Raw genomic sequence first — 57,671 nt, 5'->3', positions numbered from 1 at the left:
GCGTCGAGCCCCAGACGGGTCTGGCAGTAGTCGGCATCTTCCCAGGCTTTCAGTGTGCACAACACCTGAGCCGCGAAGGCTTCGTGGATCTCGTAGTAATCGAAGTCCTGCAGCGTCAGACCATTCCTGGCCAGCAAGCGCGGCACGGCGTAAACCGGCGCCATCAACAGGCCTTCGGCACCGTTGACGAAATCCACCGCAGCCGCTTCTCCATCGCGCAGATACGCCAGGATCGGCAAACCGCGAGCCTTCGCCCAGTCTTCGCTGCCCAGCAGCACCAGGGAGGCACCATCGGTGAGCGGCGTGGAGTTGCCGGCGGTGAGCGTAGCCTTGTCGCTGCGCTCAAACGCAGGCTTTAGCGCAGCGAGTTTTTCCAGGGTCAGGTCGGGGCGCAGGTTGTTGTCGCGGGTCAGGCCCAGAAACGGCGTGAGCAAATCGTTGTGCCAGCCTTCGGCGTAGGACGCGGCCATTTTCTGGTGGCTCTCCAGAGCCAACTGGTCCTGCTCGGCGCGGGGGATCTGCCAGGTCTGTGCCATCAATTCACAGTGCTGGCCCATGGAAAGGCCGGTGCGCGGCTCGCCATTGCGCGGCAGCTCGGGTTTGAGGTGATGGGGACGCAGTTGCAGCAGGGTTTTTAATTTATCGGCCATGGACTTGCCGCGGTTGGCTTGCAGCAGGATTTTGCGCAGCCCCTCATTCACGCCGATGGGCGCGTCGGAGGTGGTGTCCACCCCACCGGCAATCCCACAGTCGATCTGGCCCAGGGCGATCTTATTGGCCACCAACAAGGCCGCTTCCAGCCCAGTCCCACAGGCTTGCTGCACATCGTACGCAGGGGTTTGCGGCGACAGACGCGAGCCCAGCACGCATTCGCGGGTGAGGTTGAAGTCTCGGGAGTGCTTGAGCACCGCACCGGCGACCACCTCACCCAGGCGCAGGCCATGCAGGTTGTAACGCTCGATCAGGCCCTCGAGGGCGGCGGTCAGCATCGCCTGGTTGCTCGCCGTGGCGTAGGGACCATTGGAGCGGGCGAACGGAATGCGGTTACCACCGATGATCGCCACGCGGCGCAATTGAGTCATGGAAAGCTCCCTCTGTCTGTTATGGGCGTGATCAATGAGCCTAGTCGAACGACTGCTACCCTGGGATGGTCAACCCTTTGAACCCCAGCCTTCGGAGAGCGTTCCATGTCTGACCGTTATATCGACTTCGCCAACTCAAGCCTCGGCCATCGCCTGGTCGCCGCCCTTGGCCTGCCGTCACCGGTACGCCTGGAACGCTGGCAAGCCGGGCGCCTGCGCCCTGTGGAAGGCGCCCTGCTGCTGGGCGGCGGCCCGCTGGTAACAAAGGTGCAGGCCTTTGCCCACAAACTCACCGAAGCGATTTACAGCTACGGCGCCGAGACGTCCACCTGGATCCCCGGCCACGGCCCCAAGCTGAAGGCGGTGGTATTCGACGCCAGCCACTTGCAGCACACCGATGAACTCAAGCAACTGCGCGAATTCTTCCAGCCGCTGCTGAAAAACCTCGACAACAGCGCCCACCTGGTCATCCTTGGCCGCGCGCCGGAAAGCCTCAGCGACCCGTTCGCCGCCAGCGCCCAGCGGGCCCTGGAGGGTTTCAGCCGCTCCCTGGCCAAAGAACTGCGCAACGGTGGCGTGTTGCAGTTGCTCTACGTCGGCGACGGCGCCGACGATCAGTTGGAAGGTGCGCTGCGGTTCTTCCTCTCGCCCAAAAGCGCGTATGTCTCGGGCCAGGTGATTCGCCTGCAAGCCTGCGTCACGCCCGTTGAAGACTGGACCCGACCGTTGGCCGGGCGCAAGGCACTGGTCACCGGTGCCGCCCGTGGCATCGGCGCGTCCATCGCCGAAACCCTGGCCCGTGACGGCGCCGACGTGATCCTGCTGGATGTGCCCCAGGCCAAGGCCGACCTTGACGCGCTGGCCGCGCGCCTGGGCGCGCGCCTGGGCGCGCGCACGGTGGTGCTGGATATCTGCGCCGAAGATGCCGCCGCTCAATTGATCGAGCACCTGCCCGATGGCCTGGACATTTTGGTGCACAACGCCGGCATCACCCGCGACAAGACCCTGGCCAATATGACCCCGGAGTATTGGGACGCGGTACTGGCCGTCAACCTCAATGCCCCGCAGTTGCTGACCCAAGCCCTGCTCGACAGCGGCACCCTGCACGACAACGCCCGCGTGGTGCTGCTGGCGTCGATCAGCGGCATTGCCGGTAACCGTGGGCAAACCAACTATGCCGCCAGCAAGGCCGGATTGATTGGCCTGGCCCAGGCCTGGGCGCCGCTGCTCGGCGAGCGCGGCATCAGCATCAATGCGGTTGCCCCGGGTTTTATCGAAACCCAGATGACCGCGCACATTCCGTTTGCCCTGCGTGAAGCCGGGCGCCGCATGAGTTCGCTGGGCCAGGGCGGCGTACCTCAAGACGTCGCGGAAGCAGTGGCGTGGCTGGGCCAACCCGGTTCCGGTGCGGTCAGCGGGCAAGCGCTGCGTGTGTGTGGGCAAAGTCTATTGGGAGCGTGAACCATGCAATGGCAGACCTTGAGCAGCCCCCCGTTTCTGCCGCCGCTGTATTGGCGCGCGGCACTCAAGCGCAAGATCACCGGCACGGCCCTGCCTGAACAGGGCGTGCGCTGCCGGGTCAGCGTCAATCCCAGGCAGGTGGCGGCCTATCGCAAAGTCTGCGGGTTTGCCGACAGCCCCATGCTGCCGGCCACCTACCCGCATATCCTGGCGTTCGGCTTGCAGATGCAGCTGCTCACCGATCACGCCTTTCCTTTCCCGCTGTTGGGCTTGATCCACCTGAGCAACCGCATCCGTATCCACCGGCCTTTGGGCGGTGTGAGTGAACTGTCCATCGCCGTGCACGCGCAAAACCTGCAGCCACACCCCAAGGGTGCGACGTTTGACGTGGTGACCCGCGTCGAAGATTCCCTCGGCCTGTTGTGGGAAGCCGAAAGTCGCATGCTGTGCCGAGGCGTGAAACTCGACGGCGAAACGGCGCAGGCCGTGCAAGCCGCCCCCACTCAAACCGGCGAAATCACCCGTTGGAAAGCCCCGGCCGATATCGGTCGCCGCTATGCCCGTGTGTCGGGCGACTACAACCCGATCCACCTCAGTGCCTTCACTGCAAAACTGTTCGGCTTCCCCCAGGCCATCGCCCACGGCCTGTGGAACAAGGCGCGCACACTCGCCGCACTGGCTGAGCATCTGCCAGGGGCCAATATTGAACTAACGGTCGAGTTCCAGAAGCCCGTGCGCCTGCCCAGTGAAGTGGTATTGCTTGCCAGTGCTGCCGGTACCCGTGGCGAATTGATGTTGAAAGGTGCGGGCGACATTGAACATATGCGGGGTAAATGGCAGCCGATCACGGAACGGCACTGATTAATTGTATATATACGCAAAAAGTTATAGCGGGCCTGATCAGGCCCGCTTCTGTTAATTAAGCTTCTGATTTAAAACACCTATACATTTTTGATACTCGCCCGCCCACATCCTTTTGATTAATCATTAAGCCCCTTCCGAGCCGCCCTATATAAATCGTTAATACCAAGTTGAGCATTGAGAGAACACGCCTCCGGGTCTGTGATGAGCACACGGACAAACGCATCGTTATCCGAAGAAATAACCAGCGTTTGATGACAACTCAGGTTGTACAGGTGCAAGGAACTCAATCATGAATACTCAACGCGTGTTTTGGAAAACCAGTACCGCATTGGCCCTGGCAGTCGCAATGACGCTCGGCGGTTGCAGCAGCGGTGGCGGCGGGCATCACAGCAGCGATTCTGCGTCCTCGGACACCGGCACCAGCGGTGGTACTGCCGGTGGTGGTGCCGGGGGCGGCACCGGTGGTGGCACTGACGGAGGAGGCACTGGTGGTGGCGGCACCGGCGGCACGCTGGTCACGGCCGATGTGGTTGACACCGCCGGCGGCACTGTCAGCGACCTGGGCGGCACTGTCACAAGCCTGGGCACCACCCTCGGCAGCCTGCCAATCGTAGGCGCCAGCGCACGCAGCCTGGTCACCGCCACCGGTACGGCCGTGAGCAGCATTGGCGATGGCCTGTCGGAAGGTCTGGGCTCATTGGGCACAGACAGCAACGCGTTGGGCATCACCGTTGCCGGGGTGGGCACAGGCGTTGCCGACCTGGGGGATGGCGTCACTGCCACCGGAAATAACGTTACCACCCTGCTGGGCAAAGTGCCGGTGGTACGCACGGCCGCACCGGCGGTCGGCGGTGCGGTAAACAAGGTCGGCAGTGCCGTGACCATGCTCGGCGACACCCTGAGCATCGCCAGCACCACTGGCCCACTGGGATCGGTCACCGATGCCGTAGGCGAACGCGTTCTGGTGCCCGTCGTCTCCCTGGTGGAGAACACCACTGGCAAAGTCGGCACAAGCACCGGGCTCAACGACCCTGTCGGTGGCCTGCTGCAAAAGGTAGGCGAAACCGCGGACAGCCTGGGGGATAAAGTCGCCGGCGCAGGCGGTACCGGCAACCCTGTGACCGGCGCCGTGGGTAATGTGCTCAATGGCATAGGCACCGTCGTCGGCAAGACCAGCGGTTATGTCGATCCGAACGGCGGCAGTTCCGGCGGCAGCGCCGGGCGACTGGGTCTGGCCGAGTCGATCGGCGGGGTGATCTCCGGCGCCGGCAGCGGCCTGAATGCAGGCAGCACCAACGGCGTGGTCAGCGCGATTGGCATCACCGGCGTCAAGGGTGGTACCACCGTGGCGTCCCTGGGTACGCTGCTCGGCGGCAGCGGCACGCCGAACATAAAGGCAGGCGCCGCGATCGCGCCCGTCACCAACACCCTCGGCGGCGCCTTGAACCCGGTCACCAGCGGCGTGCAAAACCTCACGCAAACCATCGGTGGCAGCACGGGCCTGGGCAGTCCGGTGAACGGCCTGGTCACCAACATCGGCGCTGCCGTCGGCAACCTGGGCACCACCCTCAGCGCCACTGGCAGCAGCCCGATCACCAATGCCTTGGGCGGTACGGTCAACGCCGTGGGCGGCACCGTGGCGTCGGTCGGTGGCTTGGTCACCGGCGGCACCACCTCCAGCAGCAGCGGCTTGCTCAGCGGTGGTCTGGGCCTGAATGGCAGCGCGTCCACCTCCGCCACCACCACAACCAACACGGGCGTACTCGGCGGAATCCTGGGCGGCCTGACCCGAAACTAGCCTTGCACCTGGCCGATTAGTCGGCCTCACCTACAGCGCCTACGCTTGGTTGAGACGAGAGACCGCATCAGTCTCTCGTCTTTTTTATGGACCGCTCAATAGCACCTGCAAGCACCCGAACCGTGCCCCAAGAGCCCGGCGGGTATCTGCAAAACGTCGCTGCAGTTTTGACCATGGAGTGTCCTATGCGCGCTTTGACGCCGTTGTTAGTGCTCACCCTTAATGCCTATGCCCACGCTGATACCCTGCCCAGCTTCCTCAACAGCAACGACACCATCCGCAACCTGCCGGTGCCCAACCTGCCAGCCGATGCCTACCGCCCTGTCACCCCGCAGACGCAGTTGCCGGTACCCGCCGCCACCGCCGCACAACCCTTGCTGATGGACACCAAGGTGACCATCAGCAAGTTGCAGATCGAGGGCGGCACGGCCTACGCGCTCAAAGACGTCGCCCAGGCATTCGAACCCTTGATCGGCCGCGAGACCAACCTGGCGCAGTTGATCGAAGCCACCCGCAGCATCACCCGGCGTTACCAGGAGGACGGTTATTTACTGTCCTATGCCTTCCTGCCGGAACAGCGCTTTGAGGGCGGGCTGGTGCGCGTGGTACTGGTGGAAGGCTACATCCGCGATTACCGGCTGGAAGGCGACATCGGTGCCGTCTCGTCCTACGTCGACAAGCTCGCCGAAAAACTCAAGGCCGAACGTCCACTTACCCGAAAGACCTTCGAACGCTACACCACGCTGATGAGCGCCATTCCTGGCGTGACCGTGCTGGCTCAAGTCCCGCCGCCCGGCACGACCGATGGCGGCACCCTCATGAACATCACCGCCAGCCGCAAACCCTTCACCACCAGCATGAACATGACCGAGGCCAGTCGTGGCGGCACGCAGGCGCTGCTGACGGCCACCAGCAATTCGTGGACCTCCCTGGGCGAGCAGCTGAGCATCAGCGGCCTGTTCCCGCCGGGGGACGACAAAGAACATTACTACCGCGCGGCCTACAGCCAATTCATCAATGCCGAGGGCACCCAGTTGTCGCTGGCGGGCGAACGCTACCGCGCCGATCCAAGCACCCACCTGCAACTGGGCGATGGTTTGGAGCTCAAGCCGCACAAGGCGGTCGATCGCTACTCCATCGGCCTCAGCCACCCGCTGATCGCGTCGTCCAACGAGTCGTTGAGCCTGGGGACGCGCCTGTACGCGGTGGACCAGACCACGGGCTATAAGCTGGTGGGTTTCCCACTGCGGTTCGACATCGAAACCGACCTGCGCGCCCTGGCCTTCGAGGGCGACTGGCGCAAGGCCGACAGCACCCAACTGCGCATCCTCAGCGCCGGCCTGTACCAAGGCATCAACGGCCTGGGCGCTAAAAACCGCACAGACTTCGGCGGCCTCAAGCCCGACCTCGACTTCTTCCGCCTGCGCCTGTCAGGCGTGCAGAGCAATACACTCTTCGATAACTGGCAAGGCGTGCTCTCCGGCGCGCTGTACTGGAGCAACGACACGCTGCCCGACAGCGAGCGCGCCACCTTCGGCGGGCAGAGCTTCGGCCGCGGCTACCCCGATGACCAGGGTTCGGGCGACAAGGGCTGGGGCATGGCTTACGAGATCAACTACAGCCACAATCGCGCCGGCGACTGGGTCAGGATCCTGCAACCCTACATCGTGCTCGACCGCGCCAAGACCTGGTTCAACGACCTGCCCGTCAAAGGCAACAACCTGTCATCGGCCGCCGTGGGTCTGCGCTTCGGCGACAACAAGTACTACAACATTGCCCTCGAAGCGGCCAAACCGATGTCGGACGAAGCCCTCGACAGCCTCAATCGCAAGCCGCGGTACTCCTTGAGTTTCAGTTATCAACTCTAACCATGGGCGGCGAACAGCGTCATGGGGCAAACGGGGTGACGTGGCAAGCCGGCGTGTGTGATGAGCGGGCTTGCCCGCGCCGGCCTGAAGGGGCGCCCTGCTCACCGGCATCTACCTATAACGCTGATTAACCGGAAACAGACTGTCCAAGGTATCGATCAACCGCACCAGGTAGATAGGCTTGCGAAACAGGTCCAGTACCTGCAACCGCAGCATGTCACTCACATCATCCATTTCGGCATGACCGGACATCACAATCACCGGCAGGTCTGAGCGGGAAGTATGTTCGCGCAGACGCTTGATCAAGGACATACCGCTTTCCTCGGGCATGCGCAGGTCAGTGATGACCAGGGCGATATCGGGGTGCAGGGTCAGCTCCTGCAAGGCGAAGGTCACGGAGGTAGCGGTAAAGCAAATGAATCCCTCATTTTCGAGGGATTCGGCGAGTTCGACCAGGGCGTACTCTTCGTCGTCCACCAATAGAATTTCCTGGCGGGAGAATGACGCGCCGTTCATGAGTGGTCCCTGCTAATAGTTAATCGCCCCCATCAATGCAGCGCGGTGCCTTAGTACCTGGCATTAACTACCGCTGGGCAGCCCGTTGGAAATCGAATTGAAGACGCCTTTGATTTTATCGCCAAGGCCCGTGCCGACACCGAGAATAACCAGTGCAACTATCGCGACGATAATTACATATTCAATCGCTGATGCACCCTCCTGACGCCGGAAGAATAATTGCGTCTTTACATACAGTTTCAACATCAGATCAAGGAACATAAGACTTCTCCTTAAAACGCCACACAAAGCCGGTACGGCTCTAGCACGGAGGCTCGCGGCGTGCCACTAGAGCATTGTCAACAAACCCCGGGCTCACAACTGTAATAACGGATTAATCACAAAGTATTAGTCGCCTCCTCGCGCCGCAAACCTCCCTATATTTAACTGGCGCCAGTTAAAAGGCTTGTAAATTTTCCGGCAGTTAATGGCGTTTTGTCCTAGCTGAGCTACCGTCAAATAGCCAAATCGTTAGATGTTCATCACAGCCACGGTTGCGTATTCACCCGTTTGGATTGACGGGTCAGCAGTGCACCGGGAGAAGGAGAGCCGTCATGAACAGTCGCATCAGCCTGGCACTGGCCGGCTTGCTACTTATCGGGGCACTGACAGCAGGGTACTGGGGGCTGGTGTTGAGTCGCGCACCCGAGCCCGCTGCCGTCCCTGCCGAACCTGTCGTTTCTGTTGAAAACACCGTCGCCGCCGTCGAAGACCAAACCCGCCAGCCGGTGGTGGTACTGGCGCACAACGTCCCGGCTTTTGTGCCGCTCACCGCAGCCGACCTGGCCGTGGAAAAACTGCGCACCGTACCCGCCGGCAGCCTGACTCAACTGGACCAGGTCATCGGCCGTATCCCTCTGCGGGCACTGGGCGCAGGCACGTGGCTCAACGAAGAAAGCTTCACCGCCGGCGGCCCGCTGGCCCGCATGATCCGGCCCGACGAGCGCGCCCTGGCCGTTGCGGTGGATGACGTGATCGGCGCCGGCGGCCAGTTGAGCCCCGGCGATTACGTGGACGTGCTGCTGTTTCTGCGCCAGGACGCGTTCAACGCCGAACAGTCGGCCCAGATCGTGATTCCGGCCATGCGCCTGCTCAGTGTCGGTGAGCAAATGGGCCTGGCCAGCGACGGCCAACCCGCCGTCCCGCCGCCGGCCACGGCCGAAGAGCGCGCCCAGGCCGTGCAACGTCGGGCCGCCGCCCGCACCGTGGTGCTGGCGGTGCCGGAGCCTTTACTGAGTCGCCTGATGCTCGCCACCCAAGCCGGCACCTTGCGCCTGGCGGTGCGCAGCGCAGACGAGCAGTTGCTCAGCCGTTACTGGGCCGGCGAAAACGACTCACCGGTCACGCTGGAAAAGGCTGACCGCGACCTCTACCAATTCACCCAACTTGCCCTGGTCGGCCCGCCCAAACGCGTCGCGCAGGTTGTTACGCAGCCTGCCGTGCGCCGTGGCATTGAAGTGATACGCGGTGCCCAGGCCACTGAACAAACCCCGTGATTGAGCAAGGATGCCTTGAATGAGCCATCGCTACGCAGTTGTGTTCGCACATGTGGCCTGGGCCCTGATGCTGTTGGGCGTGCCGTTAGGCACGGCGCTGGCGGCACCCGGCAATTGCAGCGCCCTTGGCCAACTGCCCGCGGTGGTCGAGGTGGGAGAAGGCCTGCAACAAGCGATGCAATCGCCGGTCCCCATTACACGCCTGGCCATCGGCGACCCCAAAATCGCCGACGTGCGGGTCAACGGCGACCGCAGCTTCCTGCTCACCGGCGTCAGCAGCGGCGCCACCAGCCTGATGGTCTGGACCGCCTGTGCCAGCGCGCCACGCCAGAGCATGGTGTTCGTCAAAGGCAAGGCCACCTCGGCGCTCACCCGCTTATCGCTGTCGCCATCGGACGATCCGTTGTTGCCCAGCCAGGTTCAGACCGACATCCGCTTTGTGGAAGTCAGCCGCACCAAACTCAAGGAAGCCAGCACCACGATCCTGGGCACCGCCAAAAATGCGTTTTTCGGCAGCCCCAACCTGCTCTTCCCAACCCCCACAACCCAAGCCCTGCCCATCAGCGGCACCAGTTTCAATATCGGCTTCGGCGGCGGCCGCGTTTCGGCGATGATCAACGCCCTGGAGCGCAGCGGCTTTGCCTATACCCTGGCGCGTCCAAGCCTTGTGGCCATGAGCGGGCAAAGCGCGAGCTTCCTCGCGGGTGGTGAAGTGCCCGTACCGGTGCCCAGCGCCGGCAGCGACACCATTTCTATCGAGTACAAAGAATTCGGCATCCGCCTGACCCTCACCCCGACGGTGATCGACCGCAACCGCATCACCCTCAAGGTGGCGCCGGAAGTCAGCGAACTGGACTACAGCAATGCCGTGCAGATCCAAGGCATCCAAGTGCCGGCCCTCACCGTGCGCCGCACCGACACCAGTGTGTCCCTGGCCGATGGTGAAAGCTTTGTGATCAGCGGCCTGATCAGCAGCAACAACCGCTCCACCGTCAGCAAGTTTCCTGGACTGGGGGATATCCCGATCCTCGGTGCGTTTTTCCGCGACGCCAACATCAGCCGCGAAGAAAAAGAGTTGCTGATGATCGTCACCCCGCATCTGGTCCAGCCCCTGGCCGCCAACGCCCAACTGCCATCCTTGCCTGGGGAAAAACTACGCAGCTACGACCCCAATTGGTACCGACTGTTTTTCCTCGAAAACGGCAATTTCGACCGCCGCAGTGGACTGTCCCAATGAGCGATAGCCTGAGCCAGACATTTCTGGCAATCACCCGTAACAGTATCGACCTGGAGTGGCTGCAGGGTGCATTGGCGCCGCTGGGGCAAGTGGTCAGCGCCGGCGGCGGCAGCCTTGATGAACTGCTGGCCCTGGTCGACGTGACCTTCGCCAATCTGGTCTTTGTGGGCCTGGACCGTGAACATATCGTGGCCCAGAGCGCATTGATCGAGGGGGCGCTGGAAGCCAAGCCGATGCTGGCGATCGTCGCTCTGGGTGACGGCATGGACAACCAGTTGGTGCTCAACGCCATGCGCGCCGGCGCGCGGGATTTCGTTGCCTACGGTTCGCGCTCCAGCGAAGTGGCCGGGCTGGTCCGCCGCTTGAGCAAACGCCTGCCGCCCGCCGCATCCAATGCGCACCTGGGCGGTCTGACCGTGCTGTATGGCACCCAAAGCAATGCCGACGGCGCGCTGCTGTCAAGCCACCTGGCGATGGTGGTGCAAAAGAGCGGGCAACAAACCCTGCTGCTGGATCTGGGCCTGCCGCGCGGTGACAGCCTTGCACTGCTGGGTCTGGAAAGCACCTTTAACTTTGGCGATGCCCTGCGCCATCTCAGACGCCTGGACACCACGCTGATCAACAGCGCCTTCGCCCGCACCGAAGACAACTTGCGCATCCTCGCCTACGCGACCACCGACGAACCACTGGAGCTGACCAGTGCCGCGGAGCTGTACATGCTGCTCAGTGCGCTGCGCCAACACTTCCAGCACATCGTGGTGAACCTCACCGGGCAAACCGACAGCGAAGCCCTGCGCACCTTTGTCAGCCACTGCGACAAGCTGTTGTGGTACACCGACCAGAGCGTGCTCGACTGCCGCCGCAACCTGGCGGTAATCAACCTGTGGCGGGACAAAGGCATGAAGCTCGAACACGCCAAGCTGCTGGTGGACCGCTACCTCAAAGCCTGCGCCCCCGGCATCGAAACCTTGGAAAAAAGTTACGGCCTGGCGTGCGTCGCCGTGCTGCCAATGAGCGCCGAACTGCGCCTGAACGCCAAGAACCAAGGACAAACCCTATTTGCATTGGCCCCGCGCGAACCCTTGACCCAAGCCTTGCGCACCCTGGGCGAACGCCTGGCCAAGCGTTCCGAAGGCATGGAAAAACCCTCGGCGCGCTGGTTCGAGCGCTTGTTGGGGACGGGGAGATGAACGGCGAAAAACTGTTCGGCGGGCCAGCAAGCAGCGCCGCCGGAAATAACGATCACGATGGCCTGAAACTGGTGCTGCACCGCTACATCATCGATGCCATCGAGGAGTCCGGCAAAAACCTGTTGGAAGGTTCGCGCCAGTCCCTGGCGCAATTTGTCATCGACAAAGTGTCCGAATACATCACGCGCATGCACTTGGCGATTTCCCGCTATGAGATGGAACGCCTGGCCGAAGAGATCGTCGACGAACTCACCGGTTTCGGCCCGCTGGAAGTGCTGCTGCGCGATCCGTCGGTGACCGAAATTCTGGTCAACGGCCCGCACCGGGTGTTCATCGAACGCGACGGCCTGCTGCACCACAGCGACCTGCGGTTCATCGACGCCCACCATGTGGAGCGGGTCATGCAACGCATCCTGGCGCCGCTGGGCCGGCGCCTGGACGAGTCTTCGCCGATGGTGGATGCACGGCTACCCGATGGCAGTCGGGTCAACGCAATCATCCCGCCGATTGCCCTGGACGGCCCCTGCCTGTCGATCCGCAAGTTTCGCAAGGACATGCTCAAGAGCAGCGACCTGGTGGCGATGCAAACCATCGACCAGAACATCTTCGAGTTCTTCCAGGAGGCGGTGGGCAAACGCTGCAACATCCTGATCAGCGGCGGGACCGGCACGGGTAAAACCACGCTGCTCAACATCCTCAGCCAGTTGATCACCCCGCACGAGCGGTTAGTGACCATCGAAGACGTCGCTGAACTGCAATTGGGCCACCCGCACGTCGTGCGCCTGGAAACCCGCCCGCCGAATTCCGAGGGGCATGGCGAGGTCAAGGCCAGCGACCTGATCCGTAACGCCCTGCGCATGCGCCCCGACCGCATCATCCTCGGCGAGATTCGTGGCGTGGAGGTGCTCGACGTGATGACCGCCATGAACACCGGTCACGACGGTTCCATGAGCACGGTGCACGCCAACAACGCCCAGGATGCGCTGCTGCGCCTGGAAACCCTGGTGGGCCTGACTGGCCGTGTGGTTGCGGAAAAAACCCTGCGGCAAATGGTCTGCGCGGCGCTGGATGTGGTGATCCAACTGACCCGCCTGCCCGATGGCCGACGCTGTGTGAGCGAGGTCGTGGAAGTGGTGGGCGTCCGCGATGACGTGTATGTCACCAACACCCTGTTTCGCCTCGACCGGCGCACCGGCTGCGGTTTCCTGCGGGATGCGATCAACCCCGCAGGTGACAAACTGCGCCGCGAAACGACGCTGTCGCTCTAAGGAGACGCACCATGACCGGCCCGATCCTGCTACTGACCTGCATCATCCTGGTGGGCCTGTCATTGAGTCTGTTCAAGAATGGCTTGCGCCGGGCCAGCACCGACCGGGTGTTGGAGCGGCTTGCCGAAGGCCAGCCGGTAGCGGCGCAAGCCGTTGCCGGATGGGATGGACTGGAGCGCATGTTCCAGCGCGCCGGGCTGGGCAAACCCACCGACCGTCTGGGGCTGTGGCTCACCGGCTGGGCATTGGGCGCGCTGCTGGGCCTGGTCGTCGCCGAGTGGCTCGGCCTGTTGCTGATGATCGCTGTGCCGCCGCTGGCGCTGCGCGTGTATATCGCCTGGCGATATCAACACCGTGTGCGCCGCATGATCGAACAACTGCCGACGCTGCAGGACCACACGGTGCGCAGCCTCAAGTCGGGACGCACCTTGGCGGACGCGGTGCTGGGCGGCATCAACGCCAGTGAGTACCCGCTCAAACATGCCATGGGCCGCGTTCAGCGCAACGTGCAACTGGGCGTAAGCCTGCCGGATTCGATCCACGATTTTGCCGAGCTCTATGAGCGCGACGAATTCCGCCTGTTCGCTCTCGGCTTGAAGGTGAACCATCGTTACGGCGGCAATGCCAGTGAACTGCTGGAAAACCTGATCAAGATGATTCGCGAAAAGGAACAGGGGCTGCGCCAACTCAAGGCCATGACCGGCGAAACGCGGATGACCGCCTACGTACTGGCCGGGTTGCCGATCGGCATGGTGGCGTACTTCATGTTCGCCAACCCTGGTTACCTGATGACCATGTGGAACGACGAATCCGGTCGCTACCTGCTGTTCGGTGCGGCAGCCATGGACCTGACGGGCACCTTCGCCATGTGGCGCATGTTGCGGAGTATTTGAGATGGTCCTGCTCGCCTGCGCACTGATGATGTTGGCGGCGCTGGTGCTGATCGGCGGCCAACTGCTCGAACAACGCCGACGCCAACGCCTGGTCAACAGGCGACTGCAGGGCCAGATGATCCGCGAAGCCAAATTGGGCAGCCTGATGCGTCATCTCGGCACCAGTGCCCTGGCCCAGCGCTCGGTGAACCTGGACAACGAAACCCAAACCCTGCTCAATCGTGTCGGCTGGCGCAAAGCACAGCAACGCTCAATGTATGCCGCCTTTCAACTGGGTACGCCGCTGGTGCTGCTGGGCGTGACCCTGGTGGGGCAGCAGTTGCTTTACCCGCATAACGCCTCACCGTGGCTCGCGCCTTTGATTGCCCTGGGTATCGGTTACCTGTTGCCCAAGCGCATCCTCGCCGCCACGGCCAGGCACCGTCAGCAGCGTATCGCCGTGGAGGTGTCGACCTTTATCCCGCTGCTGCGCATTTTGTTCGAGTCAGGCATGGCGGTTGAGCAGGCCCTGCGGGTATTGAGCAACGAAGGGCAACGCCTGCTGCCGGAGTTGACCCGCGAACTGAGGCTGATCCTCAGCCGTGTCGATTCCGGCCTGGAATTGGCTGAAGAGTTGGGCAAGACCGCCCGCTTGCTGGCCGTCGATGAGTTCAATGACACCTGCACCATCCTTCAGCAGTTGATCTCGCAGGGCGGCGGCGCGATGAAGTCACTGCTGGCCCTCAAGCAATTGCTCGACGACCGGCGCCTGACACGCCTGCAGGAATACATTTCGAAAATGTCGGCAAAAATGTCGGTGGTCATGATGGTTTTCCTGTTTCCCGCCTTGCTGATCGTGCTGGGTGGGCCGGCGTTTATTGCCATCGCCCGCGCCTTGAACCACTTTTGAGGAGACCTCGATGAAAGCACTGATCACCGCACTGACGCTGTTAACGCTTGGCGGCTGCGCCACCTATGGCCAGTCGCCCTGGACGGCGCTGACTTCGCCCGCAAGTTGCGCCAAACCCAGCGCCGATCAGGACCTGGCGCTCAACGTTGCCGATGACATGGCCAACGAAGGCAAGCTGCACGCCAGCCTGGCCAACCTGCAAAGCCTGCCCGACGCCCTGCCCCAAGTGCGCCAGCGCAAGGCCCGCGCCTATCGATTGCTAGGGCGCGCCGAAGCCGAGCCGCTGTATCGCAGCCTGCTGGGCAGTTGCATGACCGCCGAAGGCGAACACGGCCTGGGGCAACTCGCCGCCGCCAAAGGCGACAACGCGCAGGCCATGGCCCATATGCAACGGGCGGCGCGGCTGGCGCCCACCGACGAAAAAATTCGCAATGACCTGGGCGTGATCTACCTCAACCAACTGCGCCTGGAAGAAGCGCGCTTTGAATTCATGACCGCCATCGAGCTCAAGCAGAGTGATGCCCTGGCGGCCGTGAACCTGGTGACCCTGCTGATTTATCAGGACGACTGGAGGCAGGCGGCCAACGTCGTCAGCCAACTGGGTCTGAGCCCCGAACAAGTGACCGCGGCCCAGGCCCGCGCCGAGCAACTCAAAGGCTCCGGTGCAGCGGCACGCAACGTAGCGGCGGTCAGTGATGCCCTGCCGGCCACCATCGAGTAAGGAGTCATTGATGAAAAGCCATTACCTGATCTGCCTGGCATTGCTGCCATTGACGGCATCGGCTATCCCAGCGGGGCCGTCATCACCGCAGCAAGCGGAAACCGAAAACTGGATGGCGCTGCAGGTCAGTGGACGCGCCGCCTCGCCCACGCCGCAAAGGGCCTCGCCCTACGAGCGGGAGCAGGCCTTGCAGCGTTGGCTGGACAGCAACAGGCATCCAATTCCGGATTTTTTCGACGAGAAGGCGGGGGGCGCAAGCGGCGGCCAGGGGCGCCAGTGACGCCCTGCCCTTCAGTGCGCCGTGACCGGCTGGCGCATCGCCAATTGGCCCGGCGACAGGGCCAAGGCCAACTGGGTGCGGTTATGCATGTGGGTCAGGCGCAGCACCTGGGACACGTACAGCTTGACCGTGTTTTCAGTGATCCCCAGTTCACAGGCGATCTGGTAGTTGGTCTGGCCCTTGCCCACCAGACGCGCGACATCCAACTGACGCGGGGAGAGCTTGTTGAAGATGCTCGGTATCGGCGCCGACACGGCGTCTTCGGCCATTGATTCAGTGTCATCGGCCGGCGCTGGGGTTGGGCTGCGACGGACTTTGTCGAGGTCGTGATAAAGGTCATTGATGGATTCGGAGAGGTACTGCAACTTCAGGTTCAAGTGCCCCAGATGCAGCTCTTTTTGCCGTTCCTGCAACGCCGCTTCCTGGCGCTGTATGCCTTCCAGCAATTCGTCGAGGTTGATCGGTTTCTGGTAGTAGTCCGAGATTCCCGCGCGCAGCGCCTTGATCACGTCCTGCTTGTCGGAACGCCCGGTGAGCATGATCGCCTCGAACGCACGCTGTTTGCCCGCAACCTTTTGCATGGCCTGGACCAGCTCGATGCCGTCCATGTCCGGCATGTGCAGGTCACACAGCACCAGACCGATCTCGGCGTCCTCACCGAAGCGTTGCAAGGCGTGGCGGCTGGATTCGCACGGTACACAGCGGTACCCGCTGCTCTCGAGAAATTCGCAAAGTTCTTCCACGATCAAGGGTTGATCGTCGACCACAAGCACTTTTACTGCCGATGTCAGCTTGTTCACGCGCTACTCCATGCCTGGCAAGCCAAAGGGCGACCTATCCATTTTGACAAACAAATCGTTTACAGATGCTTCATAGAAAGTAGACGTAGTTTCCGAGTCTGTACATAGCGCAGCGCCAGGCCTGCGACTAGTGGATCCAAAGCCAATACAGCGCAAAACCGACCCATACAAAGGGGGCAAAAGGTTGTTTGGTTGACGCGTGATCTGAAGGGCGCCGCGCAGGCCGTGCAAGCCATTGATGGATAAGAACCCAGGCCCCCTGGGCAACGGCGGCACCGATCAACGACCACAGCACATGATCCACCGCACTGGCCAGCGCCAACGCGCCGAGCAACTTCACATCCCCCGCGCCAAAGCGGCCCAGCGCGTAGCCCGGCAGCGTCAACAACACAGCCAGCGCCAAGGCCCAGCCACCCTGGCCGGCAGGCGCGCCCAGCCAGGTGGTGCCGGTCCACAGCAGGTAGATCAACGCCAACAGCGCAGCGCCCAGGGTCAAGCGGTTGGCGATCTGCCGCTGCCGCATATCCTGCAGCGCACAGAGCCCCAGCCACAGCAGTACCACCACGCCATGGATCACGTAAAAAACATCCCTTTTCGTTGAATGATTCTATGCTGATATCAGGTAGTAGCCGTCAGGGTAGACGCAGTCATGAAAACAGGCCTCCCCAGAAAACAAAAAGGTGCCGCCGCGATCGAGTTCGCCTTGGTTTTCGGCATTTTTTTTGCGGTGTTCTATGGGTTGATCAGCTACAGCCTGCCTCTGCTGTTGATGCAATCGTTCAACCAGGCGGCCGCGGAGGCCGTGCGCCAGGCCATGGCGGTGGACCCGGTGAGCGCCGGCAGCGCCTACGGCACACAGGTCACCCAGCGCGCAAAAAATACCGTCGTGACGCAACTGAGCTGGATCCCCGCCGGTTTCAAATTCAAGAGCGAATACGTCAGCGCGACCTACGTCGGCACCACACTGACGGTGGCGATCACCTACCCCACGACCAACCTCTATTCAGTGTTCCCGGCGTTGGTATTGCCGGGCGTGGGTACCGTTCCGAAACTGCCCGTCAACTTGTACGCCCGCTCGAGCCTGCAGTTTTGAGCCCCACTGATAACCTCTTCGGGCGCCTGTTAGGCCGCCCCGGCGCACTGGACCTGGCGCCCCCCGCCGCGCCCGGTATGGGCTTGCACCTGCAATTGGATCAACGGGGTCACGTTCTCAGTGTCAGCGGCAGCCTGCGTATGCAGCTCGCTCCGCGTGTCCGGAATGAGCCTCCCCCGCTGCTGCGTGAACTGGTGTGCCGCGACAGCGCCTTGTGTATCGAAGGCCACCCCGCCGACTGGCAACAACAAAGCCTGGATCTGGATTTCCTGGGCCTCGCCGACCAGGTTCTGCACACCCGTGGTTGGGTCGAGCCAAACGGTGCCAACTGGGCCCTGCACCTGCTGGACATCAGCGACCTGCTCGGCGGCAAGCGACGGGCCCAGGACCGCGAACAAAACCATCAATTGGCCTGCCAGATGAGTGAGCAACTGCGGGTGTGCAGCCTCAGCCGCTTGCCGGAGGTATTCAACGAGCATCTGCGCAGCCTGGCCCAGCGCTGGCACATTCCGTGTGTCGCGCTGGCCTTGCTCGATGAAGAAGATCAAGGCTGGCGGGTCTACAGCGGGTATGCCGCCCACGACGCGCCGGCCCTGTGGCAGACCGGCCAACACCTCGGCACCTGCCTGGACAGCGCCAATGGCAATGCAACGTTGCGCATGGATACGCTTCGAGGGCGCAGCGACAACCCGCGCCTGCACAGCGTGTTTGGTAACACCGAAGGGTTCCTGGTGCCGTACCGCGATGGCCAGGGCGTCGCCGCCTGGTTGCTCTGCGGTTTCTATAGCGGCCAGCCGCACACCGGCGACCGCGACTGGCTGAACCTTGCGGCCGCCCTCGCCGCGCCCCTGCTGAGCCGCCTGCGCGAGCAACGTCACCATCAACAATTGGAGCGGGTCGAAGCCCTGCAAGGTTTGCTCGGCACCGGCTGGTGGGAGCTGCTGCCCGCGACCCGGGAAATCCAACTGGCCCCACAGTTGCTGCACAGCCTCAGCCTGGAAGACGGCCCCACCCGCCAGGCGTTGGCCCAATGGCTGCAATTGATCCACCCGGCCGACCGCCAGGCACTCAATAGCCGCCTGCACGACCTGCAAGCACTCGGTAAACCGTTGTTGACCAGCGTGCGCCTGCAACGCAGCGACGCCGATCACACCCCCATCTGGTATCGCGTACAAGGCCAGATGCTGGACGGCGACGACAGCCGACGCTGGATAGGCTTCATGCTCGACATCAGCGACATCAAAAACCAGCAACTGGAAACCGCCGCCGCCCATGCGCGCCTGGATAACCTGATCGCCAGCTCGCCGGCGGTGATCTATGTACAGCGTTACCTCAGCGGCGCTCTGCACCCGACGTTCTTCAGCGACAGCCTGATGCCGCTGCTGGGCTGGACCCTGGCCGAATGTAATCACGACAGCCTGGCCTCACTGATCCATCCCGACGATCGTGACCTGTATTTTGAACGCAGCCGCCAACTGCTGCGTGAGGGCACGGTGCGCAGCCGCTACCGCGTGCGCGACAAACAGGGCCATTACCACTGGCTGCTCGACGAAGCCAAGTTGCTGCGTGACGACCTGGGCCTGCCGGTGGAAGCTGTCGGCCTGTGGCTGGACGTGACCGACGCGACGCTGGCCGCCGAACAGATCAAACAAAGCGAAGAGCGCTACCGCATCCTCGTGGAAGATTCCCCGGCGATGATCTGCCGCTACCGTCCGGACCTGACCCTGACCTTCGGCAATACGCCGTTGGCCAACCATCTGGAGCGTTCGCCCGCCGACCTGCCGGGGCTGAACCTGGGCCATTGGCTGTCGGACGAACAGCGCCAGGCCTTCGTGCAGCGCATCAACCAACTGACGCCGGAGTTCCCGGTAAGCACCGCCGAAATCAGCCTGGAACTGCCAGGTCGCGAACACGCCTGGTGGGTATGGTCCGACCGAGGGGTGTTCGACGAACACGGCACACTCCTGGAAGTGCAGGCCGTGGGCCGCGACAACAGCGAAGTGCGCCGCTCCCAGCAACAACTGACCCAGAGCGCGAAAATGGCCACCCTCGGCGAAATGGCCACCGGCCTGGCCCACGAGATCAACCAGCCGCTGAACGTGATGCGCATGGCCATCGTCAATGTGCTCAAGCGCCTGAGCAACGGCACTGCAGACGCCGCCTACCTCACCGAAAAACTCCAGCGCATCGACGCTCAGGTGCAACGCGCGGCACGGGTGGTGGACCACATGCGCGTGTTTGGCCGGCGCTCGGAAATCGAGCAGCAGCTTTTCGACCCCTCGCAGGCGGTGCACGGCACGCTGTCGCTGCTCAGTGACAGCCTGAAGGCCAAGGGCGTGGAACTGCGCATCGTCCCGACGGACTTTACGGTGCAGGTCAAAGGCTATGTCGACCAGTTGGAACAAGTGCTGATCAACCTGATGGTCAATGCCCGCGACGCCCTCCTGAGCCACCGGGAAAAGCACCCGCAACTGCAGCCATGGATAGCCCTGCATTGCGAACACGACAGGTGTCATGTGCGCATCTGGGTCGAGGACAACGCTGGCGGCATCGACCCGCGGTTGCTGGAGCGGATCTTCGAGCCATTTTTTACCACCAAGCCGATCGGCGTGGGCACGGGGCTGGGGTTGTCGGTGAGCTACGGCATTGTGGAAAACATGGGCGGACGCTTAAGCGTCGCCAACGCCGAGGAAGGCGCGCGATTTTGTGTGGAACTGCCGGTGGTGGGGGGTTAGATCACCAGGTAGGCGCGGCCCATGTGGCAGGTCAGGTTGGCACCGACTTCGGCGTTGCCCAGGGTGATGCCCAAGCTGCCCAATATCGTATTCACGATAGGGTCCAGTACTGGCGACAAGAGATTCTGTATCGCACCCACCAACGTCGTGGTGATAGTCGTGAGCAGCCCCGCGACGCCAGCAAGCGCACCACTTGAAACATTGCCGCTGGGGGGGGCATACGTGACTTGGATCCCCCCGAGTGTATTGACCAAGCTGTTAACCATGTCACTGCTGGGCAAGGCTTTCTGGTAGGTGGGGGCGGCATTCATCTCACTCACTGGAGCGAACAGCATCGTGGCGTCAGTCCCGCCGACTGTCGAATGCGCAAATTGCACCAACAGACTTCCTCCCACACCCGGCTGGCGCGCAGCGCAGCCGAATATTCCCTTACACGTCTGCACACCGATATCTACAAGCGGGACAGGCTGGACGCTGACAGCTGCCGAGGAAGAAAACGCATCTGTCGCATTGATTTTGCCGATGGACAAATCAGCCAGCGATGTCTTGGTTTGGACCGTCAGCGATTTTGCAGCGCTGCTTGCGCAACTGAAGTCTTTAACATAGCTCTCGGCGCTCACCGCTTCTAAATTGATATCCAGCCTGGAAAACAGTTGAGGATCGGTATGATCGCAGGGCTTCAAAACGAGACAGAGCAATGGGTCCAGCGTACCGACCAAGTTCAGATGCAACAGATTATTCACGACGCCAGTCACCGGGGTGGTCAGCGCTGTGACGGCTGACGTCAATTGGGACACACCTTTAAGTACCGGAAGATCAATAGAGACCAGCGTTCTGACTTGAGCGGTACGCACAAAAATTTGATCCGTCTTGGGCGTATTGTTCAAACCAGCCTTTGCCAGCGCAGGGTTGCCTATCGCCGACAACTGGGGCGGCTGGATGACTTTGGTCTGGATCGATACGTTGCCCACCAGCGGAATATTGAGCTGGACAGCCGTGCTCACCGCACTTTTACTGCTGGACAATTGCGCCACCGCCTCCAGCAATTGAAACAACTGCAGGTTGGTATTGAGCGCGGCGGACGGCGTTCCGGTGGCCACTTTCAACAAATCGCCGACCTTCAACAAGGGGGCATTGGGAGCGACGGCTTTGAGTGAGAGCACATCGTTGATCACCGCCGCGGCTGCACCGTTTTTTTGCAGGACCTTGGCCGCCGCGTTGATCAGTTGGGCAGCCGATACATTGGTATTGAGCAGCGCTTCGTAATCACCTGCCTTGACCGTCAAATCAATCGCCAACTGATCCAGGTAGCCGAGCAGGTTAACGTTGCTCTGCAACAAGCCATTCCAACCCGCCGGGGTGAGCGACAAGCTGCCCCCCAGCAAATTGCCGATGATCATGTTCAGGGCCGGGGACTTGGAAGAGTCAACCGTCGCCAGGCTGCTGCGAATAGTCAGTTGCGCCACCGGCGGAGCATAAGCCGCAACCGCCGTCGCACTCATCACCGTCTGCACTGCCGGCCCATTGCCGCTGAACATGCCCCAGATGCCACTGGCGACACTGCTCGTCACGCGCTGCGTCGCCACTACCCGAATCGCATCGTTCCTGCTGGCATCGGCGGTGAATACGCGGATATTGGCGGCGTTGGTCGCCAGTGTGCCGCAGCTCACGGTCAAGCCACGGCTGGCGTCGCCGGCGACGAGGGTAAAGCCGTTACGTGCGGCGTTCTGCCTGGCGTAGTCGTTGGCGGTGGTGGTGGGCGTGCACAGGCCGCCACGGGCGGCGGCTTCCAGGGCGGAGGTGTCGGCGATGGATTGCAGTTTGCGCTTTTCCAGGTACAGGCGACCGCTGTCCACGGCCAACAGCAGGAACACCAAGGCCAGCGCCAGGGTACCCGCCGCCATCAAGCCAATCGCACCACGCTGCTGGGAACGGAATCGGGGAGACATCAAGGCACTCCAAAGCACTTACTCTCCGTAGATGATCTGGAGTGTAGACAAGGCTTAGGGAGTGCGCTGGCCAGTCGCCATAGGAGCGACTGGCGGAAATTCAATGGGGCGGATAGCTGGAGAGCACGCGGCTCACGGTGGTGCGAATGGCTTTGTCGCGATCCTGGGGGTTGGGCGTGCCGCTCATCATTTGTTCATCACTGCCGCGCCAGACCAGCTTGCCGTCCTTGCCGTCGAGCAGGTCGATCTGAATCGTCGCGACCTTGTAGGTGATGTTGCGCGTTTCGTTGTACATCGGCCCGCCCCAGTAGCCATTCCAGGGACCACCCCAGGCACCACCGTAGTGGGTGGTGACTTGTTGCTGGCGGTCCTCGACGATCAAGTAGGCCTGCACGTTCAGGTCGGCCCGGCTACCGGCCGCCGCTGGGCGCAGGCCGCGTTGGTCGAGTTGTTCGCCCACGGCCTGGCGGATACGTTGTTCGGTGAGGTCGCTCTTGATACGCGGGTCATCGGGGCGGTATTGCAGGGCCGGGTCTTTCCAGGCCCAACTGCGGTAGGCGCCGAAGTCTCGGCTGGCGTCAAAATCGTGGTTGACCTGGTTAGTCTGGCAACCGCCCAGCAGCACAACAAAAGCAAGCGTAGCGATGCGACGAAACATGGTTGATCTCCAAAAAACGAGCCGTGCGTCAGATGAGAATAGCGGTTAACTCGGTGGGTAGGCCGTCATCGCCTTTTGCACCGCCTTGCGCAACGCATCGGCCCGCTCGCTGAGGCTGCCCTGGCTGCCGGTTTCGGCGCTGGCGCTCCACACCGGCTGACCGCTGCGGGCGTCGAACAAATTGACGCGAACCACCACCACCTGCACTTCATAGGTGCGCACGATCGGCGCGGAGTTGTACATGCCGTAACCGTTGCCATAACGGTTGTAGCCGCCGTAACCGTAGCCGTAGTCGTCCTGAACTTGCTTGAGACGCTTCTCCAGGCGTACGTCGGCGCTCACTAACAGGTCGGGGGCGCGGTTGTCATGCAGCGGACGCAGGCCACGCTGGTCAAGGGCACCGCTGACCGCCTCCGCCACCTGGGCCGAATCCGCCCAGGCGGTGCCCGCCGGCAACTGGCCGTTGCGCCAGCCCCACGTGCGGTAGGCGCCGTAGTCGCGCACCGGCGCCGGGTAGGCGCTGGCGTCAAAGGTGTTGGCAGACTGGGCCGGCGCCGGTGGCATCGGGGCCGAGGCAGCGACATAAGGATTGGGGCTGGAGCACGCGCCCAACCCTAACGACAACAGGATCAAACAGAGACGACGCATTTCGACCTCCGCAGACTGGCCCGCTTAAACCGGACGGCAGATCCAGTGCAAATAACGCCCAAGTCCGGCAAAGCTTGGGTGACGACGATGAGCGAGTTCCATCTCAACCAGGTCCTGTAACGGGGCGCGGGCCTGGAACTCCACCGGCATATAGTCGTGGAACACGCGCACGCCACTGTGGCTTTCGACCTGCCACAGCCCGTCGAGTTGCGCCGCCAGTTCACGCGGGTCCAGCGGCTGTTGCGGGGTCAGGCTCTGCTTTTCGCCGGCCATGTCGTTCTTGCGCATTTTGCGAAAGTGGCCTTTGAGCAGGTTGCGGTAGATCAGCGCATCGCGGTTGTAGAACGCCAGGGACAGCCAGCCGCCGGGCACGGTCAACTGGTGCAGCACCGGCAGGATCGCATGGGGTTCGGCCAGCCACTCCAGCACGGCGTGGCACAGCACCAGGTCGTAGGGCTCGGTGAGCTGACCGAGCAGTTCCTGCCAGGGCGCGTGGATAAACGTGGCGGTCTGCCCGGCCTCGGCGAACCGCTGGCGCGCGCCGTCGAGCATCGGTTCGGCAGGTTCGGCCAGGGTCACCTGATGACCGCGCTCGGCCAGCCACAGCGACATATGCCCCAGCCCCGCGCCGATATCCAGCACGCGCAAGGGCCGCTCCGGCAGCGCTTCGGCCAGGTCGGCCTGGAGCACCGCCAGGCGAATCGCGCCCTTGGCGCCGCCATAGATCTTCTCGGCAAAGCGGGTGGCCAACTGATCGAAATGACGGTCACTCATGGGCAAACCGCCGTTCGCTGTCGGCCAGTTTGGCGCGCACCACCTCATTCATGTCCAGCCCCAACTCACTGCACAACAACAGCAGGTACAGCACGATATCGCCGACTTCCTGCCCGGCGTGGGCGAGTTTGTCGGCCGGTAACTGGCGCGATTGGTCTTCGCTGAGCCATTGGAAAATTTCCACCAGCTCGGCCATCTCGACGCTGGCGGCCATGGCCAGGTTTTTCGGGCTGTGGAATTGCTTCCAGTCGTTGGTATCGCGAATACGGTGCAGGCGTTCGGTGAGGTGTTCGAGGTTCATGCGGGGCTCCTGAAGGTGTGTAGCTTCCGGCGGATCAGGGACGAAGGCAAGTGAAGACCATCTAGTCGACCACGCTGAATTCAATCCGGGCGGTTTGGCCGGCTTCATCGAGGACACTAAGCTGATAGCGGCCCAACCGCTCGAAACTGGCGTTGATGAAGTCCTGGCTCGCGCTGTCCCCCAACGGCGCGCCATTGAGGAACCACCAGCGCCGGCCGCTGCCGCCCAGGGCGGAGAGTTTCAGGCGCAAGGCCTGCTGGCTGGCGGCGGGCAGGCGCAGTTGGTCGCCGTCACGCACGCCGACGATCGACAGCGGCGACGACGCAGCCAGCGCCGATAGCGGGCAGTCCGGGTCAGGCGCCGGGATACGTGCGTCACGACGTTCCGCCCGTGGCAGCCAAGGCTCAAGGGGCGCCGGCCACAGCGCGATGTGCCTGGCGACGGCTCCGGGGCAATGGGCGTCCACCCGCAGCCCCTTGGCATTGACCCAGACACTTTCCATCAAGCCCACGCTCAACGGTTGATCCAATGCCTGCAAAGTCGGCGGCGTGGTGTTGTCCAGCGTCCAGGCAAAGCGCTGGCGTCGGCAATTGGGATCACTGCGGCTCATGGGCTGGCCCAGCGGCCAACAGATCGCCGCCACGCCGACGTTGGCCGGTACCGGTTTAACCGGCGCACTGATGCCGCGCTGGCTGTCGCGATTGGTCAACACGTCGTGCACCTGCAACATCAACGGCGCCGCCGAGGCCAGGCCGAACTGACCCGGCACCGGCGTGCCATCCGGCCGCCCGATCCACACGCCGATCAAATAGCGCGGGCCCACGCCGATCGCCCAGGCATCGCGAAAGCCATAACTGGTGCCGGTTTTCCAGGCGAGCACCGGGCGCTGCACCAGTTCAGCACGCGGGTCGCGGTCCGGGCGTGCCTGGCCGCTGAGGATGCGCCGCACAATCCAGGCGGCGCCGGGCGACAATAACGGCCGCTCGCGGAGCGTGTCGTCCGGCTGAAGGCGCAGGGTGGCACTCTTGCCGTCGCGGGCGAACGCGCTGTAGCCGCTCACCAAGTCTTCCAGGCGGCTGCCGGCGCCGCCCAGAATCAGCGCCAGATTCGGCTCGGCCAGCGCCGGTAATGCCAAGGGCACGCCGCCGATACGCATCTGCGCGGCAAAACGCTTGGGCCCATAAGCCTCCAGCAACTGCACCGCCGGCAGGTTGAGTGAACTGGACAGCGCCGTACTCGCCGGCACCGCGCCGGTAAAGCCCATGGAGAAGTTGCCCGGCCGGTAATCGCCGTAGCGCCTGGGCACGTCCTGGAGCAGCGATTCGGAGTGAATCAAGCCCTCGTCCAGGGCCATGCCGTACAGGAAGGGCTTCAAGGTCGAGCCTGGCGAACGCAGCGCGCTGATCATGTCCACATGGCCAAAACGCTTGGCGTCGTTGATGTCCACCGAGCCCAGGTACGCGCGCACGGCCATGGTTTCTGCTTCGACCACCAGGATCGCGGCGCTGGTGTGCTCAGGCAATCGCGCGCGCCAACCCAGCAGCAGGTCTTCGAGGCGACGTTGCAAGGTGGCGTCCACGGTGGTGCGGATCAGCGGCGGGCTGTCGGGGCGGTTGAGGCGGCGCGCGAGCAACGGCGCCAGGCTCGGCTCCAGACGCGGGGCGAGCAACAGTGGTTCCTGCAAGGCTTCGTCGACGGCCGCTTGCGGCCAAACCTGATACTCGGCGAGGCGGCGCAGAACTTTGTCGCGGGCCTGCTGGGCGCGCTGGGCGTGGCGGTCCGGGCGCAAGCGGCTCGGCGCCTGGGGCAACACCGCGAGCAACGCGGCTTCGGCGCGGGTCAGTTGCGCCGGGGATTTACCCATATACGCCCAACTGGCGGCCGCTACGCCCTGCAACGTGCCGCCAAACGGCGCACGGTTGAGGTACAGGTTGAGGATCTGCTCCTTGGACAGGTGCCATTCCAACTGCGCGGTACGCCACAGTTGGCGCAGCTTGCCATGGAAGGTGCGCGAATGCGGGTCGAGCAAGCGCGCCACCTGCATGGACAAGGTACTGCCACCCGAGACCACGCGCGCGCCGGTCAGGTTCTGCCAGCTCGCCCGCGCCAGCGCCAATGGGTTTACGCCAGGATGCTGGTAGAACCAGCGGTCTTCGTAGGTCAGCAGCGCATCGAGGTAATACGGCGAGACCTCGCTGGTGTGCACGGGGTAGCGCCACACGCCCTGGGCATCGGCAAAACGCCACAACGGCGTGCCATCCTCGGCCAGCACCACCCGCGCCTGGTCATCCGCCGGCAGGGGCAAGGGCCAGAGGTGGTCGGCCAGCCACAGCAGCGCAATCACCAACGCGATGGGCGCCACCACCCAGCGTAGCAAACGCGAGCGCGCGCACCCAACGATGATTAATCGAAAACTCAAACCGGCAAACCTCTATGCTTGTAGGGAACTAGCCTGTCGTAATAACAACCAAAGACACAGATTCGCCCACCTTCTCATCAGGACGCACACATGCAGGTAGAAAGCTTTTTCGAATGGTTGGGCCAGGCGCTCGGTTCCATCATCCGTTTTATCGTCGACGGCCTCAGCGGTCTGTTCGGCGCGCTGACGAATGCGGGCGGCAACTTTGTCGAAGGCCTGTCCCGAACGTTGGGCATGGACACCTCGATCATCAGCATCATCACCCTGATCATCGGCCTGATGTTGTTGTACTCGGCGGTACGCGCCTTTATGCGAGCGTCGATCATCATGGGCATTATCTGGTTGATACTGGGGTTGTGGTTATTGAGTTGGGTGGTGCATTAAAAAGCGGGGCCATGATCAACATGGCCCCGCTTTTCATTACCGGCCCTTGATCACCAGGTCGGCCGGAGTATCGCCCACCGCTTGCCAGTTCGGCCGATACATCGACTCCACCTGCGGCGGCGGCACCCGGTAAGTGCCAGGGGTCACCGCACGCGCCAGATAGAGCAAATGCGTGGTGCCGTCGCTGTCGAGGTTGATCGCCGCCACGTAGCGATCATCGCGGAACTCCTGATGCTTGAGTGCCGCGTTCTGCATCGACTCACGCCACTCCTTGACCTGGCTGCTGGCGTTTTCCAGGCTGGCCGCGCTTTGTGCCAGGTTCTGGTTTTCCAGCTCAAGGCCTGCGGGCAGCAGGTCGACCACCAACGCATCCGGCACACGCTGCCTGGCGCTGACCGCCAAATGCACCAGCACCAGGTCGCCGCTGTTGAGGTTGCGCAGGTTCAGCGGTTGGCCGTTCATGCCCAGGTATTCGCGGCGGATGCTCAGATTCTCGCCGCCCGCTGCCGGTGGCACCTGTGGATAGCCCGAAACGGTGAGTTGCTGGTACACCGGCGTGTCGCCCTGATTGCTCAGGCTCAAGTCGCCGGACAGCCATTTTTGGTCCAGTTGCAGCGTCGATTGCTGATTGTTCAGCTCCCGCACGCCGCCGTTGCCGGTCAGTGACACCTGCCAGTTCGCCTCAGGCTGGGCGAACCCAAGCCGCCCGGCGAGGAACAGCGAATTACGCTCCTGGGTCGACAGGTAGGGGCTGGCGGCCAACTGGTCCGAGAGGCTGAACAAGCGCTCCTCGCGTTTGCCCTTGGCCAGATCGTTTTCTTCCAGCAAGGCCAGGATCATCGCCTGGTCACGCAGCGGGCTGCCATAGTCGGCCAGCCACTCCCTGGCGCTGCGCTGGGCCGCCAGACCGGCCTGCAAGGCTTGGTCGGCACGGGGTTGGTCGCCCATTTTTTGCAGGGCGATCGCCAGGTGCACCAGCGGCAGCCCGGAACGCGCATCGCTGCGCCGCTCGAAAATACTGCGCAACGCGCCCAGCGGCGCCTGCTGACTGCGCGCCAACACCATGCCCGCATAAGCCTGCACGGCAAAACGGGTGTGCTCGGCGTTGTCGCTGTAGTCGACGTCGATCAGGTTGCGCTCCTGCACATACCGCAGCAGGCGCTCGCTGGCCTTTTTCAAAGCCTCGGACGGCACGGCAAACCCTTGGTCGCGGGCGCGCAGCAGGAAGTCCGTGACGTAGGCGGTCAGCCAGTACTCTTCCTCGCCATCGGCGCCCCACAAACCAAAGCTGCCGTTGTAGCGCTGCATGCCCAACAAGCGTTCGATGCCCAGTTCGATCTTGCGTTTGCGCTCGGCATCCGGCTCGCCCTTGATGCTCAGGCGCTTGAGCAACGCATCGTCGGCATACAGCGACGGGTACAGGCCGCTGGCGGTTTGTTCCAGGCAACCGTAGGGGTAGGCCTTGAGCGCCTTGATCTGTGCCCCAAGATTGAGCGGCGGCCGGCTCGACAGACTCAACAGCGCTTCGCGCCCCGAGGGATCGAACTGATCGAGGGTTGCGCCAGGCAAGCTCCACGGCTCGCTTTTCAGCACCGCGCGATACTGCTTGAGCAACGCCGGGTAGGCAGGGCGTACACCCAGGGTCCATTCACGGCTGAACGGCGGCAGGTTTTCACCGGGCAGCTCCAGCCCGTTTACCGTCACTTTCACTTTGCCTTGACCCAACCCGCCCCAGGCCTTGACCGGGATGCGCAGGGTGGTGCGCTGACCTGCCTTGAGCTCGACGGTTTGCGCGCCAGCGTTGACCAGTTCCAACTGGCCGTCGGCGCTCAGTTGCACATCGAGTTTCTGCGCCTTGCCCGACAGGTTGGACAGGTCCAGCGCCAGGGTGGTCTGGTCGCCTCCGGCGAGGAAGCGCGGCGCCGACAGCTCGGCAATCAGCGGCGCGGCAATCACGGTCTTGGCTTCGGCCATGCCATAGCGGTCATCGCTCCAGGCTTGGGCCATCAGGCGCAGCTCGCCATTGAAGTCAGGAATATTGACGCTGACTTCGCCCTCACCTTTGTCGTTGAGCACCACCGGCGCGCTTTGCAGGGCGACGATGGTTACGCTGGTGTCCGGGCGCTTGCCGCCCTTGGCCAGCGCCGCGTCACCGCCGTAGGCCAGGCTGGCCAGACGGCCCTGGCCGGCTTCGATCAGTTGGCCATAGATGTCGAACTGGTCGACACCGTAGGCCTTGCGGCCGAACAGGCTGGAGTACGGATCAGGGGTCGGGTATTCGGTGATATTGAGGATGCCCACGTCCACCGCCGCGACCAGCACATGCACCTGTTTGGGCACGCTGCCGTCAGCATTTTTGGCGGCGACCTTCACCGTCAGCGGTTGGTTGGGGCGCATTTTTTCCGGCGCGGTCAGGGTCACGCCAAGCTTGCGCTGGGAGCGGTCCAACGGCAGGTGCAACAGGCCCACCGCGCGTTTGGGGGTGATATTGGCTTTGCGCTCACCGGGACGGATCACCAGGGCGCTCACGTACAGGTCATGACGCGACCATTTCGGGTCGAGCTTCACCGCGAAGCTTTTGCCTTCAGCCGGTACGTCGATTTCCTGCCACCACAGCGGCCCTTCGGCGGACTCCACCAACAGGTAGCCTTTGCCGGCCGCGGGTGGTGTTACGGTGACATTGGCCGTATCGCCGTCGCCATAGGCCGGTTTGTCCAACGCCAGCTTGACCTGATCGGGGCGCACGGCGCCGCCTTCGGTGTTGTCCTGGGCCTGGTAGCCGGCCCAGAAGCGCAGGCTGCTGATCAAGCCGGTCTGCGGGTCTTCGACTTCGACGCGGTACGGGCCCCACTCCACCTGAAAACTGACCTTGGCGGTGTCACCGGCCTTGATGTTGAGGGTCTGCTCGTCGAGGTTGAGGAATTTTTCGTTGAAGTGGTAGCTCCAGCCGTCGTTGTCCGAGTAGTTCCAGTAATAGTCACGGCGCTCGCGCACCAGGCGCACCTTGAGGTGTTGCGCGGCGAGTTTCTGCCCGTCCTGATTGGCCAGCAGCACTTCGAATTCCGCCGGGCCATCACCATTGGTTTCGGTGCCGTCAAACAGACCACGCAGCCCCGGCAACTGCTTGGCCGGCCAGATCGGCTGCACCAGGCGCCGGGTGATCGGCCGGCCGCCCGACTCTTGCAGGCTGGCTTGCACGATCAATTGCAACGGTGATTTGGCCTCGGCCCATTTGCTCTCCAGGGTGATTTTTTCCTGGCCCTTGGCATCCAGCACGCTTTCGTCCAGCTCGAAATCCTGGCTCAGCTCTTCTTCGGTGACGGAACCGAACTGGTAACCCGGCAGCGCCTTGACCGCCTCTCGCAGCGGCCGCACGTACACTTGCCCGCTGATGCGATTACCGGACGCCGGCGCGCCATAGAGGTAACGGCCGTCGACCTGGATCACCGGGTTGTCCGTCGGGCTCAGCGCCGTGTCGCTGCCCTTGAGTTCAAGCGCCAGGCGCTCGGGCAGGAAGTCCTCGACCAGAAACTCATACAGCTGCGGTTTGCCGTCGCCCAGGTCGAACACCAGTTGCCAGCGCCCGGTAGGCGCTTCACCGGCCAGTTGCAGTGGGTATTGATAGAGGCCGGACGCGTCGGCATCCCACACAAATTTGCGGCTTACTTGCTCATCCGGGCGACGCACTTCGACGCTCACCGGTTGCGGTTTGACGGCGTTGCCGTCCTTGTCGCGCAACAGGGCGTTGAGCAGCACGGTTTCGCCGGGGCGATACAGGTCCCGTGGGCCGAACACAAAAAACTGCAGCGGGTGCGACGGCTGGCCGCCGATATCGAACTCGGCCAGGTCCAGCGCCGCACTGTCCAGGCGCAACAGACTGGTCTGTTCGCCCTGTTTTGCCAGCAGCACCTGGGCTTTTTTCGGCAATGGCAGCTCGGCATGGCCACCCTTCTCGGTCTTGCCCTGGCCAAGCACACGGCCATCGGCATCCAGCACCTCAAGGTCCACGCCATCCAGCGCCTTGCCGCCTTCGAGGGCCTGGGTAAACACGTCCAGGCGATTGGCATAACGGTGCACCGACAGGCCGATGTCACTCAAGGTGAACAGCGTCGCCGGTTGCGAATAGTTGTAGGTGCCCGACGCGCGCATCACCGCCAAGTACACACCCGGCTGCTGCAGTTGCTTGAGGCCGGCGATCGGCAGCAGCAAGGTTTCGCGGGTGTTGCGCGCCGGATTCAGGTCAAAACGCCCGCCATAGACCAGATCTGCCAACGGCAGCAGTTCGCGCGACTCATAACTTTGCAGGCTGGTATTGCGCCCCCACTGCGCCAGGAACGCAGGCAGGGATTCGGGCTTGATGCGGAAGAACTCGACGTCGATTTTGTCGACATTCAGCGCGATCACCGGCAGGCCTTCGGCCAGGCGCGTCGGCAACAGGGTGCCACGGCTGGCAAAGCCGACCGTGGCTTGCAGGTCACGGGTTTCCAGGCGGGCGACGTACTCGGCGGCGAGTGTGTTCTCGTTGACCGCTTTCACCCCGGCATCCACCGTGAGCACCAGCTTGCGCTGCGGCTCCAGGTGGCGCAGGCGCAGTTCCATAAGGTTATCGGACAGCTCCCACGCGCCGTCGACCTTGCCGGACTTGCTGTCCACCAGATGGAGCCTGTCGGCGAATTTCTGATCGGGGTCCAGAGGGATGGAAAAGCTCACCGACAAGGTGCTGGCCCCGTCCAGTTGCACCTCGGACACGTCCACCACGCTTAATTCACGCCCGGCATAGCGTTGTTTCAACGCCGCCACATCCACCGCCGCCTTGACCGGTTTTGGCGCAGCGGTCGTGGCCGCCACAGGCGCGGAAGGTGCAGCGGGTTTATCGGAAGAATCGCAGGCGCTCAGCAGGGCCAGCGCGCAGGCCAGGAACAGTCCTTTGTTAAGCATGGGGCACTCGTCGTCAGAGGTAACCGGGGGAGTGAACTATATATCAGCCGGGGCGGGGCCGATGAGGTGCTGGTCACATTGACCGACGGAGGGTGGCCGGGTTCACAGCGCGTGGGAACGCTCAGGTTACGTGGTTACAATGCCGCTCCCTCAAGGAGACTGCATGCCCACCTTACTCACCGACTGGCGCGACCGCCCGACCCATCGCCGCGTATGGGCCCTGGCAGCGCCGATGATTCTGTCGAACATCTCGGTGCCGTTGGTCGCGCTGGTGGACAGTATGGTCATCGGCCACCTGCCCCATGCCCACCAACTGGGCGCCGTGGCGGTGGGGGCCAGCCTGTATACCTTCCTGGCCTGGGCCATGGGGTTTCTGCGCATGGGCACCACCGGTTTCGCCGCCCAGGCCGCCGGGCGCAATGACGGCGCGGCCCTGCGGCAAATCCTGCTGCAAGGGTTGCTGCTGGCGCTGGGCCTGGCGATGCTGCTGGGCACCGTGGGCATTCCCCTGAGCCATCTCGCACTGGGATGGATGCAGCCCTCGCCCGAACTGAACCAACTGACCCGCGATTTCTTCCACACTCGCCTGTTCGGCCTGCCAGCCGCGCTGGCCAGCTATGCCTTGGTCGGCTGGTTCCTCGGCACGCAGAACGCCCGCGCACCGCTGGCGATTCTGCTGAGCACCAACGCGGTCAACATCGCGCTCAACCTGTGGTTCGTGCTCGGTTTGGACTGGGGTGTGGTCGGTTCGGCCCGCGCCTCGGTGATCGCCGAATGGACCGGCGCCCTGCTCGGCCTGGCGCTGACGCAAAAAGCCCTGCGCGCTTATCCTGGGCACCTAGTCTGGGCCGCGCTGAAGGTCTGGCAAAACTGGCGCCCATTGCTGGCGGTCAACCGCGATATCTTTATCCGCAGCCTGGCGTTGCAATCGGTGTTTTTCATGATCACCGTGCAAGGCGCACGCCTGGGCGATGCCACTGTCGCGGCCAATGCGCTGTTACTCAACGGCCTGCTGCTGACGGCCCATGCGTTGGACGGGTTGGCCCACGCCGTGGAAGCCCTGTGCGGCCACGCCATTGGTGCCCGTGACCGCCAGTCCCTGCGTCGTTCACTGGTGGTGGCCGGTGGTTGGTCGCTGATCGCCAGCCTCGGTTTTGCCCTGCTGTTCAGCGTTGCCGGGCACCTGTTTATCGCCATGCAAACCGACATTCCCAGCGTGCGCGAAACCGCTGACATCTACCTGCCTTACCTGGCGGTGCTGCCGCTGATTGCGGTATGGAGTTATTTGCTCGATGGCCTGTTTATCGGCGCCACGCGCGCGCGGGAGATGCGCAACGGTATGCTGTTGACGGTGCTGCTGGTGCTGCCGATTGCCTGGGCATTGCAGGGGCTGGGCAACCACGGATTGTGGATAACCTTCCTGCTGTTCATGGCAGTGCGCAGCCTGACGCTATGGGCGATTGCGTGGCGTCTGAATCGGCAAGGGCTGTGGCTGGGAGGCAACTGAAGCCTCACTGAGGCAACGCCATCGCGGGCAAGCCCGACTCCCGCACGGGAGCCGGGTCACCTCATTTACGAGGACAGGTACGAAGACCGCGTCAGGCCCAGGCGCAAGGCATCCAGGAACTGGGTGCGCTCACTGGCGCTGATTTTCGCGCTGGCGCACTTGTCACGGTAGTGAGTCATCAACTCCTCGGGCGACAAGTGCACGTAGCGCAGCATGTCTTCGATGGTGTCGTGGGTCTCGATCCCGGCGCTGTACACCGAACCGTCTTCACGCTGGTAGATGTTCACCGAGTCGGTGTCACCGAACAGGTTGTGCATATCGCCGAGGATTTCCTGGTAGGCACCGACCAGGAAGATGCCCAGCAGGTAGTCTTCGCCCTCGTTCAAGGCGTGCACCGGCAGGCTGGTTTCGATGCTCTGCTCGTCGACGTATTGCTTGATCTTGCCGTCGGAGTCGCAGGTCAGGTCTTGCAGCACGGCGCGGCGCAGCGGCTCTTCGTCGAGACGGTGCAGCGGCAGGATCGGCAGCACCTGGCCGATGGCCCAGGTGTCCGGCAGGCTCTGGAACACCGAGAAGTTGCAGATGTACTTGTCGGCCAGCTTGTCGTTGAGTTCGTCCAGCACCTGGCGGTGCGAGCGCTGGCGGGCTTTCAACGAGTTGTGCAGGCGGCGGCATACGGCGAAGTAGCACTGTTCGGCCAGGGCTTTCTCGGCCAGGGTCAGTTTGCCGTCGGCGTACTGGGTGGCCACGTCGCTCATGTAGTGGGTGGCGCGCCAGTAGGTTTCGGTGACCATCTCGATGTCGGTCGGGCCGAGCAGGTCCACCAGCCACTGCACGGTTTCCGGCAGGCTTTCCTTGTTTTCGATCTTTGGGATTTCGTCGTTGTGTTTCTCGACGTCGGTCACCTGCACCACCAGCATGGCGTGGTGCGCGGTCAGGGAACGGCCGCTTTCGGAGAAGATATGCGGGTGCGGCAGGCTCTGCGCATCGCAGAATTCCTTGAGCATGCCCACGACCACGCCGGCGTAGTCGTCCATGTCGTAGTTGATGGAGCTGGCGTTACGCGAGTGCGTACCGTCGTAGTCCACGCCCAGGCCGCCACCGACGTCGATGTGATCCACCGGCAGGCCGAGGTTGCGCAGTTCGCCGTAGTAACGAATGGCTTCCTTGAACCCGTGCTGGTAGTCGGCCAGGTTGGCGATCTGCGAGCCCATGTGAAAGTGCAGCAGGCGAATGCCCTGATCCAGGCCCGCCGCGCGGAAGCGCTCGACCACGGACAGCAATTGCGCCGCCGACAAACCGAACTTGGACTTCTCGCCGCCGGTGTCCGCCCACTTGCTCGACGCCAGGGACGACAGGCGCACACGCAGGCCCACCTGTGGCTTGACCTTGAGGCTGGCGGCCTCTTCGATCACCAGGCCGACTTCGGATTCTTTCTCGATCACGATAAATACGTTGTGGCCAAGCTTCTGGCCCATCAGCGCGAGGCGGATGAACTCACGATCCTTGTAACCGTTGCAGACGATGGTGCCGCCCTTCGGCGCCAGCGCCAGCACCGCCAGCAGCTCAGGCTTGGAGCCGGCTTCCAGGCCGATGGAGACGTTCTGGGTGGCGATGATGTTTTCGATCACCGCTTCCTGCTGGTTCACCTTGATCGGGTACAGCGCGGTGTATTTGCTCTGATATTCCAGGCGTTCGATGTTGGCATCGAAGGCGCCGGTGAGCTGACGGACACGGTCCTGCAGGATGTCGGGAAAGCGCACCAGCAAGGGCAACGACAGGCCGCTTTTGCGCAACTGATCGACCTGCTCGTAGAGGTCGACAGGTGTGCTGTTCGGGCCGTTCGGACGGACTTCAACGCGACCGGCGTCATTGATCGCGAAATACCCGGCCCCCCAATGGCGGATCCCGTAAACACTGCGGCTGTCCGCAACTGTCCATTGGCTGCCATCGTCTTTGCGTGTGCGTCGTACGGACATCGAAGTCCCCTATAAATGAAGGCGAAGGCGCCACCTCTCGTTCGAGGCTGGCGCAGTCTAAAGAATGAAAATGACGATTTGCCTGCAAGGGAGGTAGACCTCACGCGCAGGGCAGAGTTTAGACACAGGTCGGGAAGAGGCTTTCAGCCGCCGGACTTCTTGGCCTTGTAACCGAGCTTGATCAGCTCGGCCAACAGCAACTCGACGTGATCGCCCTGGATCTCGATGACCCCGTCCTTCAACGCGCCACCGGTGCCACAGCGCTTTTTCAGCGTCGTGGCGAGGTCCTTGAGCGCGTCTTCGGCCAACGGCACGCCGGTGATGGTGGTCACCGTCTTGCCGCCACGGCCCTTGCTCTCGCGTCGCACGCGGGCAATACCGTCGCCTTGCGGGATCAGCGTCTGTTTGCAGGTGCATGAGTCCACGGGCTGACGACAGTCCGGGCAATGCCGACCTGCGTCGGTGGAAAATACCAGGCCACCGAGGGCGGCGAAGGATGCGGCTTTTTTGGCCACCGGCAATCCTCTTGGGAGGATGAAGACTGATCGGCGCGCTTATCCGCCACCGACCGCGAAGCCCCACTCAGGCAGGGGCAGCGCTACCGAACCGCCAAGGCGGCTCGGGTGAAAAGTCGCGCAGTGTAACGGCAAAAAGCTCAGTTGCTAAGAGCCAAATGGCGCCAATTTATGCAACTTTAGCGACGCGAGGCCAGATAGCGCCGCAAGCCCTCTTGAGCGTCCGGGCAGTAGGGCTTTTGCTCAGCCTCCTGCAGGACCGTTTCAATCGGTAAAAAGCGTGCCTCCATGACTTCTTCGGGTTGCAGACACAGGGGACCATCCCACACGGCCACAGACGGCTGTCACCATCCTCGAAGTAGAAATGATCATGCTCGATCAATTCCACCCCGCTCACGCCCAGCTCTTCAGCCAGTTCGCGCTGCGCCGACAGGGCATAACTCTCCCCCCGCGCGACCATGCCACCGGCGGCCGTGTCCCAGAAACCGGGGTACAGCGCCTTGCTCAAGGTGCGCCGATGCACACACAGCTCGCCTTTGGTGTTGAACAGGAAGATAAAAGTGCAGCGGCCGATCAGACCGCGCTGGCGAAGGTCGGACCTGACCAGGTGGCCGAGCAGGTTGTCGTGCTCGTCGACCCAGCAGATCAGTTCAGCATCGGAGGCCGCGCGGTGGGCGGCCTCCTTTTGAGTAGCGTCCATCATCAACCCTGATTGAGGAGCTGACGCAAATCGATCACTGCAGCGTTGGCTCGGGAAATGTAGTTGGCCATCACGAGCGAATGATTCGCCAGTACACCGAAGCCACTGCCGTTAAGAATCATAGGACTCCACACCGGTTCCTGCGAGGCTTCCAGTTCACGAATGATCTGGCGCACGCTGACGGTGGCGTTTTTCTTGGCCAGTACGTCGGCAAAGTCGACTTCAATGGCACGCAGCAGGTGGGACAAGGCCCACGCCTGGCCACGGGCCTCGTAGAACACGTTGTCGATCTGCATCCAAGGGGTTTCCACCACTTCTTCATCGACTTGCGGCGCTTGACCCGGTGCCAGTGCTTCGGTCTTCAGCGCGGTGTTCAATTTGACCCGACCGACACTGGCCGACAGGCGCTGGGACAGCGAGCCCAGGCGGGTGGCGACATCGCCCAGCCAGTTGTTCAGGTTGTCGGCACGAGCGTAGAACAACGCGCCGCGCTGGTTCGGGTCGGACAGACGGGCTTCATAGCGGCTCAGGGAATTGATGCCTTCCTGGTATTCCGACTCGCTGGAAGGCAGCACCCAGCTCTTGTTGTCGAAGTTGAAGCGCGGCTCGGCCTTGGCCAGGTCAGCGTCTTCGGCCGACTGCGACTGGGAGCGGGCAAAGTCTTTGCGCAAGGCGCGGGTCAGGTCACGTACCTGCACCAGCACGCCGTATTCCCAGCTGGGCATGTTGTCCATCCACAGGCCCGGCGGGAAACGGTCATTGGAAATATAGCCACCGGGTTTATTCAGCAAGGTGCCGGCCACGGTTTTGAGGGTTTCGACGGTGGTGTAGCCCAGCACCATTTGCTTGCCGTCTTTCTCGGCAGCAATTTGCGCATTCTGCTGGACCGGGAACAGTGCCGGCTCTTCGCTCCAGTACCAACCCAGGGCACCGGTGGCCAACAGGTACAGGCCGAGGACGCTGAGCACCGCCCGGCTCATCAGCACTGTACGAAAATAGCTGCGGTTGGCCGACTTGGGCTCAGGGGCGGGGCCTTTGGCGCTGCCTGCACGGTTTTTCCAGTCCAGCATGGCGATATCCTTTCAATCACTTGAGTTCATGCACTTGAATTGATGGCGTGCGTTCAAACATTCCGACCGCAACCCTACCCCATCGTGCCCGCCAGTGCGGGGCTTTTAATCAAACTGGCGCGCGCGGGATGTTCGACTATAAAGGATGCACGCTGTTTATGCTGCGCGACCGCCTGGTCATTAACTGAATGTCAGGGACTCGCAGTTAATTGATGTATGACACTCATACGATCGAAAAGAGGTGCTAGCATAGAGCCATCAGTTCGACCTCTGCATGCCCCCCAAACTAGTAGTCAGGATATGAACGAGCCAGAAGACCCCAGCCGTGAGCGCCTCAAGCAACATTTTGCCCAGCGGGTGATTCATCAGGCACGTCAAATTCTTGAGATCTGGCAGCGCCTGCAGCGCAGCGAATGGTCAGGCGCCGACCTGTCCGAACTCAGCGAAGCAAACTTGCGCCTACTGCGCTTTGCCGAGCGTTTTGAACAGCCCGAGCACGGCAAACTGGCTCAGCATATCGGCGAGTCGCTCAAGGCAGTGGATGAAAACCGCGGCCGCCTCAGCAGCCAACTGATCACCGAACTCAACCGCTTGATGCAGCGCTTGTCCCGCACCGGCCTGCGCCAGGGCGACTTGCTCGAACAAACCTACCTGCCGCCGATGCGTAAGCCGATCTACGTGATGCTGGCCGATCACGACCGTGCCGAGCGCCTGGCCAAGCAACTCGAATTCTTTGGCATGAGTGCCCAGTCCCTGGACAGCGTGGCGGCGTTTCGTGCCTCCATGGCCGAGCGTTTACCTTCAGCCATTGTGATGGACGTGGACTTCTGCGGTGCCGGCCTGGGCCTCAAGCTCGCCGCCGAAGCCCAGGAAGGCCTGGAACATAAGCTGCCGCTGCTGTTTTTCAGCCTGCATGAAACCGACACGCCTACCCGCCTGGCCGCTGTGCGCGCTGGCGGCCAGGAGTTTTTGACCGGCACCCTGGAAGCGTCCAGCCTGCTGGAAAAAATCGAAGTGCTCACCTGTATTGCCCAGTACGAGCCTTACAAAGTGCTGATCATCGACGACTCGCGGGCCCAGGCCCTGCATACCGAGCGCCTGCTCAACAGCGCCGGCATTGTCACCCGCACCTTGATCGAGCCGATCCAGGCCATGGCCGAACTGGCGGACTTTCAGCCCGACCTGATTATCCTCGACATGTATATGCCGGCCTGTACCGGTACCGAGTTGGCCAAGGTGATACGCCACAACGACCGCTATGTCAGTGTTCCGATCATTTACCTCTCGGCCGAAGACGACCTGGACAAACAATTGGACGCCATGAGCGAAGGCGGCGACGACTTCCTCACCAAACCGATCAAGCCGCGTCACCTGATCACCACCGTGCGCAACCGCGCGGCCCGCGCCCGCCACCTCAAGGCGCGGATGGTGCGCGACAGCCTGACCGGGCTGTACAACCACACCCATATCCTGCAACTGCTCGAAGACTGCAGCTTCCGCGCGCGCCGCGAGAACAAGCCGTTGAGCTTTGCCATGCTCGACATCGACCACTTCAAGCGCGTCAATGACAGCCATGGCCACCCCATGGGTGACCGCGTGATCAAGAGCCTGGCGCTGTTCCTCAAGCAGCGCTTGCGCAAGACCGACTATATCGGGCGCTACGGCGGTGAAGAGTTCGCCATCGTAATGCCCGACACCGACCTGGAGTCGGCCTGCCAGGTGCTCGATGAGATCCGCGGGCGCTTTGCCGAAATCCACTATCCGGCCCAGCCGCAGGATCTGTGGTGCACGTTCAGCGCCGGGGTGGTGGAACTGCGCGACGACTCCGACAGCCTGATGATGGCCGCCCAGGCCGACGAAGCGCTGTACCGCGCCAAGGGGGCCGGACGCAACCGCGTGCAAGCGGCACGCACATCAAAGCAAAGTGCCATCTTTTCACCGGAATCCACTGAGTCCGTCATAACGCTGTAACAGAAACGCAATAACTTCAGGCACTTATCTTCTGCCGTCGGTTGAAACCACGCATGCGCCTGAAGCTGCTGACCAATCTCAACACCCTTCTTCTGGTGGCCGTGTGCCTCGCACTTGGGGCCACACTGTGGTGGTCGCAACGCGCGCTGGAACGCCCCTATTTACTGATGGAACGCTACCTGTCGCTGTCGCAGACCTTCCAGAATCAGGCGGCCCGCAACATCAACGACTACCTGGCCAGTGGCGATGCCCTGCGCTTGAGCAGCGCCAGTCAAAGCCTGGAAAGCCTGCTGCAGCACTTGGATGAACTGCCCGCCGACCTGGCGCAAAACCTGCGCCCCAGCCTGGCAGACCTGGAGGCCTTCAGCAAGACCGACCTGCTGGCCGCTGGCAAGTTGGCCGGCGACCCGCAAGCCCTGTTGCTGCAAGCCGAGCGTGAACTGGGCGCGAACCTGGAACAGTTGAGCGGGTATGCCCTGGGCGTGAATACGCCTGAGGCCTCGCGTTATCTGCCGCCGCTGCTGGCGGCATCCCAACACTTGAGCAAGCTGTCCCTGGCCCGCGACAAATTGGTAAGCAGCGGTCGCGCTGAACTGGCCGACGATGTAGAGCGCGAAGTCGGCACTATCCGCAGCCAGGCCGATTTGCTGGAGTCGTTGCCATTGCTCGGCGTCAAGGCCAGCACTGAATCCAACACTGACGATTTTTCCGCGCTGATGGGCCTGGAAAACACCGAGAAAGCCGAAGTCCAGGACTCCGGCGTTGACCTCAAGCGCGAACTCAACAGCCTGTTGACCCGCTACCCCGCTGAACTCAAGCGCACCCGCGAACAGATCCAGAAGCGCGCCGACCTGGCGGCCGCCACCCATCTGAAAATAAACGCCGTGCAACAGGCCATCGCCGGTCTTGAACCGGTGGTGCGCGCCCAACACGCCATCATCCAGGGCGAAGTGCGCATGATGCAGGTTGTAATGATCGGCCTGATCCTGCTGATTGCGCTGCTGATCGACACCCTGCAACGACGCCTGGCGCGGGTGTTGACCAACCTGGCGCCAGCGCTGTCGACCTGGGGCGAAGGCGACTTCAGCCAGCCGATCGCCCTGGGCAAAACCAATCGCGAATTGCACGATATCGAAGCCTCTCTGAACCGCTTGCGCGCTTATCTGGTGGACTTGGTGGGCACTATTCGCGGCAATGCGCAGGAAGTGGCCGGCAGCAGCCGCGCCCTCGCCGAACTGAGCAGCGGCCTGCACGATGGTGCCGGACGCCAGGCCGCAGACACGGCGCAGATACGCGACTCCCTGGGCGAACTGGAAGCCACCATCCAGCAAGTGGCTGGCGATGCCAGCCAGGCCGCCGGCGCCAGCCGCAGCGCGGGCCAGGCGGTCGAGCAAGGCCAACGGGTGATCGGCCTGAGCCTCACCGGCCTGCATGCGTTGGTAGGTGAGGTGCAGCAAAATGCGCAGATGATCGAAAAACTCGCCGAAGAGTCCGCCACCATCGGCGGCGTTCTTACGGTGATTCGCTCGATTGCCGACCAGACCAACCTGCTGGCACTCAACGCTGCCATCGAGGCCGCCCGCGCCGGTGAAGCCGGGCGTGGCTTTGCCGTGGTCGCCGACGAAGTACGCACCCTGGCCCAGCGCACCGCGGGCGCCACCGCCGAAATCCAGGGTTTGATCAGCAACCTGCAAAGCGCTGCCCACCGGTCTGTGGAAGGCATGCGCGCCCAGGTCGAACACGCCGAAGCCACCGCTCAGCAGGCGCAAGCGGCGGACGGCGCGCTGGATGAAATCGTCGGGGCGATCCAGACCATTGCCGACACCGCCGTGCGGATTGCCGATGTCACGGCGCAGCAAAGTGGCGCCGTCAGCGAAATTCGCGATAACAGTGAGCGCATCCACCAACTGGGTGAGGACAACTTGCTGCGCATCGGCCAGGGCCGCAGCCAGGGCGAGCGCCTGCTGGTGCTGGGTGGGCAGCTCAACACGGCGGTGCAGGCCTTCCGCGTCTGACGCGATCGCCACCCATGGGACGATCAAAATGTGCGGGCTTGCGCTCGAATGCAGCGGATCAGTGAGGGGCGCAATGGCTGACCCGCTGCATTCGTGAGTGCACCCACCCCAACATTTCAGAACCGGACAATCAATGACCGGATCACTGGCCCCGGTCACAAATTTCGCGCAATCCTCGCTAATCGTGCTGCCTACTGCATAGAACTGGACAGTCACAAAGGCTTTGCGGCATAGTCGCCGGGTTCTGCCGTACTCCCACCAATAACAAGGAACAGCCGATGGCGACCTTACTGGTTCTTCACGGACCCAACCTGAACCTGCTTGGCACCCGCGAACCGGGCGTCTACGGGGCGGTAACCCTGGACCAGATCAACCTCGACCTGGAACGACGGGCGCGTGAAGCCGGCCACCATTTGCTCTACCTGCAAAGCAATGCCGAGTACGAACTGATTGATCGCATCCATGCCGCGCGCGGCGAAGGCGTGGACTTTATCCTGATCAATCCCGCCGCTTTTACGCATACAAGTGTTGCATTACGTGACGCGCTGCTGGCGGTGAGCATCCCATTCATCGAAGTGCATTTATCGAACGTGCACAAACGCGAAGCTTTCCGCCATCACTCTTACTTCTCCGACGTAGCGGTAGGAGTGATCTGCGGCCTTGGCGCCAGCGGTTACCGACTGGCCCTGGAGGCCGCCCTGGAACACGTTGAAGAACAGGCTAAACGCCCCTGACCGACCCTTGGGAGTTGATGATTCATGGATATCCGTAAAGTTAAGAAATTGATCGAACTGCTGGAAGAATCCGGTATCGACGAGCTGGAAATCAAGGAAGGCGAAGAGTCCGTACGGATCAGCCGTCACAGCAAGACCCCGGCACAACAGTTCTACGCACCGCAGATGCAAGCACCGGCTCCAGCTGCTGCTCCAGCTGCCGCGCCTGCCGCCGCCGCTCCTGCTGCCCCAGCCGCGCCTGCGCTGAACGGTTTCGTGGTCAAGTCGCCAATGGTCGGTACCTTCTACCGCACCCCGGCACCGACTTCGCCAGCCTTCGTTGAAGTCGGCAAGACCGTGAAAGTGGGCGACACCATCTGCATCGTTGAAGCGATGAAGATGATGAACCACATCACTGCCGAAAAAGCCGGCGTCATCGAATCCATCCTGGTAGAAAACGGTCAGCCGGTTGAGTACGACCAGCCGCTGTTCACCATCGTTTGAACCGCGGAGCGCCTTCGATGTTGAAACCTGCGAAGAAACTGCAAAAAGTCCTGATCGCCAACCGCGGCGAGATCGCGCTGCGTATCCTGCGCGCCTGTAAGGAAGAGGGCATCAAGACCGTCGCTGTTTACTCGACGGCCGATACCGAATTGATGCACGTGAAACTGGCGGACGAAAGCATCTGCATCGGCCCGCCACTGGCCACGAACTCGTACCTGAAAGTCTCGAACATCATCGCGGCCGCTGAAGTGACCGGCGCTGATGGCATCCACCCCGGCTACGGCTTCCTCGCGGAAAACGCCGACTTCGCCGAACAGGTGGAAAAATCCGGGTTTGCCTTCATTGGCCCGAAAGCCGAAACCATTCGCCTGATGGGCGACAAGGTATCGGCCAAGGACGCCATGATCGCGGCCGGCGTGCCGACCGTTCCAGGCTCCGACGGCCCACTGCCTGAAGACGAAGAAACCGCTCTGCGCATCGGTCGCGAAGTCGGTTACCCGGTGATCATCAAGGCCGCCGGTGGCGGTGGTGGTCGCGGCATGCGCGTGGTGCACAAGGAAGAAGACCTGATCGAAGCCGCCAAGCAGACCCGCTCCGAAGCGGGCGCCTGGTTCGGCAACCCGATGGTCTACCTGGAGAAGTACCTGACCAACCCACGTCACGTGGAAGTGCAGGTACTGTCCGACGGCCAGGGCCACGCCATCCACCTGGGCGATCGCGATTGCTCGCTGCAACGCCGTCACCAGAAGGTGCTGGAAGAAGCACCGGCTCCGGGCCTGGATGAAAAAGCCCGGCAGGAAGTGCTGGCTCGCTGCGTCAAGGCGTGCATCGACATCAACTACCGTGGCGCCGGCACCTTCGAGTTCCTCTACGAAAACGGTCGTTTCTACTTCATCGAGATGAACACTCGCGTGCAGGTAGAGCACCCGGTGTCGGAGATGGTCACCGGTATCGACATCGTCAAGGAAATGCTCAGCATCGCCGCTGGCAACGTGCTGTCCTTCACCCAGGACGACGTGAAGATGCACGGCCACTCCCTGGAGTGCCGTATCAACGCCGAAGACCCGAAAACCTTTATCCCAAGCCCTGGCCTGGTCAAGCATTTCCATGCGCCAGGCGGCAACGGCGTACGTGTGGATTCGCACCTGTACAGCGGCTACAAGGTTCCGTCCAACTACGACTCGCTGATCGGCAAGCTGATCACCTGGGGTGCCACCCGCGACGAGGCCATGGCCCGTATGCGTAATGCCCTGGACGAAATCGTGGTCGACGGCATCAAGACCAACATCCCGCTGCACCGGGATCTGGTTCGTGATGAAGGCTTCTGCGAAGGTGGTGTGAACATTCACTACCTGGAACACAAGCTGGCCAACCAGTAAGTGCTCCACCCAACAGAGCCGCCTTCGGGCGGTTTTGTTGTTTCCGGGCCCTGTGTTTTGAAGGTGTACACAGATCAAATGCGGGAGGGCGCTTGCCCCCTGCCACATTTGCTCTGTGTCTGTCGTCTTCTGCCCGCCGCTGGCGTAAACTTGCGCCCTTTCGCAGCCCCACCCCGCTGCACACTCATTCTTTTCAAAGGTGCCCGCCATGCCTTGGCTGCAAGTCCGTCTCGCCATCAGCCCAGAACAAGCCGAAACCTACGAAGACGCGTTCCTCGAAGTCGGCGCGGTATCGGTGACGTTCATGGACGCCGAAGACCAGCCGATCTTCGAACCGGAACTCAATACCACGCCGTTGTGGTCCCACACCCATCTGCTGGCCCTGTTCGAAGACGGCACCGATGCCACCGCCGTCCTGGCCCACATGGAATTGCTCACCGGCAGCCCGCTACCGGAACATCACAGTGAAGTGATCGAAGACCAGGACTGGGAACGCAGCTGGATGGACAACTTCCAGCCGATGCGTTTCGGCCAGCGCCTGTGGATCGTGCCGAGCTGGCACGCCGCACCGGAGCCCGACGCGGTCAACCTGCTGCTGGACCCGGGCCTGGCGTTTGGTACCGGCACCCACCCCACCACCGCGCTGTGCCTGGAATGGCTGGACGGCCAGAACCTGACCGACAGCCACGTGCTGGACTTCGGCTGCGGTTCAGGGATCCTGGCGATTGCCGCGCTGCTGCTGGGCGCCAAAGAAGCGGTGGGCACCGATATCGACGTGCAGGCGCTGGAAGCCTCCCGCGATAACGCCGGGCGCAACCATATCCCTGAAGGCAAATTCCCACTCTACCTGCCTGAGGACCTGCCTCAGGTGCAGGCCGATGTGCTGGTGGCGAACATCCTCGCCGGACCACTGGTGTCGTTGGCGCCGCAATTGTCGAGCCTGGTCAAGCCTGGCGGACGTCTGGCGCTGTCGGGCATCCTTGCCGAGCAGGGCGAAGACGTCGCTGCAGCGTATGCCAAGGATTTCGAGCTGGACCCGATCGCCAACCGCGACGGCTGGGTACGCATCAGCGGACGTCGGCGCTAGAATGAGCGCTTGCCTGAATCGGATGGCCGCATGACCGACAGTTTCGTCACCCAGTGCCCGCATTGCCACGCACGCTTTCGCGTCAACCACGCTCAATTGAGTGTGGCCCGCGGCGTGGTGCGCTGCGGCTCATGCCTGCAAGTGTTCAATGCCGCTCGCCAATTGCTGGAGCAGCGCGCCCACGCGCCTGCACCGGAACAGCCGGCCGCCACTGAGCCGACGCCCCAGGCAACGCCCGAGCCAGAGCCACAGCGCGCGATCAGCCAGAAGCAGTGGACCGCCGAAGAGCTGGACCTGGACAACCTGGACCTCGACGAGGAACTGGCCAAGCTCGAACGCCGCGAGATTCAGCACACCCTGCCGGCGGGCGCGGAGCGTCGTCAGCCCGGCGCCGACCGCCGGCAAAAAGAAGACACCCTCAGCGCCAGCCGCGAAACGGTCAAGGCCGAGGAAGAAAAATGGGCCACCAGCCTGTTCAGCGAACCGCCGCAGGAGCGCCCCAGCGCCGCCGAAGACGAACCTGAACCGCCTCAAGCCTCTGCGGCCAATCAGCGCACCGAACCGTCCATGACGCTGCACGCCAACGCGATTGACGACGAACCGCCGTTGCACGCCGCGCCGGACGATGAAGACCGCGACCCGCCCTTCACGCCGCTCACCCTAGCAGCAGATGAGCCGGAACACGAAGAACGCCCACAACCGCGTCGCAAACGCCTGCGTCCGGAGCCTGGGGTGCACGACGACGTGCTGCAGGACCTCGAAGACGATCCCTTGCACCTGTACGCGCAAAAACGTCCGTCGGGCTGGGGCCGTCGCCTGATTTGGATCCTGCTGGTGCTGATCGCGGCCGCCGGCCTGGCCGCCCAGTACATCGCCTACCAATTCGACGACCTGGCGCGCCAGGACGCCTACCGCCCATGGTTCCAGCAACTGTGCCCCACCCTGGGCTGCACCGTGCCATCGCGGGTCGATATCTCCCACATCAAGAGCAGCAACCTGGTAGTGCGCAGCCACCCGGAGTTCGCCGGAGCGCTGGTCGTGGATGCCATCATCTACAACCGCGCAACGTTCTCCCAGCCCTTCCCCCTGCTGGAGCTGCGCTTTGCCGACCTCAATGGCAACCTGATTGCCAGTCGTCGCTTCAAACCCGCCGAATACCTGAGCGGCGAATTGGCCGGTGTGAGCGAAATGCCATCGCAGACCCCGATTCATATCTCCCTGGACATCCTCGATCCAGGCAACAAAGCCGTGAATTACAGCCTGAGCTTCCATTCCCCGGAATGAATCGACCCACGCGCAGAAGCTTGACGGTGGATTATTGACCCCACGCCACCCAACCAAACCGGCGGCGATAAAGAAATAACTGTTCAGATTTTATCCAATTCAGCCTTTATCCAGTCATCGAGAGCGGGTATCATGCCAACCCTTTTTCGAACTCTAATGATCCGGCCCCACAACAGGGAAGTCCTATGTCGGCGGTACGCATCGGCCCATATACATTGCACAACGGCTTGATTCTCGCCCCGATGGCGGGCGTCACCGATCAGCCCTTTCGTCAGCTCTGCAAACGTTTGGGCGCGGGTCTTGTAGTCTCGGAAATGGTCACCAGCGACATGAGCTTGTGGAACACCCGCAAATCGCGGATGCGCATGATCCACGAAGGTGATCCCGAGCCCCGCTCGGTACAGATCGCCGGTGGTGATGCGCAGATGCTGGCGGATGCGGCCCGAGCCAACGTGGAGTTGGGCGCACAGATCATCGACATCAACATGGGCTGCCCGGCCAAGAAGGTCTGCAACAAGGCCGCCGGTTCCGCCCTGTTGAAAGATGAGCAGTTGGTTGCCGAGATCCTGCAGGCCGTTGTCGCCGCAGTGGATGTGCCGGTGACCCTGAAGATTCGGACCGGTTGGGACCGGGACAACAAGAATGGCCTGACGGTGGCGAAGATCGCCGAACAGGCAGGCATCACAGCGCTGGCGGTGCATGGCCGCACCCGCGCCGATCTGTACACCGGTGAAGCCGAGTACGACACCATTGCCGCGATCAAGCAGGCGGTTTCGATGCCGGTCTTTGCCAATGGCGATATCGACTCAGCCGAGAAAGCCCGGCGCGTGCTGCACGCAACCGGTGCCGATGGTTTGTTGATTGGCCGGGCCGCCCAAGGGCGGCCGTGGATTTTCCGTGAGATCGAACACTTTTTGCGTACCGGCGACGTGATGCCGGCGCCGGAGCTGGTCGAGGTGGAACGTATTCTGCTAGAGCATCTGGCTGCCCTTCACACCTTCTATGGCGATGTGATGGGCGTGCGCATCGCTCGTAAGCATGTGGGTTGGTATCTCGCAACCCTGCCGGGCGCCAGGGAGTTTCGCGCCGGCTTCAATCGTTTGGATGAAACGCAAGCACAGGTCACCGCCGTTCGAGAGTTTTTTGCCGAACGAGACAAGAGCCTGAGAGCAGGGGACGGAAAAGGGGTGGCCGCATGACGATGATGACCGAGACTTTAGTGAGTGGAACAACACCCGTGAGCGACAACATCAATTTGAAACAGCACCTCAACACGCCGAGCGAAGAAGGCCAGACCCTTCGCGGGAGTGTCGAGAAGGCGCTGCACAATTATTTCGCCCACCTTGAGGGTGCTTCCGTCACGGACGTGTACAACCTGGTGCTCTCCGAAGTCGAAGCGCCCTTGCTCGAAAGCGTGATGAACTACGTCAAGGGCAACCAGACCAAAGCCAGTGAGCTGCTGGGCCTCAACCGTGGCACCTTGCGCAAAAAGCTCAAGCAATACGATTTGCTGTAAGCATTCAATCAAACCAGAAAGGCGCCCGCGTAAAACCGGTCGCCTTTTTTGCTGACTCCTTTGCTTTTGATGGAAATTGAAATGACCGACCAGACTACCCGCCTGCCGATCCGCCGCGCCTTGATCAGCGTCTCCGACAAGACCGGCATCCTCGAATTTGCCCGGGAGCTGGAAGCCCTGGGCGTGGAAATTCTCTCCACGGGCGGGACCTTCAAACTGCTGCAGGACAACGGCGTGGCCGCAGTAGAAGTCGCGGACTACACCGGTTTCGCGGAAATGATGGACGGTCGGGTCAAGACCCTGCACCCGAAAATCCACGGCGGCATCCTCGGCCGTCGCGGTATCGACGACACCATCATGGCCGAGCACGGCATCAAGCCGATCGACCTGGTGGCCGTTAACCTCTACCCCTTCGAAGCCACCATCAACAAGCCAGGCTGCGACCTGCCGACCGCCATCGAAAACATCGACATCGGCGGCCCGACCATGGTGCGCTCGGCGGCCAAGAACCATAAAGACGTGGCCATCGTGGTCAACGCCAGCGACTACGCCCAGGTGCTCGAAAGCCTGAAAGCCGGTGGCCTGACCTACGCCCAGCGTTTTGACCTGATGCTCAAGGCGTTCGAACACACCGCCGCCTACGACGGCATGATCGCCAACTACATGGGCACCGTGAACCAGGCCGCCGACACCCTGAGCACTGAAGGCCGCAGCCAGTTCCCGCGCACCTTCAACAGCCAGTTCATCAAGGCGCAGGAAATGCGCTACGGCGAGAACCCGCACCAGAGCGCGGCGTTCTACGTGGAAGCCAAGCCGGCCGAAGTCGGGATCGCCACCGCGACCCAACTGCAAGGCAAGGAGCTGTCCTACAACAACGTGGCCGACACCGACGCCGCGCTGGAATGCGTGAAAAGCTTCGTCAAACCGGCCTGCGTAATCGTCAAGCACGCCAATCCATGCGGCGTGGCGGTGAGCCCGGACGCTGAAGGCGGCATTCGCCAAGCCTACGAACTGGCCTACGCCACCGATACCGAATCGGCCTTCGGCGGCATCATCGCCTTCAACCGTGAACTAGACGCCGAGACCGCCAAGGCCATCGTCGACCGTCAATTCGTTGAGGTGATCATTGCACCAAGCGTCAGTGAAGAAGCCCGCGCCATCGTTGCCGCCAAGGCCAATGTGCGCCTGCTGGCCTGTGGCGAATGGTCGGCGGAACGCGCCGCTGCCTGGGACTACAAGCGCGTCAATGGCGGCTTGCTGGTACAGAGCCGCGACATCGGCATGATCGGCAGCGAAGACCTGAAAGTGGTCACCAAACGCGCACCGACCGAGCAAGAGATCAACGACCTGATCTTCGCCTGGAAAGTGGCCAAGTACGTTAAGTCCAACGCCATCGTCTACGCCAAGAACCGCCAGACCATCGGTGTTGGCGCCGGCCAGATGAGCCGCGTGAACTCGGCGCGTATCGCCGCGATCAAGGCTGAGCACGCCGGTCTGCAGGTTGTGGGTTCGGTGATGGCATCCGACGCGTTCTTCCCGTTCCGTGATGGCCTGGACAACGCCGCCAAGGCCGGCGTGACCGCCGTGATCCAACCGGGCGGTTCGATGCGCGACGCAGAAGTGATTGCCGCGGCTGATGAGGCAGGCATCGCGATGGTCTTCACCGGTATGCGCCATTTCCGCCACTAAGCCACTGCGTAAAGTAGCCCGCTTATCGCTGCAAGCGCCAAGCAAGAGCAGACCAGAGTCGCTTTTACTTTCGCTTGCAGCCTTACTCATTCAAGGCTGCGCAACGCAGGGTGGAGCAATACAAATTGCTTTTAACTTGCCGCTTGCAGCTTGCAGCTTTTAACTTCCCTCGAAGGAGTCTGACTTGAACGTCCTCATCATTGGCAGCGGTGGCCGTGAACATGCCCTGGCCTGGAAAGTTGCCCAGGACCCGCGCGTCCAGAAAGTTTTCGTAGCCCCCGGCAACGCCGGCACCGCAATTGAAGCCAAGTGCGAAAACGTCGCCATCGACGTGTTGGCCCTGGAACAACTGGCGGACTTCGCAGCGCAGAACGTCGCTCTGACCATCGTCGGTCCGGAAGTGCCGCTGGTTGCCGGCGTTGTGGACCTGTTCCGCAGCCGTGGCCTGGATTGCTTCGGCCCAACCGCCGGTGCTGCACAGCTGGAAGGCTCCAAGGCGTTCACCAAGGACTTCCTGGCGCGCCACAAGATCCCGACCGCCGACTACCAGAATTTCACCGAAATCGAGCCGGCCCTGGCTTACCTGCGTGAAAAAGGTGCGCCGATCGTGATCAAGGCCGATGGCCTGGCCGCGGGCAAAGGCGTGATCGTCGCGATGACCCTGCAGGAAGCCGAAGACGCCGTACGCGATATGCTCGCCGGCAACGCGTTCGGTGATGCCGGCTCGCGCGTGGTAATCGAGGAATTCCTCGACGGCGAAGAAGCCAGCTTTATCGTGATGGTCGACGGCAAGAACGTATTGCCGATGGCCACCAGCCAGGACCACAAGCGCGTCGGCGACGGCGACAGCGGCCCGAACACGGGCGGCATGGGCGCATACTCCCCTGCCCCAGTGGTCACCAGCGAAGTGCATCAGCGCGTCATGGACCTGGTGATCTGGCCAACCGTTCGCGGCATGGCCGACGAAGGCAATGTCTACACCGGTTTCCTCTACGCCGGGCTGATGATCGACAAGGCCGGCAACCCGAAAGTTATCGAGTTCAACTGCCGCTTCGGTGATCCGGAAACCCAACCGGTAATGCTGCGTCTGCAGTCGAGCCTGGTACTGCTGGTGGAAGCCGCCCTCGCCCAAGCCCTGGACAAAGTTGAAGCCCAGTGGGACCCACGCCCGAGCGTCGGCATTGTGCTGGCGGCCGGTGGTTACCCTGCCGACTACGCCAAAGGCGATGTGATTAAAGGCCTGGACGCGGCGGCGACCCTGGAAGGCAAGGTGTTCCATGCGGGCACCGCCCTCAAGGATGGCCAGGTCGTGACCGCCGGTGGCCGCGTGCTGTGCGCCACCGCAATGGGTGACAGCGTCGATGCCGCGCAACAACAGGCGTATAAGCTGGCCAGTAAAATCGATTGGAACGGCTGCTTTTATCGCACCGACATCGGCTACCGCGCCATTGCCCGTGAACGCGGCGAAACGCAGTAACACTAACTATCCGTTCGGTTAGGCAAGGGCCTCTGGCCCTTGCCGTATACAGGCTCCCCGCGCATAGTTAACCCGTGCATCAACCTACGAAGGGATTTCGCCGTGCGCTGGCTCAGGATCGCCATAGGTTTCACTGTCAGTCTGCTGACGCTGCTCTGCCTGTTCCCGGCCCAGGCCGCCGCACAGGGCAGTGGCTGGGCAGTATTGCTTGATGAACAGGCCGACCTGCAACTGAGCGACATCCGCTCCCCCCGCTACACCAACCAATTCAGCCCCATCGAACTGGACCGCATTACCGCCGCGCAACCGGACGGCGCGTTGTGGGTACGTTTCAAGCTGCAACCGGGCAAGCACGAGCAAGTACTTCGGGTATTCGCCCCGGACCTGTCCCACCTGAGCCTGTATGTCCTGGACGGCGACACTCTGGTGGAGCAACAAAATACCGGCACCCGCCAGCCCCAGGCGGAACGCCCGTTGCCCAGCACCGACTTCATGCTGCCGATACCCCAGAGTCAGAAGCCCCTGGAAGTCTATCTGCGCCTGGTATCGGAACACGAGCTGCGCCCCTATATCACCCTGGAACCGGCCGTGCTCGCCGCCGCCGACCAGACCCAGACGCTGATCTACGGCCTGCTGTTCGGCTGCCTGATGATGCTGATCCTGCATAACCTCTCACGCTTTGCCTACCATCGCTCGCGCAGCAGCCTGTGGCTCGCGGCCTGCGAAGTGCTGTTGATGCTGAGCCTCGCGCTGTTGCTCAACCTGGTGGGCCCGTGGTTGCCGAACTGGCACGCGATCCAGACCCCAGGCGCCTACCTGGCGCTGCTCATGACCGCGCCATGCGGGCTGATGTTCGCCTACCGTTTCTTCATGCCCCTGGGGCCGCACCCGCTGAACAAACTGTTGATGGCCGACATCCTGTTTATCGTGCTGTCCGGCCTGTTGCTGTTGTTCGTCAACACCCTGCCGCTGAACATCATCACCTACGCCCTGGTAGCCCTGGCGGGCCTGAGCATGTTGTTTGTCTCGGCGTATCACTGGCAGAAAGGCTATCGGCCGGCGCGTTTATTCGTGGCGGGCATGGTGGTGTTCAATATCGGCACGCTGATCATCCTCCCGGCGCTGCTGGGCCTGACCATGATCTCGCCCCAGGGTTTGATCGTCACACTCCTCGCGTTCATCTGCCTCAGCGGCCTGCTGATGAGCCTGGCCCTGGGTGAGCGCCAGCGCGCTATCGTCGAGGCGCGCTTCAGCCTCAGCCGCGACCTGGCCGCCAGCAACGCCGAGATCGCCGCCAAGGCCGAGTTCCTGGCCAAGATCAGCCACGAAATCCGCACCCCCATGAACGGCGTGCTGGGCATGACCGAACTGTTGCTCGGCACCCCGTTGTCGGTGAAGCAGCGCGACTACGTGCAGACCATCCACAGCGCCGGCAACGAACTGCTCACGCTGATCAACGAGATCCTCGACATCTCCAAGCTCGAATCCGGGCAGATCGAGCTGGATGATGTGCAATTCGACCTCAATGCGCTGATCGAAGACTGCCTGAGCATCTACCGCGCCAAGGCCGAGCAGCAGAACGTCGAGTTGATCAGCTTCATCCAGCCTCAGGTGCCCCGCGTCATCAGCGGCGACCCCACACGCCTGCGCCAGGCGCTGTTGAGCCTGCTGGAAAACGCCCTGCACAAAACCGATGAGGGTGAAGTGCTGATCGTCGTCGCCCTGGACGACCGCAGCACCAAGCCGCGCCTGCGCATCGCCGTGCAAGACAGCGGCCTGCCCATGGACGCCGCCGAGCGTGATGCGCTGCTGCACAGTGAACTGCACAGCAAGAACTTCCTGTCGGCCACCCGTTTGAGCGGCCATCTGGGCCTGGTGATCGCACGCCAGCTTATCCTGTTGATGAACGGCGAGTTCGGCGTCAAAAGCGGCAGCCATCAGGGGAGCACGTTGTGGCTGACCCTGCCCCTGGACCCGGAACGCCTGGAACACCCGACCTCCGACCTCGACGGCCCGCTCAAGGACGCGCGCGTGCTGGTGGTGGACGACAACGACACCTGCCGCAAGGTGCTGGTGCAGCAATGCACGGCCTGGGGCCTGAATGTCAGCGCCGTACCGTCGGGCAAGGAAGCCCTGGCGTTGCTGCGCACCAAGGCGCACCTGCGCGACTACTTTGATGTGGTGCTGCTGGACCAGAACATGCCCGGCATGACCGGCATGCAGTTGGCGGCGAAAATCAAAGAAGACCCGAGCCTGAACCACGACATTCTGCTGATCATGCTCACGGGCATCAGCAATGCGCCGAGCAAGATCATCGCACGCAACTGCGGGATCAAGCGCATCCTCGCCAAGCCGGTGGCCGGCTACACCCTCAAAACCACCCTGGCCGACGAGCTGACCCAACGCAACAAAGGCGGCGTTGCGCCACGCGCGATGCTCAACCCGCCGGTGGAAGTGACCGTGCCCAGCGATTTCAAGATCCTGGTGGCCGAAGACAACAGCATCTCCACCAAAGTGATTCGCGGCATGCTCGGCAAGCTCAACCTTAACCCGGACACCGCCAGCAATGGCGAAGAAGCACTGCAAGCCATGAAAGCCCAGCGCTACGACCTGGTGTTGATGGACTGTGAAATGCCGATCCTCGATGGCTTCTCGGCCACCCAGCAACTGCGCGCCTGGGAGGTCAGTCACCAACGCATTCGCACCCCCGTGGTGGCACTCACCGCGCACATCCTCTCGGAACACAAAGAACGCGCACGCCAGGCGGGCATGGATGGGCACATGGCCAAACCGGTGGAATTGTCGCAGTTACGTGAGCTGGTGGAGTTCTGGGTGGCGCAACGCCAACAGAAACAACAACACAGCCCCGTGTCCTGACTGCTACAGGACCTGAAGGCCTGATAGACTCCCCCACGACTTCTCCTGCCACGAGCCGCCCCCATGCTCCACGTGTTGTTCAGCGTTTACCTGAAGATGCTCGTGCTCTATAGCCCGTTCTTCGTGCTGTCCTGCTTTATCAGTCTGACCCGCGGCTATTCCAGCAAAGAGCGGCGACGCCTGGCCTGGAAGGTGGCGTTGGCGACCCTGGTCTCGAGTGTGTTGCTCTACCTGTTCGGTCGGGTGATTTTCAGTGTGTTCGGCATCACCGTGGATGCGTTCCGCATCGGCGCCGGCAGTGTGTTGTTCATCTCCGCCCTGGGTATGGCCCAGGGCAAGTCGGCGGTGCAGACCGACAACGTGCAGCAGGACGTGACCATCGTGCCGCTGACCATCCCCCTCACCGTCGGCCCCGGCACCATCGGCGCCTTGCTGGTGATGGGCGTCAGCCAGCCACACTGGGATGACAAGCTCACCGCCATCCTCAGCATCGCCCTGGCCAGCCTCACCGTTGGCGTGGTGCTGTACCTGTCCAATCGGATCGAACGCATCCTCGGCGACCAGGGCTTGCAGATTGTCAGCCGGTTGATGGGCTTGTTCGTGTGCGCCCTGGCCGCGCAAATCATTTTTACCGGCGTGCGCGGTTATCTGGTGCCTTAAATCCGGTACCTGGCAATGGCCGACTGCACCTTGTCCCCAGCACTCTCGCGCATCAGTTGCAGGGTCTTGTCGTTGACCATCGACGTATTCAGCACCAGACAGGTCTGCCCGCTGAACGCCTCAACCGAGCCACTGTCCCACTCCAGGAACGGCAACCCCACCTGCTTGCTCACGCCCTGAGTGCTGTAAGTCACCAGCACCATCATCAGTTCACCGTCCGCCTCGGCACAGGACGCCAGGCCGAAATCACCGCCCTGGTGCAGTGTGCTGTTGCGCTTGAACAGTTCGAAGGACGTCGGCTGCTGCTTCAACGCTTCCAACGCATCCGCCGCGAGTTTCGGCAGCGTCGCCACCAAAGGCCCGGACAACGACATCGAGGCCCACAGCGCCGCGATGATATTCAGCGCCGTCAGTTGCACTGTCAGGCCCTTGCCGTGACTTGAGACCCGTTCGAAACGGCTGCGCACCGGCACCCAGCCCAGGCCTGTCATCACCTTGATAAATTCCTCATACCAGGCCTCGCTACCGCGAGGAATGTTCAGCACATCACTGACGTAGCTGCTGGCCAGCAGATAGCTTTTGCGGATGTACTCCCGGTTCACACCGGACAGCCCCTGCGCAAACGAAATCACGCTGTTGTTGACCACCGCCGCATCGCATTCCTCCTCAGTATCGAGCGGCAAGACGGCCTGTTCTGCAGATGTCTTCGGCAGTCGGTAAGCCGCAATCAACTTGCGCCTTTTGGTCGTGTTGATCCTTCTGTGATATCGCTCCATTTTTCGTTCTCCACAAGCACCCCACATGGGGCTTGCTTGCACCCTAATCCAGCGTTCGGTGAGCTTGCCAGACGATAAACATCGCTTGGCCCAGCCCCTCCAAAAACACCGCCCAGCAATCGTTGGGGGCAGCACCCGCCCTTCCGGTTTTCGACGATAAAAAAAGAAAAAGCCCCGAATAACGCCCGATGTTTACCAGGCGCTATTCGGAGCTTTCGTGCCGCTTCAGCCGACGGGTTTTTCGCCGTACCAGCGCGGCGTATACACCCACTCACCACCTCCGGCACGGGGGAATGTGCAGGTGGTGGACGAGCCGATCAGCACCATGGTGCGCATGTCCACCTGCTCCGGGGTCAATTGCCCCAGGGTGGTGACCCGCAGGGTCTGGCCTGGGCGACCGATGTCGCGCCCCAGCACCACCGGGGTGGCGGGCGCGCGATGCAACGCGACGATTTCCAGCGCACGGCCCAACTGCCAGGGCCGCGAGCGGGAGATCGGGTTGTAGAACGCCAGCGCCAGGTCGGCCTGGGCAGACAGGTCCAGACGCTTTTCGATGATCGACCAGGGCTTGAGGTTGTCCGACAGCGACATCACGCAGAAGTCATGCCCCAGCGGCGCACCGGCCTGGGCGGCAGTGGCCAGGGAGGCCGACACGCCCGGCAGGATCTGCAGGTCGACCAGATGCCAGGCCGGGTCGTCGGACTCATGCAATGCCTCGATCACCGCCGCCGCCATGGCAAATACACCGGGGTCACCGGAGGACACCACCACCACCGAACGGCCGCTGGCAGCCAGTTCGAACGCATGGCGCGCACGCTGCATCTCTTCGCGGTTGTCGGTGCAGTGCTGCACCTGGTCGTCACGGAACGGCCCGGCCATGCGCACATAAGTTTCATAGCCCAGCACATCGGTGCAACGCGCCAGTTCGGCTTTGACCGCCGGCACCATCAACTCGGCAGCGCCAGGGCCCAGGCCGATCACCGCGAGGCGACCACGGGGGCGCCCGACTTGCGACACATCCAGCGGTTGCTCGGCCATCTCGATGACGATATCGGCGTCCTGGGTCACGCGGCCAAAACGCAGCGGCACCGCCAGCGCCAACGCCGCTTCATGCAGCGAAACCTCAGCCATGTGCAGGTCGCCCGCCAACAGGCACGCCAGGGATTGCACGGCGATCCCGGCCTCCTGCAATGCCACGCGCACGCGTTGCGCCAAATCCGCCCCCGGCTTGCACGTAACACATACGTTCTTCGGATAAATCAGCAGCTCGTTGACCACCGGCACCCGCTCGGCACTGCCCACATGGATGGCCAGACGCGCGTGCGGGTCCTGGGGCAGGTTCGCTTGATCCAGCCACGGCGCCGCGCCTTCGATGCGTACGCTTTGACCGGCCAGCAGGTCCGAGACGAAGCGCTTGCCCAGCTCCAGATCGGCCAACTCATAGCCCGTCGGCGGGTTGAGCAGGCAGGTGCCGAAGCGCAACTCGCCACTGGTGGTGATCGCCGCGGCGACGTTGAGCGCCGCCGCGATGTTCCGCGCCATCCCATTAACGCCGCCCAGTCCACCGAGCAGCGGCACCACGGCGCTGCCGTCTTCGGCCACGGCCAGCACGGCCGGCTCTTCACCTTTTTCCAGCAACAGCGGCGCCAGG

General features: G+C 62.5%; 45 protein-coding genes and 2 pseudogenes (2 of these 47 cut by a window edge). 29 read left to right on the top strand and 18 right to left on the bottom strand.

What is annotated here, in order from left to right; genetic code table 11:
• Positions 1–1,082, bottom strand: the 5' portion of a protein-coding gene (locus PSH59_RS03235) for an acetyl-CoA C-acetyltransferase (RefSeq protein WP_305394298.1). It extends 196 nt beyond the left edge of the window; 1,082 of the gene's 1,278 nt are visible here — the first part of the coding sequence; the start codon lies at positions 1,080–1,082; its stop codon lies off the left edge, out of view.
• Positions 1,083–1,187: 105 nt separating this feature from the next.
• On the opposite strand from PSH59_RS03235, the gene PSH59_RS03230 reads away from it, so the two are divergent.
• The 4 genes from PSH59_RS03230 (at position 1,188) to PSH59_RS03215 (ending at position 7,073) form a co-directional block, all read left to right on the top strand.
• Positions 1,188–2,543 carry a 3-oxoacyl-ACP reductase gene (locus tag PSH59_RS03230; protein ID WP_305394297.1) on the top strand — a complete coding sequence of 452 codons (1,356 nt, stop codon included), beginning with the start codon at positions 1,188–1,190 and terminating at the stop codon, positions 2,541–2,543.
• Positions 2,544–2,546: 3 nt separating this feature from the next.
• The gene (locus PSH59_RS03225; protein WP_305394296.1) at positions 2,547–3,404 is read left to right on the top strand and encodes a MaoC family dehydratase; all 858 of its coding nucleotides are present in this window, start codon (positions 2,547–2,549) and stop codon (positions 3,402–3,404) included.
• A gap of 292 nt (positions 3,405–3,696) precedes the next feature.
• Positions 3,697–5,205, top strand: a complete 1,509-nt coding sequence (locus tag PSH59_RS03220; protein ID WP_305394295.1) for a collagen-like triple helix repeat-containing protein — start codon at positions 3,697–3,699, stop codon at positions 5,203–5,205.
• Positions 5,206–5,390: 185 nt separating this feature from the next.
• Entirely contained in the window at positions 5,391–7,073 is a 1,683-nt protein-coding gene (locus PSH59_RS03215) for a ShlB/FhaC/HecB family hemolysin secretion/activation protein (RefSeq protein ID WP_305394294.1), read from the top strand.
• A gap of 111 nt (positions 7,074–7,184) precedes the next feature.
• Here the strand turns inward: PSH59_RS03215 and PSH59_RS03210 are convergent, their stop codons facing one another.
• Complete coding sequence (locus PSH59_RS03210) at positions 7,185–7,589, bottom strand: response regulator (protein ID WP_248077667.1); 405 nt, start codon at positions 7,587–7,589, stop codon at positions 7,185–7,187.
• Positions 7,590–7,652: 63 nt separating this feature from the next.
• Complete coding sequence (locus PSH59_RS03205; RefSeq protein ID WP_248077666.1) at positions 7,653–7,850, bottom strand: Flp family type IVb pilin; 198 nt, start codon at positions 7,848–7,850, stop codon at positions 7,653–7,655.
• Between the two features lie 332 nt (positions 7,851–8,182).
• Here PSH59_RS03205 and cpaB point away from each other — a divergent pair, with 332 nt between their 5' ends.
• The 8 genes from cpaB to PSH59_RS03165 are packed head-to-tail and all read left to right on the top strand — an operon-like array spanning position 8,183 to position 15,602.
• The gene (cpaB, locus tag PSH59_RS03200) at positions 8,183–9,124 is read left to right on the top strand and encodes a Flp pilus assembly protein CpaB (RefSeq protein ID WP_305394293.1); all 942 of its coding nucleotides are present in this window, start codon (positions 8,183–8,185) and stop codon (positions 9,122–9,124) included.
• 19 nt (positions 9,125–9,143) lie between these two features.
• Positions 9,144–10,361, top strand: coding sequence for a type II and III secretion system protein family protein (locus tag PSH59_RS03195; RefSeq protein ID WP_305394292.1), 1,218 nt, complete (start codon positions 9,144–9,146; stop codon positions 10,359–10,361).
• Positions 10,358–11,551 (top strand): pilus assembly protein, encoded by a 1,194-nt coding sequence (locus PSH59_RS03190; protein WP_248077663.1) that lies wholly within the window; start codon positions 10,358–10,360, stop codon positions 11,549–11,551. Before PSH59_RS03195 ends, PSH59_RS03190 begins: the two co-directional genes overlap by 4 nt.
• A complete protein-coding gene (locus PSH59_RS03185) occupies positions 11,548–12,819 on the top strand; it encodes a CpaF family protein (protein ID WP_248077662.1) in 1,272 nt (423 codons plus the stop codon). The genes PSH59_RS03190 and PSH59_RS03185 overlap by 4 nt, the downstream gene beginning before the upstream one ends.
• Positions 12,820–12,830: 11 nt before the next feature.
• Positions 12,831–13,712, top strand: a complete 882-nt coding sequence (locus PSH59_RS03180) for a type II secretion system F family protein (RefSeq protein ID WP_305394291.1) — start codon at positions 12,831–12,833, stop codon at positions 13,710–13,712.
• Between the two features lies 1 nt (position 13,713).
• Positions 13,714–14,601 carry a type II secretion system F family protein gene (locus tag PSH59_RS03175; protein ID WP_248077660.1) on the top strand — a complete coding sequence of 296 codons (888 nt, stop codon included), beginning with the start codon at positions 13,714–13,716 and terminating at the stop codon, positions 14,599–14,601.
• 10 nt (positions 14,602–14,611) lie between these two features.
• Positions 14,612–15,322 (top strand): tetratricopeptide repeat protein, encoded by a 711-nt coding sequence (locus PSH59_RS03170; RefSeq protein ID WP_305394290.1) that lies wholly within the window; start codon positions 14,612–14,614, stop codon positions 15,320–15,322.
• A gap of 10 nt (positions 15,323–15,332) precedes the next feature.
• Positions 15,333–15,602, top strand: a complete 270-nt coding sequence (locus PSH59_RS03165; protein WP_248077656.1) for a DUF3613 domain-containing protein — start codon at positions 15,333–15,335, stop codon at positions 15,600–15,602.
• 11 nt (positions 15,603–15,613) lie between these two features.
• Here PSH59_RS03165 and PSH59_RS03160 read toward each other — a convergent pair whose 3' ends face one another.
• Both PSH59_RS03160 and PSH59_RS03155 read right to left on the bottom strand, forming a co-directional pair.
• Positions 15,614–16,402, bottom strand: a complete 789-nt coding sequence (locus tag PSH59_RS03160; protein ID WP_305394289.1) for a response regulator transcription factor — start codon at positions 16,400–16,402, stop codon at positions 15,614–15,616.
• A gap of 127 nt (positions 16,403–16,529) precedes the next feature.
• Positions 16,530–16,979: a prepilin peptidase gene (locus PSH59_RS03155; protein WP_305394288.1), complete on the bottom strand. Its 450-nt coding sequence runs from the start codon at positions 16,977–16,979 to the stop codon at positions 16,530–16,532.
• Between the two features lie 72 nt (positions 16,980–17,051).
• Between PSH59_RS03155 and PSH59_RS03150 the strand changes: the two genes are divergently transcribed.
• Positions 17,052–17,495: a TadE/TadG family type IV pilus assembly protein gene (locus tag PSH59_RS03150; protein ID WP_248077650.1), complete on the top strand. Its 444-nt coding sequence runs from the start codon at positions 17,052–17,054 to the stop codon at positions 17,493–17,495.
• Positions 17,492–20,230, top strand: coding sequence for a PAS domain-containing sensor histidine kinase (locus tag PSH59_RS03145; RefSeq protein WP_305394287.1), 2,739 nt, complete (start codon positions 17,492–17,494; stop codon positions 20,228–20,230). Before PSH59_RS03150 ends, PSH59_RS03145 begins: the two co-directional genes overlap by 4 nt.
• Here PSH59_RS03145 and PSH59_RS03140 read toward each other — a convergent pair.
• From PSH59_RS03140 to pbpC, 6 genes are all read right to left on the bottom strand, one after another.
• Positions 20,227–22,179 (bottom strand): pilus assembly protein TadG-related protein, encoded by a 1,953-nt coding sequence (locus tag PSH59_RS03140; protein ID WP_305394286.1) that lies wholly within the window; start codon positions 22,177–22,179, stop codon positions 20,227–20,229. The two genes, PSH59_RS03145 and PSH59_RS03140, sit on opposite strands and share 4 nt — an antisense overlap.
• Before the next feature lie 100 nt (positions 22,180–22,279).
• Positions 22,280–22,837: a DUF4136 domain-containing protein gene (locus PSH59_RS03135; RefSeq protein WP_248077645.1), complete on the bottom strand. Its 558-nt coding sequence runs from the start codon at positions 22,835–22,837 to the stop codon at positions 22,280–22,282.
• Between the two features lie 45 nt (positions 22,838–22,882).
• A complete protein-coding gene (locus PSH59_RS03130) occupies positions 22,883–23,485 on the bottom strand; it encodes a DUF4136 domain-containing protein (RefSeq protein WP_305394285.1) in 603 nt (200 codons plus the stop codon).
• Positions 23,486–23,509: 24 nt separating this feature from the next.
• Positions 23,510–24,259, bottom strand: a complete 750-nt coding sequence (locus PSH59_RS03125; RefSeq protein WP_305394284.1) for a methyltransferase domain-containing protein — start codon at positions 24,257–24,259, stop codon at positions 23,510–23,512.
• Entirely contained in the window at positions 24,252–24,560 is a 309-nt protein-coding gene (locus PSH59_RS03120) for a MazG-like family protein (protein ID WP_048723087.1), read from the bottom strand. The genes PSH59_RS03125 and PSH59_RS03120 overlap by 8 nt, the downstream gene beginning before the upstream one ends.
• A 61-nt stretch (positions 24,561–24,621) precedes the next feature.
• Positions 24,622–26,913 (bottom strand): peptidoglycan glycosyltransferase PbpC, encoded by a 2,292-nt coding sequence (pbpC, locus tag PSH59_RS03115; RefSeq protein ID WP_305395265.1) that lies wholly within the window; start codon positions 26,911–26,913, stop codon positions 24,622–24,624.
• A 156-nt stretch (positions 26,914–27,069) separates the two neighbouring features.
• Here pbpC and PSH59_RS03110 point away from each other — a divergent pair, with 156 nt between their 5' ends.
• Positions 27,070–27,363 (top strand): hypothetical protein, encoded by a 294-nt coding sequence (locus tag PSH59_RS03110; protein ID WP_305394283.1) that lies wholly within the window; start codon positions 27,070–27,072, stop codon positions 27,361–27,363.
• A gap of 36 nt (positions 27,364–27,399) precedes the next feature.
• Here PSH59_RS03110 and PSH59_RS03105 read toward each other — a convergent pair whose 3' ends face one another.
• Positions 27,400–32,301 (bottom strand): alpha-2-macroglobulin, encoded by a 4,902-nt coding sequence (locus PSH59_RS03105; RefSeq protein ID WP_305394282.1) that lies wholly within the window; start codon positions 32,299–32,301, stop codon positions 27,400–27,402.
• 163 nt (positions 32,302–32,464) lie between these two features.
• On the opposite strand from PSH59_RS03105, the gene PSH59_RS03100 reads away from it, so the two are divergent.
• Positions 32,465–33,808 carry an MATE family efflux transporter gene (locus PSH59_RS03100; protein ID WP_305394281.1) on the top strand — a complete coding sequence of 448 codons (1,344 nt, stop codon included), beginning with the start codon at positions 32,465–32,467 and terminating at the stop codon, positions 33,806–33,808.
• Between the two features lie 65 nt (positions 33,809–33,873).
• Here the strand turns inward: PSH59_RS03100 and speA are convergent, their stop codons facing one another.
• The 4 genes and pseudogenes from speA to PSH59_RS03080 form a co-directional block, all read right to left on the bottom strand.
• Positions 33,874–35,787: an arginine decarboxylase gene (gene speA / locus PSH59_RS03095; protein ID WP_017527874.1), complete on the bottom strand. Its 1,914-nt coding sequence runs from the start codon at positions 35,785–35,787 to the stop codon at positions 33,874–33,876.
• Positions 35,788–35,930: 143 nt separating this feature from the next.
• Positions 35,931–36,302, bottom strand: a complete 372-nt coding sequence (locus PSH59_RS03090; protein WP_248077636.1) for a translation initiation factor Sui1 — start codon at positions 36,300–36,302, stop codon at positions 35,931–35,933.
• Between the two features lie 179 nt (positions 36,303–36,481).
• Positions 36,482–37,002: pseudogene (locus PSH59_RS03085) on the bottom strand (NUDIX hydrolase).
• Between the two features lie 2 nt (positions 37,003–37,004).
• A complete protein-coding gene (locus PSH59_RS03080) occupies positions 37,005–37,982 on the bottom strand; it encodes a DUF2333 family protein (protein WP_370694411.1) in 978 nt (325 codons plus the stop codon).
• Between the two features lie 390 nt (positions 37,983–38,372).
• Here PSH59_RS03080 and PSH59_RS03075 point away from each other — a divergent pair, with 390 nt between their 5' ends.
• From PSH59_RS03075 to PSH59_RS03015, 13 genes and pseudogenes are all read left to right on the top strand, one after another.
• Positions 38,373–40,043: a PleD family two-component system response regulator gene (locus PSH59_RS03075; RefSeq protein WP_248077629.1), complete on the top strand. Its 1,671-nt coding sequence runs from the start codon at positions 38,373–38,375 to the stop codon at positions 40,041–40,043.
• A gap of 1,499 nt (positions 40,044–41,542) precedes the next feature.
• A pseudogene (locus PSH59_RS26215) lies at positions 41,543–42,058 on the top strand (methyl-accepting chemotaxis protein); the annotation flags it as partial.
• A 278-nt stretch (positions 42,059–42,336) separates the two neighbouring features.
• Positions 42,337–42,792: a type II 3-dehydroquinate dehydratase gene (aroQ, locus tag PSH59_RS03065; RefSeq protein ID WP_159932734.1), complete on the top strand. Its 456-nt coding sequence runs from the start codon at positions 42,337–42,339 to the stop codon at positions 42,790–42,792.
• A gap of 24 nt (positions 42,793–42,816) precedes the next feature.
• Positions 42,817–43,275: an acetyl-CoA carboxylase biotin carboxyl carrier protein gene (gene accB, locus PSH59_RS03060; protein WP_181284677.1), complete on the top strand. Its 459-nt coding sequence runs from the start codon at positions 42,817–42,819 to the stop codon at positions 43,273–43,275.
• A gap of 17 nt (positions 43,276–43,292) precedes the next feature.
• Positions 43,293–44,654 (top strand): acetyl-CoA carboxylase biotin carboxylase subunit, encoded by a 1,362-nt coding sequence (gene accC, locus PSH59_RS03055; protein ID WP_003188188.1) that lies wholly within the window; start codon positions 43,293–43,295, stop codon positions 44,652–44,654.
• A gap of 208 nt (positions 44,655–44,862) precedes the next feature.
• Positions 44,863–45,741, top strand: a complete 879-nt coding sequence (prmA, locus tag PSH59_RS03050) for a 50S ribosomal protein L11 methyltransferase (protein ID WP_305394279.1) — start codon at positions 44,863–44,865, stop codon at positions 45,739–45,741.
• Between the two features lie 30 nt (positions 45,742–45,771).
• Positions 45,772–47,025, top strand: coding sequence for a DUF3426 domain-containing protein (locus tag PSH59_RS03045; protein ID WP_305394278.1), 1,254 nt, complete (start codon positions 45,772–45,774; stop codon positions 47,023–47,025).
• A 185-nt stretch (positions 47,026–47,210) separates the two neighbouring features.
• Entirely contained in the window at positions 47,211–48,224 is a 1,014-nt protein-coding gene (gene dusB / locus PSH59_RS03040) for a tRNA dihydrouridine synthase DusB (protein WP_248077622.1), read from the top strand.
• Entirely contained in the window at positions 48,221–48,541 is a 321-nt protein-coding gene (gene fis, locus PSH59_RS03035) for a DNA-binding transcriptional regulator Fis (protein ID WP_221540807.1), read from the top strand. The genes dusB and fis overlap by 4 nt, the downstream gene beginning before the upstream one ends.
• 81 nt (positions 48,542–48,622) lie before the next feature.
• Positions 48,623–50,230, top strand: coding sequence for a bifunctional phosphoribosylaminoimidazolecarboxamide formyltransferase/IMP cyclohydrolase (gene purH, locus PSH59_RS03030; protein ID WP_305394277.1), 1,608 nt, complete (start codon positions 48,623–48,625; stop codon positions 50,228–50,230).
• Between the two features lie 184 nt (positions 50,231–50,414).
• Positions 50,415–51,707, top strand: a complete 1,293-nt coding sequence (purD, locus tag PSH59_RS03025; RefSeq protein WP_305394276.1) for a phosphoribosylamine--glycine ligase — start codon at positions 50,415–50,417, stop codon at positions 51,705–51,707.
• Positions 51,708–51,809: 102 nt separating this feature from the next.
• The gene (locus PSH59_RS03020; RefSeq protein WP_305394275.1) at positions 51,810–54,584 is read left to right on the top strand and encodes a hybrid sensor histidine kinase/response regulator; all 2,775 of its coding nucleotides are present in this window, start codon (positions 51,810–51,812) and stop codon (positions 54,582–54,584) included.
• Positions 54,585–54,647: 63 nt separating this feature from the next.
• The gene (locus PSH59_RS03015; RefSeq protein WP_003171467.1) at positions 54,648–55,244 is read left to right on the top strand and encodes a MarC family protein; all 597 of its coding nucleotides are present in this window, start codon (positions 54,648–54,650) and stop codon (positions 55,242–55,244) included.
• Here PSH59_RS03015 and PSH59_RS03010 read toward each other — a convergent pair.
• Positions 55,241–56,020 carry a hypothetical protein gene (locus tag PSH59_RS03010; protein WP_305394274.1) on the bottom strand — a complete coding sequence of 260 codons (780 nt, stop codon included), beginning with the start codon at positions 56,018–56,020 and terminating at the stop codon, positions 55,241–55,243. The two genes, PSH59_RS03015 and PSH59_RS03010, sit on opposite strands and share 4 nt — an antisense overlap.
• A gap of 225 nt (positions 56,021–56,245) precedes the next feature.
• Positions 56,246–57,671, bottom strand: partial view of a precorrin-3B C(17)-methyltransferase gene (gene cobJ, locus PSH59_RS03005; protein ID WP_305394273.1) — the 3' portion only. The gene runs 215 nt beyond the window's last position; 1,426 of the gene's 1,641 nt are visible here — the last part of the coding sequence; its start codon lies beyond the right edge, outside the window; its stop codon occupies positions 56,246–56,248.

Source organism: Pseudomonas sp. FP2309, assembly GCF_030687575.1.
Taxonomy (GTDB): domain Bacteria; phylum Pseudomonadota; class Gammaproteobacteria; order Pseudomonadales; family Pseudomonadaceae; genus Aquipseudomonas.
Note: the sequence above shows the minus strand (reverse complement) of the source record. Positions and strands in the feature narration are given on the sequence as shown.

What these genes read in the sequence shown, in the direction of transcription:
- cpaB (WP_305394293.1), top strand. Translation starts at nt 8,183, where the DNA reads ATGAACAGTCGCATCAGCCTGGCACTGGCCGGCTTGCTACTTATCGGG.
- dusB (WP_248077622.1), top strand. Translation starts at nt 47,211, where the DNA reads ATGTCGGCGGTACGCATCGGCCCATATACATTGCACAACGGCTTGATT.
- PSH59_RS03180 (WP_305394291.1), top strand. Translation starts at nt 12,831, where the DNA reads ATGACCGGCCCGATCCTGCTACTGACCTGCATCATCCTGGTGGGCCTG.
- PSH59_RS03135 (WP_248077645.1), bottom strand. Translation starts at nt 22,837, where the DNA reads ATGTTTCGTCGCATCGCTACGCTTGCTTTTGTTGTGCTGCTGGGCGGT.
- purH (WP_305394277.1), top strand. Translation starts at nt 48,623, where the DNA reads ATGACCGACCAGACTACCCGCCTGCCGATCCGCCGCGCCTTGATCAGC.
- PSH59_RS03190 (WP_248077663.1), top strand. Translation starts at nt 10,358, where the DNA reads ATGAGCGATAGCCTGAGCCAGACATTTCTGGCAATCACCCGTAACAGT.
- PSH59_RS03010 (WP_305394274.1), bottom strand. Translation starts at nt 56,020, where the DNA reads ATGGAGCGATATCACAGAAGGATCAACACGACCAAAAGGCGCAAGTTG.
- aroQ (WP_159932734.1), top strand. Translation starts at nt 42,337, where the DNA reads ATGGCGACCTTACTGGTTCTTCACGGACCCAACCTGAACCTGCTTGGC.
- PSH59_RS03105 (WP_305394282.1), bottom strand. Translation starts at nt 32,301, where the DNA reads ATGCTTAACAAAGGACTGTTCCTGGCCTGCGCGCTGGCCCTGCTGAGC.
- PSH59_RS03165 (WP_248077656.1), top strand. Translation starts at nt 15,333, where the DNA reads ATGAAAAGCCATTACCTGATCTGCCTGGCATTGCTGCCATTGACGGCA.
- PSH59_RS03045 (WP_305394278.1), top strand. Translation starts at nt 45,772, where the DNA reads ATGACCGACAGTTTCGTCACCCAGTGCCCGCATTGCCACGCACGCTTT.
- PSH59_RS03125 (WP_305394284.1), bottom strand. Translation starts at nt 24,259, where the DNA reads ATGAGTGACCGTCATTTCGATCAGTTGGCCACCCGCTTTGCCGAGAAG.
- PSH59_RS03120 (WP_048723087.1), bottom strand. Translation starts at nt 24,560, where the DNA reads ATGAACCTCGAACACCTCACCGAACGCCTGCACCGTATTCGCGATACC.
- PSH59_RS03215 (WP_305394294.1), top strand. Translation starts at nt 5,391, where the DNA reads ATGCGCGCTTTGACGCCGTTGTTAGTGCTCACCCTTAATGCCTATGCC.
- PSH59_RS03100 (WP_305394281.1), top strand. Translation starts at nt 32,465, where the DNA reads ATGCCCACCTTACTCACCGACTGGCGCGACCGCCCGACCCATCGCCGC.
- PSH59_RS03075 (WP_248077629.1), top strand. Translation starts at nt 38,373, where the DNA reads ATGAACGAGCCAGAAGACCCCAGCCGTGAGCGCCTCAAGCAACATTTT.
- PSH59_RS03140 (WP_305394286.1), bottom strand. Translation starts at nt 22,179, where the DNA reads ATGTCTCCCCGATTCCGTTCCCAGCAGCGTGGTGCGATTGGCTTGATG.
- PSH59_RS03110 (WP_305394283.1), top strand. Translation starts at nt 27,070, where the DNA reads ATGCAGGTAGAAAGCTTTTTCGAATGGTTGGGCCAGGCGCTCGGTTCC.
- PSH59_RS03210 (WP_248077667.1), bottom strand. Translation starts at nt 7,589, where the DNA reads ATGAACGGCGCGTCATTCTCCCGCCAGGAAATTCTATTGGTGGACGAC.
- prmA (WP_305394279.1), top strand. Translation starts at nt 44,863, where the DNA reads ATGCCTTGGCTGCAAGTCCGTCTCGCCATCAGCCCAGAACAAGCCGAA.
- PSH59_RS03225 (WP_305394296.1), top strand. Translation starts at nt 2,547, where the DNA reads ATGCAATGGCAGACCTTGAGCAGCCCCCCGTTTCTGCCGCCGCTGTAT.
- speA (WP_017527874.1), bottom strand. Translation starts at nt 35,787, where the DNA reads ATGTCCGTACGACGCACACGCAAAGACGATGGCAGCCAATGGACAGTT.
- PSH59_RS03175 (WP_248077660.1), top strand. Translation starts at nt 13,714, where the DNA reads ATGGTCCTGCTCGCCTGCGCACTGATGATGTTGGCGGCGCTGGTGCTG.
- accB (WP_181284677.1), top strand. Translation starts at nt 42,817, where the DNA reads ATGGATATCCGTAAAGTTAAGAAATTGATCGAACTGCTGGAAGAATCC.
- PSH59_RS03015 (WP_003171467.1), top strand. Translation starts at nt 54,648, where the DNA reads ATGCTCCACGTGTTGTTCAGCGTTTACCTGAAGATGCTCGTGCTCTAT.
- PSH59_RS03185 (WP_248077662.1), top strand. Translation starts at nt 11,548, where the DNA reads ATGAACGGCGAAAAACTGTTCGGCGGGCCAGCAAGCAGCGCCGCCGGA.
- fis (WP_221540807.1), top strand. Translation starts at nt 48,221, where the DNA reads ATGACGATGATGACCGAGACTTTAGTGAGTGGAACAACACCCGTGAGC.
- PSH59_RS03230 (WP_305394297.1), top strand. Translation starts at nt 1,188, where the DNA reads ATGTCTGACCGTTATATCGACTTCGCCAACTCAAGCCTCGGCCATCGC.
- PSH59_RS03205 (WP_248077666.1), bottom strand. Translation starts at nt 7,850, where the DNA reads ATGTTCCTTGATCTGATGTTGAAACTGTATGTAAAGACGCAATTATTC.
- PSH59_RS03170 (WP_305394290.1), top strand. Translation starts at nt 14,612, where the DNA reads ATGAAAGCACTGATCACCGCACTGACGCTGTTAACGCTTGGCGGCTGC.
- PSH59_RS03195 (WP_305394292.1), top strand. Translation starts at nt 9,144, where the DNA reads ATGAGCCATCGCTACGCAGTTGTGTTCGCACATGTGGCCTGGGCCCTG.
- PSH59_RS03080 (WP_370694411.1), bottom strand. Translation starts at nt 37,982, where the DNA reads ATGAGCCGGGCGGTGCTCAGCGTCCTCGGCCTGTACCTGTTGGCCACC.
- PSH59_RS03150 (WP_248077650.1), top strand. Translation starts at nt 17,052, where the DNA reads ATGAAAACAGGCCTCCCCAGAAAACAAAAAGGTGCCGCCGCGATCGAG.
- PSH59_RS03220 (WP_305394295.1), top strand. Translation starts at nt 3,697, where the DNA reads ATGAATACTCAACGCGTGTTTTGGAAAACCAGTACCGCATTGGCCCTG.
- PSH59_RS03130 (WP_305394285.1), bottom strand. Translation starts at nt 23,485, where the DNA reads ATGCGTCGTCTCTGTTTGATCCTGTTGTCGTTAGGGTTGGGCGCGTGC.
- accC (WP_003188188.1), top strand. Translation starts at nt 43,293, where the DNA reads ATGTTGAAACCTGCGAAGAAACTGCAAAAAGTCCTGATCGCCAACCGC.